58 protein-coding genes, 1 tRNA gene and 1 pseudogene (2 of these 60 running past the window's edge) are annotated in these 54,614 nt (G+C 60.1%); 33 read left to right on the forward strand and 27 right to left on the reverse strand.

From position 1 onward, the window contains the following. The 7 genes in view from ACK9YZ_RS21635 to phnG are tightly spaced (at most 5 nt apart) and all read right to left on the reverse strand, a layout consistent with a single transcriptional unit that may run on beyond the window. A protein-coding gene (locus ACK9YZ_RS21635) for a DapH/DapD/GlmU-related protein (RefSeq protein ID WP_216756538.1) crosses the window boundary here: on the reverse strand, positions 1-365 show its 5' portion. It extends 253 nt beyond the left edge of the window; the window shows 365 of its 618 coding nt (coding positions 1-365); it begins with the start codon at positions 363-365; the stop codon falls past the left edge of the window. Next, positions 362-1,072 (reverse strand): phosphonate C-P lyase system protein PhnL, encoded by a 711-nt coding sequence (gene phnL, locus ACK9YZ_RS21640; RefSeq protein ID WP_416065113.1) that lies wholly within the window; start codon positions 1,070-1,072, stop codon positions 362-364. Before phnL ends, ACK9YZ_RS21635 begins: the two co-directional genes overlap by 4 nt. Before the next feature lie 5 nt (positions 1,073-1,077). Next, positions 1,078-1,854, reverse strand: coding sequence for a phosphonate C-P lyase system protein PhnK (gene phnK, locus ACK9YZ_RS21645; protein WP_216756541.1), 777 nt, complete (start codon positions 1,852-1,854; stop codon positions 1,078-1,080). Then, a complete protein-coding gene (locus tag ACK9YZ_RS21650; RefSeq protein WP_416065114.1) occupies positions 1,851-2,726 on the reverse strand; it encodes an alpha-D-ribose 1-methylphosphonate 5-phosphate C-P-lyase PhnJ in 876 nt (291 codons plus the stop codon). The genes phnK and ACK9YZ_RS21650 overlap by 4 nt, the downstream gene beginning before the upstream one ends. Continuing rightward, positions 2,723-3,829 carry a carbon-phosphorus lyase complex subunit PhnI gene (locus tag ACK9YZ_RS21655; protein WP_416065115.1) on the reverse strand — a complete coding sequence of 369 codons (1,107 nt, stop codon included), beginning with the start codon at positions 3,827-3,829 and terminating at the stop codon, positions 2,723-2,725. The genes ACK9YZ_RS21650 and ACK9YZ_RS21655 overlap by 4 nt, the downstream gene beginning before the upstream one ends. A gap of 4 nt (positions 3,830-3,833) precedes the next feature. Next, positions 3,834-4,442, reverse strand: coding sequence for a phosphonate C-P lyase system protein PhnH (gene phnH, locus ACK9YZ_RS21660; protein WP_416065116.1), 609 nt, complete (start codon positions 4,440-4,442; stop codon positions 3,834-3,836). Further along, entirely contained in the window at positions 4,442-4,918 is a 477-nt protein-coding gene (gene phnG / locus ACK9YZ_RS21665) for a phosphonate C-P lyase system protein PhnG (RefSeq protein ID WP_416065117.1), read from the reverse strand. The genes phnH and phnG overlap by 1 nt, the downstream gene beginning before the upstream one ends. Positions 4,919-5,037: 119 nt before the next feature. On the opposite strand from phnG, the gene phnF reads away from it, so the two are divergent. After that, complete coding sequence (gene phnF, locus ACK9YZ_RS21670) at positions 5,038-5,775, forward strand: phosphonate metabolism transcriptional regulator PhnF (protein WP_416065118.1); 738 nt, start codon at positions 5,038-5,040, stop codon at positions 5,773-5,775. Between the two features lie 60 nt (positions 5,776-5,835). Further along, positions 5,836-6,030, forward strand: a complete 195-nt coding sequence (locus tag ACK9YZ_RS21675; protein ID WP_416065119.1) for a ribonuclease E inhibitor RraB — start codon at positions 5,836-5,838, stop codon at positions 6,028-6,030. A gap of 91 nt (positions 6,031-6,121) precedes the next feature. Here the strand turns inward: ACK9YZ_RS21675 and ACK9YZ_RS21680 are convergent, their stop codons facing one another. The 8 genes from ACK9YZ_RS21680 to ACK9YZ_RS21715 all read right to left on the reverse strand — a co-directional run bounded on the left by ACK9YZ_RS21680 (position 6,122) and on the right by ACK9YZ_RS21715 (position 13,208). Continuing rightward, complete coding sequence (locus tag ACK9YZ_RS21680) at positions 6,122-6,376, reverse strand: hypothetical protein (protein WP_216756551.1); 255 nt, start codon at positions 6,374-6,376, stop codon at positions 6,122-6,124. A 129-nt stretch (positions 6,377-6,505) separates the two neighbouring features. Continuing rightward, the gene (locus ACK9YZ_RS21685) at positions 6,506-7,141 is read right to left on the reverse strand and encodes a 2,3-bisphosphoglycerate-dependent phosphoglycerate mutase (protein ID WP_416065120.1); all 636 of its coding nucleotides are present in this window, start codon (positions 7,139-7,141) and stop codon (positions 6,506-6,508) included. 21 nt (positions 7,142-7,162) lie between these two features. Continuing rightward, positions 7,163-7,987: a 4-hydroxy-tetrahydrodipicolinate reductase gene (dapB, locus tag ACK9YZ_RS21690; protein ID WP_416065121.1), complete on the reverse strand. Its 825-nt coding sequence runs from the start codon at positions 7,985-7,987 to the stop codon at positions 7,163-7,165. An 18-nt stretch (positions 7,988-8,005) separates the two neighbouring features. Then, the gene (locus ACK9YZ_RS21695) at positions 8,006-9,793 is read right to left on the reverse strand and encodes an ABC transporter ATP-binding protein (RefSeq protein WP_416065122.1); all 1,788 of its coding nucleotides are present in this window, start codon (positions 9,791-9,793) and stop codon (positions 8,006-8,008) included. 152 nt (positions 9,794-9,945) lie between these two features. Next, entirely contained in the window at positions 9,946-10,962 is a 1,017-nt protein-coding gene (locus tag ACK9YZ_RS21700) for a glucokinase (protein ID WP_416065123.1), read from the reverse strand. Positions 10,963-10,990: 28 nt separating this feature from the next. Further along, positions 10,991-11,371 carry a methylglyoxal synthase gene (locus ACK9YZ_RS21705; protein ID WP_216756558.1) on the reverse strand — a complete coding sequence of 127 codons (381 nt, stop codon included), beginning with the start codon at positions 11,369-11,371 and terminating at the stop codon, positions 10,991-10,993. Positions 11,372-11,475: 104 nt separating this feature from the next. Continuing rightward, the gene (mepA, locus tag ACK9YZ_RS21710; RefSeq protein ID WP_416065124.1) at positions 11,476-12,543 is read right to left on the reverse strand and encodes a penicillin-insensitive murein endopeptidase; all 1,068 of its coding nucleotides are present in this window, start codon (positions 12,541-12,543) and stop codon (positions 11,476-11,478) included. A 92-nt stretch (positions 12,544-12,635) separates the two neighbouring features. Continuing rightward, on the reverse strand, positions 12,636-13,208 hold the full coding sequence (locus ACK9YZ_RS21715) for a hydrolase (RefSeq protein WP_416065125.1): 573 nt from the start codon (positions 13,206-13,208) through the stop codon (positions 12,636-12,638). A 40-nt stretch (positions 13,209-13,248) separates the two neighbouring features. Between ACK9YZ_RS21715 and ACK9YZ_RS21720 the strand changes: the two genes are divergently transcribed. The 8 genes from ACK9YZ_RS21720 to pncB all read left to right on the forward strand — a co-directional run bounded on the left by ACK9YZ_RS21720 (position 13,249) and on the right by pncB (position 22,680). Continuing rightward, positions 13,249-13,884 carry a TetR/AcrR family transcriptional regulator gene (locus ACK9YZ_RS21720; protein ID WP_416065126.1) on the forward strand — a complete coding sequence of 212 codons (636 nt, stop codon included), beginning with the start codon at positions 13,249-13,251 and terminating at the stop codon, positions 13,882-13,884. Between the two features lie 106 nt (positions 13,885-13,990). Continuing rightward, positions 13,991-15,823, forward strand: a complete 1,833-nt coding sequence (locus ACK9YZ_RS21725) for an extracellular solute-binding protein (RefSeq protein ID WP_416065127.1) — start codon at positions 13,991-13,993, stop codon at positions 15,821-15,823. Positions 15,824-15,973: 150 nt separating this feature from the next. Next, positions 15,974-17,062 carry a microcin C ABC transporter permease YejB gene (locus tag ACK9YZ_RS21730; RefSeq protein WP_416065128.1) on the forward strand — a complete coding sequence of 363 codons (1,089 nt, stop codon included), beginning with the start codon at positions 15,974-15,976 and terminating at the stop codon, positions 17,060-17,062. Continuing rightward, positions 17,062-18,207 (forward strand): ABC transporter permease, encoded by a 1,146-nt coding sequence (locus ACK9YZ_RS21735; protein ID WP_416065129.1) that lies wholly within the window; start codon positions 17,062-17,064, stop codon positions 18,205-18,207. Before ACK9YZ_RS21730 ends, ACK9YZ_RS21735 begins: the two co-directional genes overlap by 1 nt. Further along, a complete protein-coding gene (locus ACK9YZ_RS21740) occupies positions 18,204-19,832 on the forward strand; it encodes an ABC transporter ATP-binding protein (RefSeq protein ID WP_416065130.1) in 1,629 nt (542 codons plus the stop codon). Before ACK9YZ_RS21735 ends, ACK9YZ_RS21740 begins: the two co-directional genes overlap by 4 nt. Positions 19,833-19,856: 24 nt before the next feature. Next, positions 19,857-20,816 carry a 2-hydroxyacid dehydrogenase gene (locus tag ACK9YZ_RS21745; protein WP_416065131.1) on the forward strand — a complete coding sequence of 320 codons (960 nt, stop codon included), beginning with the start codon at positions 19,857-19,859 and terminating at the stop codon, positions 20,814-20,816. An 87-nt stretch (positions 20,817-20,903) separates the two neighbouring features. Continuing rightward, entirely contained in the window at positions 20,904-21,197 is a 294-nt protein-coding gene (locus ACK9YZ_RS21750) for a hypothetical protein (RefSeq protein WP_416065132.1), read from the forward strand. 178 nt (positions 21,198-21,375) lie between these two features. Next, positions 21,376-22,680, forward strand: coding sequence for a nicotinate phosphoribosyltransferase (pncB, locus tag ACK9YZ_RS21755; protein ID WP_216756571.1), 1,305 nt, complete (start codon positions 21,376-21,378; stop codon positions 22,678-22,680). 1 nt (position 22,681) lies between these two features. Here the strand turns inward: pncB and ACK9YZ_RS21760 are convergent, their stop codons facing one another. Beyond that, positions 22,682-23,662, reverse strand: a complete 981-nt coding sequence (locus ACK9YZ_RS21760) for a DUF72 domain-containing protein (RefSeq protein WP_416065133.1) — start codon at positions 23,660-23,662, stop codon at positions 22,682-22,684. A gap of 489 nt (positions 23,663-24,151) precedes the next feature. Here ACK9YZ_RS21760 and ACK9YZ_RS21765 point away from each other — a divergent pair, with 489 nt between their 5' ends. Then, entirely contained in the window at positions 24,152-24,955 is an 804-nt protein-coding gene (locus tag ACK9YZ_RS21765; RefSeq protein ID WP_216756573.1) for a methyltransferase, TIGR04325 family, read from the forward strand. A gap of 51 nt (positions 24,956-25,006) precedes the next feature. Here the strand turns inward: ACK9YZ_RS21765 and ACK9YZ_RS21770 are convergent. Further along, positions 25,007-25,953 (reverse strand): IS630 family transposase gene (locus ACK9YZ_RS21770; protein WP_416064054.1). Its coding sequence is split into 2 segments (ribosomal slippage): positions 25,007-25,612 and positions 25,615-25,953, totalling 945 coding nucleotides; the frame shifts between segments, so codons are not numbered across the junction. Between the two features lie 419 nt (positions 25,954-26,372). Between ACK9YZ_RS21770 and ACK9YZ_RS21775 the strand changes: the two genes are divergently transcribed. Continuing rightward, positions 26,373-27,152: a hypothetical protein gene (locus tag ACK9YZ_RS21775; RefSeq protein ID WP_416065134.1), complete on the forward strand. Its 780-nt coding sequence runs from the start codon at positions 26,373-26,375 to the stop codon at positions 27,150-27,152. 20 nt (positions 27,153-27,172) lie between these two features. Here ACK9YZ_RS21775 and ACK9YZ_RS21780 read toward each other — a convergent pair whose 3' ends face one another. After that, positions 27,173-28,093, reverse strand: coding sequence for a sialate O-acetylesterase (locus ACK9YZ_RS21780; RefSeq protein WP_416065135.1), 921 nt, complete (start codon positions 28,091-28,093; stop codon positions 27,173-27,175). Between the two features lie 802 nt (positions 28,094-28,895). On the opposite strand from ACK9YZ_RS21780, the pseudogene ACK9YZ_RS21785 reads away from it, so the two are divergent. Then, positions 28,896-29,096 (forward strand): annotated as a pseudogene (locus ACK9YZ_RS21785) (helix-turn-helix domain-containing protein); the annotation flags it as partial. A gap of 90 nt (positions 29,097-29,186) precedes the next feature. On the opposite strand, the gene ACK9YZ_RS21790 reads toward ACK9YZ_RS21785, so the two are convergent. Next, positions 29,187-29,393 carry a hypothetical protein gene (locus ACK9YZ_RS21790; protein ID WP_416065136.1) on the reverse strand — a complete coding sequence of 69 codons (207 nt, stop codon included), beginning with the start codon at positions 29,391-29,393 and terminating at the stop codon, positions 29,187-29,189. Between the two features lie 363 nt (positions 29,394-29,756). On the opposite strand from ACK9YZ_RS21790, the gene ACK9YZ_RS21795 reads away from it, so the two are divergent. After that, positions 29,757-30,290, forward strand: a complete 534-nt coding sequence (locus ACK9YZ_RS21795; protein WP_416065137.1) for an ImmA/IrrE family metallo-endopeptidase — start codon at positions 29,757-29,759, stop codon at positions 30,288-30,290. 55 nt (positions 30,291-30,345) lie between these two features. Next, positions 30,346-31,512 (forward strand): hypothetical protein, encoded by a 1,167-nt coding sequence (locus ACK9YZ_RS21800; RefSeq protein WP_416065138.1) that lies wholly within the window; start codon positions 30,346-30,348, stop codon positions 31,510-31,512. Positions 31,513-31,626: 114 nt separating this feature from the next. Here the strand turns inward: ACK9YZ_RS21800 and ACK9YZ_RS21805 are convergent. Then, positions 31,627-31,716, reverse strand: a tRNA-Ser gene (locus tag ACK9YZ_RS21805). Between the two features lie 224 nt (positions 31,717-31,940). Here ACK9YZ_RS21805 and ACK9YZ_RS21810 point away from each other — a divergent pair. From ACK9YZ_RS21810 to deoA, 9 genes are all read left to right on the forward strand, one after another. Beyond that, a complete protein-coding gene (locus ACK9YZ_RS21810) occupies positions 31,941-32,258 on the forward strand; it encodes a hypothetical protein (RefSeq protein ID WP_416065139.1) in 318 nt (105 codons plus the stop codon). A gap of 319 nt (positions 32,259-32,577) precedes the next feature. Then, a complete protein-coding gene (locus tag ACK9YZ_RS21815; RefSeq protein WP_183727594.1) occupies positions 32,578-33,570 on the forward strand; it encodes a BMP family lipoprotein in 993 nt (330 codons plus the stop codon). A 72-nt stretch (positions 33,571-33,642) separates the two neighbouring features. Then, entirely contained in the window at positions 33,643-35,154 is a 1,512-nt protein-coding gene (locus ACK9YZ_RS21820; protein ID WP_112970255.1) for an ABC transporter ATP-binding protein, read from the forward strand. A 7-nt stretch (positions 35,155-35,161) separates the two neighbouring features. Beyond that, positions 35,162-36,265, forward strand: a complete 1,104-nt coding sequence (locus ACK9YZ_RS21825; RefSeq protein WP_416065140.1) for an ABC transporter permease — start codon at positions 35,162-35,164, stop codon at positions 36,263-36,265. A gap of 10 nt (positions 36,266-36,275) precedes the next feature. After that, a complete protein-coding gene (locus ACK9YZ_RS21830) occupies positions 36,276-37,247 on the forward strand; it encodes an ABC transporter permease (protein ID WP_416065141.1) in 972 nt (323 codons plus the stop codon). A gap of 1 nt (position 37,248) precedes the next feature. After that, on the forward strand, positions 37,249-37,638 hold the full coding sequence (locus ACK9YZ_RS21835; RefSeq protein ID WP_003544464.1) for a cytidine deaminase: 390 nt from the start codon (positions 37,249-37,251) through the stop codon (positions 37,636-37,638). Then, positions 37,635-38,429, forward strand: a complete 795-nt coding sequence (locus ACK9YZ_RS21840; RefSeq protein WP_416065142.1) for a purine-nucleoside phosphorylase — start codon at positions 37,635-37,637, stop codon at positions 38,427-38,429. The genes ACK9YZ_RS21835 and ACK9YZ_RS21840 overlap by 4 nt, the downstream gene beginning before the upstream one ends. A gap of 20 nt (positions 38,430-38,449) precedes the next feature. Continuing rightward, positions 38,450-39,226, forward strand: a complete 777-nt coding sequence (gene deoC / locus ACK9YZ_RS21845; protein ID WP_416065143.1) for a deoxyribose-phosphate aldolase — start codon at positions 38,450-38,452, stop codon at positions 39,224-39,226. A gap of 1 nt (position 39,227) precedes the next feature. After that, positions 39,228-40,535 (forward strand): thymidine phosphorylase, encoded by a 1,308-nt coding sequence (deoA, locus tag ACK9YZ_RS21850; RefSeq protein ID WP_416065144.1) that lies wholly within the window; start codon positions 39,228-39,230, stop codon positions 40,533-40,535. Positions 40,536-40,537: 2 nt separating this feature from the next. On the opposite strand, the gene ACK9YZ_RS21855 is transcribed toward deoA, so the two are convergent. The 7 genes from ACK9YZ_RS21855 to ACK9YZ_RS21885 form a co-directional block, all read right to left on the reverse strand. After that, entirely contained in the window at positions 40,538-41,068 is a 531-nt protein-coding gene (locus ACK9YZ_RS21855) for a TIGR02281 family clan AA aspartic protease (protein WP_416065145.1), read from the reverse strand. A gap of 161 nt (positions 41,069-41,229) precedes the next feature. Continuing rightward, positions 41,230-41,859, reverse strand: coding sequence for a uracil phosphoribosyltransferase (gene upp / locus ACK9YZ_RS21860; RefSeq protein ID WP_216756630.1), 630 nt, complete (start codon positions 41,857-41,859; stop codon positions 41,230-41,232). A 109-nt stretch (positions 41,860-41,968) separates the two neighbouring features. Continuing rightward, the gene (locus ACK9YZ_RS21865) at positions 41,969-42,937 is read right to left on the reverse strand and encodes an adenosine deaminase (RefSeq protein WP_416065146.1); all 969 of its coding nucleotides are present in this window, start codon (positions 42,935-42,937) and stop codon (positions 41,969-41,971) included. Beyond that, complete coding sequence (locus ACK9YZ_RS21870) at positions 42,934-44,154, reverse strand: phosphopentomutase (RefSeq protein ID WP_416065147.1); 1,221 nt, start codon at positions 44,152-44,154, stop codon at positions 42,934-42,936. Before ACK9YZ_RS21870 ends, ACK9YZ_RS21865 begins: the two co-directional genes overlap by 4 nt. 229 nt (positions 44,155-44,383) lie before the next feature. After that, the gene (locus ACK9YZ_RS21875; protein WP_216756635.1) at positions 44,384-44,965 is read right to left on the reverse strand and encodes a TadE/TadG family type IV pilus assembly protein; all 582 of its coding nucleotides are present in this window, start codon (positions 44,963-44,965) and stop codon (positions 44,384-44,386) included. After that, entirely contained in the window at positions 44,965-45,597 is a 633-nt protein-coding gene (locus ACK9YZ_RS21880; protein WP_416065148.1) for a TadE/TadG family type IV pilus assembly protein, read from the reverse strand. The genes ACK9YZ_RS21875 and ACK9YZ_RS21880 overlap by 1 nt, the downstream gene beginning before the upstream one ends. Positions 45,598-45,710: 113 nt before the next feature. Next, positions 45,711-46,112 carry a pilus assembly protein N-terminal domain-containing protein gene (locus ACK9YZ_RS21885; protein WP_416065149.1) on the reverse strand — a complete coding sequence of 134 codons (402 nt, stop codon included), beginning with the start codon at positions 46,110-46,112 and terminating at the stop codon, positions 45,711-45,713. 392 nt (positions 46,113-46,504) lie between these two features. Here ACK9YZ_RS21885 and ACK9YZ_RS21890 point away from each other — a divergent pair, with 392 nt between their 5' ends. The 9 genes from ACK9YZ_RS21890 to ACK9YZ_RS21930 all read left to right on the forward strand — a co-directional run. Next, positions 46,505-46,714 (forward strand): Flp family type IVb pilin, encoded by a 210-nt coding sequence (locus tag ACK9YZ_RS21890; RefSeq protein ID WP_416065150.1) that lies wholly within the window; start codon positions 46,505-46,507, stop codon positions 46,712-46,714. A 104-nt stretch (positions 46,715-46,818) separates the two neighbouring features. Further along, positions 46,819-47,331: an A24 family peptidase gene (locus ACK9YZ_RS21895; RefSeq protein ID WP_416065151.1), complete on the forward strand. Its 513-nt coding sequence runs from the start codon at positions 46,819-46,821 to the stop codon at positions 47,329-47,331. Positions 47,332-47,441: 110 nt separating this feature from the next. Then, positions 47,442-48,257 carry a Flp pilus assembly protein CpaB gene (cpaB, locus tag ACK9YZ_RS21900; protein WP_416065152.1) on the forward strand — a complete coding sequence of 272 codons (816 nt, stop codon included), beginning with the start codon at positions 47,442-47,444 and terminating at the stop codon, positions 48,255-48,257. A gap of 5 nt (positions 48,258-48,262) precedes the next feature. Continuing rightward, complete coding sequence (locus ACK9YZ_RS21905) at positions 48,263-49,774, forward strand: type II and III secretion system protein family protein (RefSeq protein WP_416065153.1); 1,512 nt, start codon at positions 48,263-48,265, stop codon at positions 49,772-49,774. Further along, positions 49,771-50,487: a CpaD family pilus assembly protein gene (locus tag ACK9YZ_RS21910; RefSeq protein ID WP_416065154.1), complete on the forward strand. Its 717-nt coding sequence runs from the start codon at positions 49,771-49,773 to the stop codon at positions 50,485-50,487. The genes ACK9YZ_RS21905 and ACK9YZ_RS21910 overlap by 4 nt, the downstream gene beginning before the upstream one ends. Then, positions 50,484-51,761: an AAA family ATPase gene (locus ACK9YZ_RS21915; protein WP_416065155.1), complete on the forward strand. Its 1,278-nt coding sequence runs from the start codon at positions 50,484-50,486 to the stop codon at positions 51,759-51,761. Before ACK9YZ_RS21910 ends, ACK9YZ_RS21915 begins: the two co-directional genes overlap by 4 nt. Positions 51,762-51,784: 23 nt before the next feature. Continuing rightward, positions 51,785-53,269, forward strand: coding sequence for a CpaF family protein (locus ACK9YZ_RS21920; RefSeq protein WP_416065156.1), 1,485 nt, complete (start codon positions 51,785-51,787; stop codon positions 53,267-53,269). A gap of 1 nt (position 53,270) precedes the next feature. After that, complete coding sequence (locus tag ACK9YZ_RS21925) at positions 53,271-54,278, forward strand: type II secretion system F family protein (protein WP_416065157.1); 1,008 nt, start codon at positions 53,271-53,273, stop codon at positions 54,276-54,278. 15 nt (positions 54,279-54,293) lie between these two features. Beyond that, positions 54,294-54,614 carry the 5' end (the start) of a type II secretion system F family protein gene (locus ACK9YZ_RS21930; protein ID WP_416065158.1) on the forward strand. It continues 663 nt past the right edge of the window, so the window shows 321 of its 984 coding nt (coding positions 1-321); it begins with the start codon at positions 54,294-54,296; the stop codon falls past the right edge of the window.

A 54,614-nucleotide genomic window follows, 5' to 3' on the forward strand; every position in this document is an offset into this window, starting at 1 on the left:
GTCGCGCCATGACCGATCCAGACATCATTGCCGATGACGACCCGGTTGGAGCGGCGCCATTCGAAGAATTCCGTCTCCATGTCGGCATCCGGCCAGTAGTCGATGGCACGGTAGGTGAAGTGGTGCAGCGTCGCGCGCCAAGTCGGATGGTTGGTGGCGTTGATGCGCACCGCAGCAGCGATGTTGACGAACTTGCCGATCGTTGCGCACCAGATGGAGCCGTCCTGCATGATGTAGGAATAGTCGCCGAACTCCGCCTCGCTGATCCGGCAGCGCTCGGAGACTTCCGTATAGCGGCCGAAGGTCGAGTTGGAGACGGAGGCGGTCTCGTGGAAATAGGGCTCGATGCCCAGCTTGCGGCTCATGCGGCGATCGCCTTTCGCGGAGAGAATTGCTGAACGTCGAGAATGCGGTCGGCGGTTGCCTCGCGCACTTCCTCATCGTGGAAGATGCCGAGCAGCGCGACGCCCGCCTTCTTCTTTTCCTCGATCATGCCGACGACGACGGCCCGGTTCTTCGCGTCGAGCGAGGCGGTCGGCTCGTCGAGCAGCAGGATCGTATGATCGGTGATGAAGCCACGGGCGATGTTGACGCGCTGCTGCTCGCCGCCGGAGAACGTGGCGGGCGGCAGCTGCCAGAGCGCTTCCGGCAGGTTGAGCTTTTCGAGCAGCGCTGCGGCCTTTTGCCTGGCGCTTGCGGCAGCTTCTCCCCGCGCGAGCAGCGGCTCGGCGACGACGTCAATCGCCGCAACGCGGGGAACCGTGCGCAGGAACTGGCTGACATAGCCGAGCGTCTGGCGCCGCACGTCGAGAATGGTGCGCGGGTCGGCGGCGGCGAGGTCGACGATCTTGCCGTTGTGATCAACGAGGATCTGGCCGGTATCGACGGCATAATTGCCGTAGATCATCTTGAGCAGCGAGCTTTTGCCGATACCTGAGGGGCCACCGAGCACGACACATTCGCCCGATGCCACCGAGAAGGAGACATCCGAGACAACAGGCAGCTTGATGCCGTCGCGCAGATGCATGATGAAGCTCTTGGCGACTTCTGAAACGACGAGGGGCGTTGCCATGGTTCTTAAACCTGCAGGATCGAGGAAACGAGGAGTTGGGTATAGGGCTCGCGCGGGTCGTCCAGCACGCGGTCGGTCAGACCCTGCTCGATGACAAAGCCGTCCTTCATCACCATCATGCGATGAGAGAGAAGGCGGGCGACGGCGAGGTCATGCGTGACGATGATGGCCGAGAGGCCGAGATCGTTGACGAGGCCGCGCACCAGATCGAGCAGACGCGCCTGCACCGAGACGTCGAGACCGCCGGTCGGCTCGTCCATGAAGACGAGGCGCGGGCCGGTCACGAGGTTGCGGGCGATCTGCAGGCGCTGGCGCATGCCGCCGGAGAAAGCGCGCGGCTGGTCGTCGATGCGGCCGGTATCGATCTCGACACGCTCCAACCAATCGATAGCGGTGGAGCGGATCTTGCCGTAGTGCCGGTCGCCGATCGCCATCAGCCGCTCGCCGACATTGGCGCCGGCAGACACCGTCATGCGCAACCCGTCAGCCGGGTTCTGATGCACGAAGCCCCAGTCCGTGCGCATCAGGAAGCGGCGCTCGGCCTCGCTCATGTGGTAGAGGTCGCGGTAATTGCTGTCGCGCATGTGATACTCGACACTACCTGTTGTCGGCATCAGCCGGGTGGAGATGCAGTTGAGCAGCGTCGTCTTGCCCGAGCCGGATTCGCCGACGATGGCGAGCACTTCGCCGGGCCAGAGCTCAAAGGAGACGTTCCGGCAGCCGATGCGGTTGCCGTAGAACTTTGAGAGGTCGTTGACTTTGAGAAGCGGTGTATCGGTCATTCTGCAGCCTCCCGGGCCAGCATTTCGCCGGCATGTCCGTGTGCACGGCGGTCTTCGCAATGGTCGGTATCGGAGCAGACGAACATGCGTCCGCCCTTGTCGTCGAGGATCACCTCGTCGAGGTAGACCTCTTCCGCGCCGCAGAGTGCGCAGGGCTTGCCGAAGCGCTGGATTTCGAAGGGATGGTCTTCGAAATCAAGGCTGACGACGTCGGTGTAGGGCGGCACGGCATAGATGCGCTTTTCGCGGCCGGCGCCGAAAAGCTGCAACGCTTCCGACCTGTGCATTTTCGGATTATCGAATTTAGGCGTCGGCGAGGGATCCATGACATAGCGGCCATGAACCTTGACCGGATAGGCATAGGTCGTGGCGATACGGCCGTTGCGGGCAATGTCCTCGTAGAGCTTCACATGCATGAGGCCGTACTCCTCAAGCGCATGCATCTTGCGTGTCTCCGTCTCGCGCGGTTCGAGGAAGCGCAGCGGTTCCGGGATCGGCACCTGATAAACGAGCACCTGGCCTTCGCTGAGTTTTTCCTCAGGGATACGGTGGCGCGTCTGGATGATCGTCGCATCCTTGGTGTGGGTCGTAACCGCGACATTGGCGACCTTCTGGAAGAAGGCGCGGATGGAGACGGCATTCGTCGTGTCGTCGGCGCCCTGGTCGATGACCTTGAGAACGTCGTCAGGCCCGATGATGGCGGCCGTCACCTGCACCCCGCCGGTGCCCCAGCCGTAAGGCATCGGCATTTCTCTGCTGGCAAAGGGCACTTGATAGCCGGGAATGGCGATCGCCTTCAGGATCGCGCGTCGGATCATGCGCTTGGTCTGTTCGTCAAGATAGGCGAAATTGTAGGTGGCGAGATCACTCATTCGGCGGCCTCCTTTTGGGTCTCGCCGCTGTTGCGGGCGGCTTCGAATTCGCGGCGCATGCGGCGGACGAGGTCGAGTTCGGCCTGGAAGTCCACATAATGCGGAAGCTTCAGGTGCTCGACGAAGCCGGTCGCCTGTACGTTGTCGGAATGGGAAATGACGAATTCCTCGTCCTGCGCCGGCGCGGTAATGTCCTCGCCGAGATCTTCAGCCCGCAGCGCACGATCCACCAGCGACATGGCCATCGCCTTGCGTTCGCTCTGGCCGAAGACCAGGCCGTAACCGCGGGTGAACTGCGGCGGCGCCTTGGCCGAACCCTTGAACTGGTTGACCATCTGGCATTCGGTAAGTTGGATCGTACCGAGCGAGACGGCAAAGCCGAGTTCGGCCACGTCGAATTCCACCTCGACCTCGCCGATGCGGATTTCGCCGGTGAACGGGTGGTTGCGGCCATAGCCGCGCTGGGTCGAATAGCCGAGTGCCAGCAGGAAACCTTCGTCGCCGCGGGCAAGCGCCTGCAGTCGAAGATCCCTGGTCATCGGGAATTCCATCGGCTCGCGCGTCAGGTCGCCCGTCTCGTGATCCTCGGGAAGCTCGCCGTCGTTTTCGATCAGCCCTTCCTGGCCGAGGATTTCGGAGACGCGCATGACGCGGCCGCTCTCCGCCTCGCGCTGCGCCGGCTCTTCCACGGCCTCGTCCGAAAGTAGCGAGGGATCGAGCAGGCGGTGCGTGTAGTCGAAGGTCGGCCCAAGCAGCTGTCCGCCCGGAAGATCCTTGTAGGTGGCGGAGATGCGGCGTTCGATCTGCATATTGGCGGTATCGAGCGGCTTCGAATAGCCGAAGCGCGGCAGCGTCGTGCGATAGGCGCGCAAGAGGAAGATCGCCTCGATCATGTCCCCGCGCGACTGGCGCACGGCAAGGGCGGCGAGCGTCCGGTCATAGAGCGAGGCCTCGGCCATGACGCGGTCGACGGCGAGCGCCAGCTGTTCGACGATCTGCTCGATGCCGATCGCCGGCACGGAGCGGTCGCCGCGCCGGCGGTCGGCGAGCAGGCGGTGGGCATTGGCGATGGCGGCCTCGCCACCCTTGACGGCAACATACATGAGCTCAGATCTCCGTTGCTGTGATCTTGGTGGTGCGCGGCAGGCAGAGGAAACGCTTGCCCGCCGTCAGCACGAGGTCGATGCCGCGCGGGAAGAGGGCGCGGTTCTCCGTCCATAGGCGCAGGAAGGTCTCCGGCAGGCCGATGGGTGCGATCTCAGTTACGCTCTGGATGCCCGGACCCATCAAGGCGAGCCGGCGGCCGCCTCCGAGATCGGCAAGCTCGATCACGACAGTCGTGGAACGGTCGGGATATTCCTGCGTGCCGGCGGCAAAGAGACCGAAGGTGGAAAGCGTCATACCGGCTTCGACGAAGGCAAAGCGCGCCTCTGCCTTTTCGGTGGTCATAGGTGCGCCGGCGTGGAAGCCGAGCCATTCCGGGACCGCCGACTTGGCGAGCCCTGTGGAAAGCCAGACGGGGGTATAGTGGTCACAGAGCGTCAAGCCAATCACGCCGGCGGCCATGCCGAGCGGTGCAGGCGGCACAACATCGGGTGTGACAGACTGGATCGTACCGGGCCGGGCCATGCCGACCATCAGCATCTTGAACACGCTCTGCGCATGGAAGACCGGCTCACTGAAGCCACCGGTCAGAACGTCGGTCTTGAGGCTCATCAGTTGTCTCCCCGCACCATGGTGAAGAAGTCGACGCGGGTCGCGGCCGTTTCCTCAGCCTTGCGATTGGTGTCATCGGCGATCCGCTGGGCGATCGGGGAAAGCAGCCTTTCCTCGACGAAGCCCCTGGTTGCCTCTTCCTGCCAGAGCGCATCGAAGATCGCGGAAAGCCGTGCCTTTCCGCGATCGGTCCCCAGCGCCTGGGCGTGACCGACCGAGCCGGAAGCGAGGCGCACCGTTGCGCGCGTCACCGTCACTTCGCCGAGATTGAAGGGCGCACCGCCGCCGCCGATGCGGCCGCGGACCATGACGAGGCCTGTCTCCGGGCCACGCACCGGCTGCGCTACCGGTTTTTCGGCAAGCGCATCCCAGGCCGCCAGCAATTCCTGTGTCTCAGCGCGGGCGAGCAGATCGGCGGTGCGTTTGCGCCCGCCCTCCGCCTGCACTGCCGCTTCCGTCTTCTCCGCTGTCACCATATTCTTTTCCTCAAAATGTCTATTGATATAGACAACCATACAAGCTATACCTATCCCTAAATCGGCGAGGTGACAAGCGTGTGACATGGCACGCCTGAAATCGGCTGGGCAGGGGTGTAATGGCAGGAATAGAGCAGGTACAGCGTCAGACGGGCGTGGCGCTCTGGCGCCAGATCGCCGACAGGATCCGCCAGGCGATCAGCCGTGGCGCCTACGACGAAACAGGCATGGTGCCGCCGGAAACGGTTCTGGCGCTGCAATTCGGCGTCAACAGGCACACGGTTCGCAGCGCGCTCGCCGCTTTGGCGCAGGAGGGAATCGTTCGCGCGGTGCAGGGTCGCGGCACGCTGATCGAGCGCAAGGAGCGCCTGAATTTTCCGATCAGCCGCCGCACCCGCTTCACCGATGGTATCAGGGATCAGGCGCGCGAGACGCGCGCGCTCCTGCTTGGCCATGCCGAGGAGGAGGCGGATTCAGAGGTGGCCCGCTGGCTGCACCTGGAGCAAGGCACGCCGGTGATCCGATTGGAAACGGTGCGCGAAGCAGATAAACGTCCGGTTTCCCGCGCCACGAGCTGGTTCCCGGCCGCGCGCTTTGCCGGTATCGGCGAGGCCTACCGGACGGCGGGATCCATTACCAAGGCCTTTATCGCCCTCGGCCTGTCCGACTATGTGCGCGCCACGACGGAGATCACTGCCGCCCACGCCGACGCCGGCGATATCGCCGATCTCGAGCTGACACCGGGCGCCGTGCTGCTGATCACCAAGGCGATGAACACCGACCTCGACGGCGTGCCGGTGCAATATTCGATCAGCCGTTTTGCGGCAGACCGGGTCCAGTTCACGATTGAGAATTGATGGTGGGGTGGGGACGAAAAGGCCGGACGCGTGTTGGATGCCACATATCGAACGACTGACATGCTCGCTCATGTCCTCCGAACAGCAAGTAGCCAGTCACTAAGGGCTCAAAACGACGTCGTCGAGAGCGTCGTGTTTTCACAGCTTCAAGCTCCAAATGATATAGACAAACAGACTGAACTTCTCGACGTAAGTGCCGCCAAACTCGGTGGAGAATATGATGGTTGGGAGACGACTGTTCATCGAGGCAAATAACTACAAACGGCTACCGCCGCCTTCGCCAGATCGGGCCAGACCTGAAAGACTATTTGATGATCACAGCAGTAACCAAGCTGTTCACGAAGAACTATTCAGGAGCATCAAAGCCGGGAATAGGGTTGCCGTCGGCACCCATCGCCACTCCGCCGCTCACGACGACAACGTAGGTGTTCCGTTTGGATGGTACCGGGTCATCCGGATCGCCAGCGAAAAACCTTACACCATTGCCTGAATTATCCGGATCATCCCAACGCCAGCCACGAGAGCTGGATGTTGGCTTCCCGACCCAGTGTGATGGAATTTGCGGCGGTCGGACCTTTCCCGACAAAATATCATCATCCATAAAGAGGTTCCAATTTCAAACGGCGGGAAGAATTTATGATGATGGCATCGGGGGGGCAGCGGCTAGTTTCGCCGCCACCGGCCGGGCATCCGCGCCCGGCCTCGACCCTCATCGCAACTCCGATCGCGTTCAGTGCGCGCCAGACATGTCGCCGAGCACTTCCTTGGAAGCGACGGTGGAATCTGCCTTCAGCTTGTAGACCATCGGCACGCCGGTCGCGAGATTGAGCGACAGAACCTGCTCGCGAGTGAGGCGGTCGAGAACCATGACGAGCGAACGCAGCGAGTTGCCGTGCGCGGCAACCAGCACCTTTTCGCCACGCAGGACGCGCGGAAGGATTTCCGTGAGATAGTAAGGCCAGACGCGGGCGCCGGTGTCGCGCAGGCTTTCGCCGCCCGGAGGCGGAACGTCATAGGAGCGGCGCCAGACATGCACCTGTTCTTCGCCCCACTTGGCGCGAGCGTCGTCCTTATTGAGGCCGGAGAGATCGCCGTAGTCGCGCTCGTTCAGCGCCTGGTCGCGGATCGTCTCGAGATCAGGCTGGCCGACCTTGTCGAGGACGAGCTTCAGCGTGTGCTGCGCACGCACCAGCGCGGAGGTGAAGGCGATATCGAACTTGATGCCGTAATCGGCAAGCGCCTGGCCGCCGGCCGTCGCTTCCTGGATGCCGAGCTCGGTCAGATCAGGATCCTTCCAGCCGGTGAAGAGATTCTTGAGATTCCAGTCGCTCTGGCCGTGGCGAACGAGGACGAGGGTACCGCTCATGAAAATGCCTCCGAGAAATGGTCAATGGGAAGAAAGCCCGAGAACGTCGAGCATGGAATAGAGTCCCGGCTTCTTGTCGCGCGCCCAAAGGGCTGCCTTGATGGCGCCACGCGCAAAGATCGAACGGTCGGTCGCGCTGTGGGACAGGGTGACGGTCTCGCCTTCGCCGGCAAAGAGCACCGAATGTTCGCCGATGACGGAGCCGCCGCGCAATGTCGCAAAGCCGATCGTGCCGGCTTCCCGCGCGCCGGTATGGCCATCGCGCACGCGCACGGATTTCGAGCCAAGATCGATATTGCGGCCCTTCGCGGCTGCCTCGCCGAGCAACAATGCCGTACCCGAGGGTGCATCGACCTTGCGCTTGTGATGCATTTCGAGAACTTCGATATCCCAGTCGGCTGAGTCGAGCGCCTGGGCGGCCTGCTGCACGAGAACGCTGAGCAGGTTGACGCCGAGGCTCATATTGCCAGATTTGACAATGCGGGCATGGCGCGCGGCCGCCGCAATCTTTGCATCGTCCTCCTGCGAGCAGCCGGTCGTGCCGACCACATGAACGATGCGGGCCTGCGCGGCGAGACCGGCAAATTCGATGGAGCCGGCAGGCGAGGTGAAGTCCAGTACGCCTTCGGCATGAAGGAAGGCTGCCAGCGGATCGTCGCCGATAATGATGCCAGTGGCGCCAAGCCCGGCGATTTCACCGGCATCCTTGCCGACGAAGGGCGAACCGGGACGCTCGATCGCTGCATGCAGCGTCACGCCGTCGATGGAATGAATGAGACGGATGAGCGTCTGCCCCATGCGCCCCGCCGCTCCGACCACAACCAGTTTCATCGCAGCGTCGCTCATGTCAGTCCATCATCCCGATCAGTATGAATCAGAAGCCGAAGGCCTCTGCAGATTGTTGAGGCGAGCGTAAAGACCGTCGCTGACCTTCGCAAGCGTCTCGTGATTGCCTTCTTCGACGACGCGGCCCTGCTGCATCACGATGATCTTGTCGGCGCGCACAACGGTCGAAAGCCGGTGGGCGATGACGACAACGGTGCGGCCGGTCATGGCTTCGTCGAGCGCCTTCTGCACGGCCGCTTCCGATTCCGTATCGAGTGCGGAGGTCGCCTCGTCGAGAAGCAGGATCGGTGCGTTGCGCACCAGCGCACGGGCGATCGAAAGCCGCTGGCGCTGGCCGCCGGAAAGCGTCACGCCATTTTCGCCGACGGGCGTATCGTAGCCCTGCGGCTGCGCGAGGATGAAGTCATGCGCATAGGCAAGCCGCGCTGCCTTCTCGATATCCTCGTCCGTGGCTTCAGGGCGGCCATAGCGGATATTGTCGCGGATCGTGCCTTCGAAGAGGTAAGGCTGCTGCGAGACATAGGCGAGCTGCCGGCGCAGCGACTGCTTGGTGATATGGGCGATATCCTGCCCGTCGATCAGGATCTCGCCTTCCTTCGGATCATAGAAACGCGGAATGAGGCTGATGACGGTGGATTTACCGGCGCCGGACGGGCCGACGAGCGCCGTTGTCTTGCCGCCCTCGGCCGCCAGCGTCACGCCATCAAGCACGCGTTCATTGCCATAGGCAAACGAGACGTTGCGGAATTCGATCTTCGCTTCGGTGACAACAAGCGGCTTGGCATCCGGCAGGTCACGCTGGCGCGGTTCCATGTCGAGCAACTCGTAGATCATCCGGGCGTTGACGATGGCGCGCTCCATCTGCACCTGCAGGCGGGCAAGGCGCCGGGCCGGATCGTAAGCAAGCAGCAGCGCCGTGACGAAGGAGAAGAAGGCGCCCGGCGGCACGCCCTGATAGATCGAGCGATAGGCGGCATAGGCAAGCACGCTCGCGACGGCAAAGCCGGCAAAGCTTTCCGTCAGCGGCGAGGTACGCTCGGAAAGCCGCGCGATACGGTTCGCCCGGCCCTCGGCAGCGCCGATCAGCTTGTTGACCTTGTTCTCCAGCGCTTCTTCCATCGTGAAGGCCTTCACGATGGAGATACCCTGGATCGTCTCCTGCATGGCGCCGAGAACATGGCTGTTGAGGTCGACGGCCTCGCGGGTGGCCGAGCGCAGGCGTTTGGAAACGTAGCGCAGTGCATAAAGCAGCGGCGGCGCCAGAATGAAGACGGCAAGGCTCAGCAGCGGATCCTGCAGCACCATGACGCCGATCAGCGAGACGAAGGTCAGGAGATCGCGCACCGTCGAGGTGATGGTGAGGTTCAGGACATCGCGGATGCCGCTGACATTCTGGCTCACCTGGGCCGCGATTTGGGCCGAGCGCGCCTCGTTGAAGAAGCCGACGGAAAGCGTCATCAGGTGCGAATAGAGCCGGCGCTGGTAGCGGGCGACGATGTCGTTGCCGATCCGCGACAGCGCCACACCCTGTCCGTAGCTCGCAAAACCGCGCAGCATGAAGGCGATGAAAATGGAAAGACAGATGATCCAGACGACGTCCGCGCGCCTGTTGGCGAAGGCCTCGTCGATGATCGCCCGCATGATCCAGGCGGTAAATGCCGTCGAAAGTGCCACGATGACAAGGCAGGAGATCGCGAAGACATAGCCCCAGAGATGGTCCCGGCCGTTTTCCGCAATGATGCGCTTCAGGATTCCGGTCACGGTATCGCTGTTGACGTGTGGCTTTCTGCTGGCGGCGGCTTCCAAAAATAGGCTTCCTGTTTCAGGGCCGCATGCCGCAGGCGCGGCACGCATATGCGCGGGCTCTATAAAGAGTTGAGGGGGCTTTGGCTAGAGCGCCGTGCGTCCCATGGGGGCGCACAAAGGCCGCTCTAACGCCTTGAAACCATGCTTCAGGCTCAGGCCAGCCAGCGCCGTCCATCCGTCGAAAGGCCGAAGTTTGCAGGCATCCGCGCATAGGAAGAAAGCCCGGCAAGAGCAGCCAGCGGATGCGTCACGACATAGGTCGGGATCGTGCGCAGCAGGGCCGAATGCGGCGCTTTGTCCTCGAAGGCTGCCCGGAATTCCGGCTTTTTCAGCGCCGGAAGGATCTTCTGCGAGATGCCGCCGGAGAGATAGACGCCGCCGCGGGCCATGAACACCAGTGCCATGTCGCCCGCCACGCGGCCGAGATAGGTCGCAAACAGCGAGACGGTTTCGACGGCGACCTTATCGCTGCCGGCAAGCGCATGCGAGGTGATGTCCGCCGGGTCGCTCATTTCAGGCTCGACGCCATCTGCCGCACAGATGGCGCGGTAGAGGTTGACGATGCCGCGCCCGCAGAGGATCTGCTCGGCCGAAATGCGGCCCTCGATCGTTTCGACATACGGGAAGATTTCATAGTCGCGTTTGCTGCGCGGCCCGAGATCGACATGCCCGCCTTCGCCGGGAACCGGAATCCAGGTCGACTGGGTGTGAACCAGACCGCCGACGCCAAGGCCGGTGCCGGGTCCGAGCACGACGCGGGACGCCACCATATCGCCCGAGACATTGCCGATGCGCTCGCGGTTTTCGTCGGAGAGTGCCGCGATCGCCAGCGCCTGTGCTTCAAAGTCGTTGACGACGAGTACGTCGACGAGGCCGAGGCCCTCGATCATCCTCTTCGGCCGCACTACCCAGGGGCAGTTGGTCAACGGGATTTCATCCGCCTTGATCGGGCCGGCGACGGCCAGGATCGCGGCGCGCGGCTGTACGGAGGTCTTGTCCAGCACACCCTTCTGGATCGCTTCGTCGATCGTTGCGTAATCGGCCGTGCGGACATTGGGAAACTGCTTCGGCTCCGCATAGGCATCCGTCAGGATGGAGAAGCGGGCATTCGTGCCACCGATGTCGCCGATCAGGATCGGAAAGGGCAAGGGAGTAGAGGATGCAGTCATGGCCGGTTCCGTGCTGTAGCCCGAGGGATCAGGCGTTAAGGGTAGGGAGAAGCTTTTCGGCTGTCGATTCGTTCAGCGCCATCGGAATGTCGTAGACGATCGCAAGCCGCATCAGCGCCTTGACGTCGACATCATGCGGCATTGGCGTCAGCGGGTCCACGAAGAAGATCAGGGCACTGACCTCGCCGGTGGAAATCAGTGCGCCGATCTGCTGATCGCCGCCGAGCGGACCGCTTTTCAGCCTGACAACGTGAAGGTCGGGCGCGGCGTCGAGCACGCGCCCGCCCGTCGTGCCGGTGGCGACGATTTTCCATCGGGAGAGGAGATCCCTGTTACGGCGGGCAAACGCCGCCATGTCGTCCTTCTTCTGGTCATGCGCAATCAATGCGAGGCATTTGTCGCCGGCCATGAACGGGGTTCTCCACGCACGTAATTCAATCGATTTGACCGCTTCTACACCAGGCGTTTGTGATTTGAAAGACAGCCGTCCGCCCCCTGTTTAGCCTGTTCAGCCTATTGCACGACCGGCTTGTCGCTTGGAACCGGGCCGACGGCAGGAAGCGCGCTGCTGGTATCGACAGGTGGTGCGGCCGCCGGGACTGCCGTCAGCGCACTCGCCGCTGAAGGACCGCCATAGGTCCCGGCTTCCGCAGAGGCGATGGACGGCGCGTCGACAACGGCAGAGCAGGCCTTCGGCAGGTCGGAGACCATGACTTCACGCGGCGGCTTCGGCGGCTTTGCACTGGGCTTCGGTGCCGCCCACGGCTCTTTCGTAAACCACCATGCGAGCGACTTGTCGCAGCCGTCGCCGGCTGCCACCGGCGCCTGCCCTGTACAGCCCTTGGCACCAACAGGGCATTTCATGCGGATGTGGAAATGCGAATCGTGCCCGTATTCGGGCCTGAGCTTGCCGAGATTGGTGCGGTCGCCCGTCCAGGTATCGCACATTTTCTTCTTGATCGCCGGGTTGACGAAGATGCGCTCGACCTGCGGATAGCTTGCCGCCAGCATCAGGAGTTCTGCGCGCTGCTTGCTCCACACTTTCGGGTCGACGGTCAGAAATTTGTCTTTCTGCAACATGGTGGTGAAGGGCAGGTCTTCCCGCTCTTCGTAGCTCAGGCGCTGCGAGGGCATGGGTGTAAACCAGACATCGGCATCCAGCCCGATCTGGTGCGAGGCATGGCCGTTGGCCATCGGCCCGCCGCGCGGCTGGGCAATATCGCCGACGAGGATACCCGGCCAGCCGATCCTGGCCCGCGCATCCTGCGAGAATTTTTCCAGAAGCGAAATCATCGCGGGATTGCCCCAGCGCCGGTTGCGCGACAGGCGCATCGCCTGCCAAGTCGCCCCGTCGGCCGGCAGCGCCTCGGCACCCGTCATGCAGCCCTTGGCGTAAAAGCCGATCGGCTGCGCCGGTCCCTGCGTCGGCAATTTCTCGGAACCGAAAATCGCCTTGGCGCTGCCGGGGCTCGGCGTCTTTTGCTGGGCGCCGACATCGCCGGCGACAAGGCTTGCGCCCATTGCGCCGGCGAATGTCAGTTTGCCGAAAGTCCTGAAAGCCTGAGCTAAGCCGAAAGCCATGCGTACCTGCCTGTCGAAGTGATTTGCATCGAATCTACCGTGAAAAGCAATTTTGGTGAATCGATGTTTTGGCAGGCGGCGCGCAAAAGGCCCTAGCCGTTGGACAGAATCTCGGCCGTTTTGCGCACCCGCGAAAGCCGCGGCAGGATACGCTCACAAGCAAGAGAATGCATGTCGGCGGTGAAGGTGCTCATCGCGTCCTCGACGGCGATGACGGCGTAATTATGGGCATACGCGTCGCGGATCGTCGCTTCGACGCCGAAATTCGTGGCGATACCGGTGAGGATCACGGTCGTAATGCCGCGGCGGCGCAGCTGCAAATCCATCTCCGTGCCATAAAAAGCGCTCCATTGATGTTTGACGATGTGGACATCGACCTCGAGCGCAGCAATTTCCGAAGGAACCGCAAGCGCGGCTGTCGGAAGGCCGCCTTCGGGGAAAACCGCCGGCTCGTCCACCGGCTGGTTGACAGCATCGGCATAGTCCGGGGAGAATCCGACTGTAACGAGGATCACCGTGCCGCCTTCGGACTTCAGCTTTTTGGCGATCGCGGCGGTATTCTCGATCACCTGCTGGGCGGAATGGGGCGCAAGCTGCCGGCTGACGATGAAGCCTTGCAGGTCGATGGAAATGAGTGCCGTGGTCTTTGGATCGTAGAGTGACATGGGAAGCTCCAGGGAAGGAAAATATGAGGGTGTCCTCACAATGACAAATGCGAGGATAGCCTCACAAAAATCAAGCCCTGAACCACAAACCCGTGTGCCAAAACGTCAGCGCGGCCATGAGCGCGTCGCTGTTCTCCTCGAAGCGGCGGCTCGGGTTTTTCTCGAAAAGGGCTACGATGCCGCGACCATGACGGAGATTGCCGCAGCCGCCAATTCCTCGATCGGTTCGCTCTATCAGTTCTTTCCGACCAAACTTCTGCTTGCCGAAGCGCTGCACATCGACCGCCTGCAACAGCTGAACGGCGCCCTTGCCGAACTCGCGGAGAAGACCCGCGGCAGGAGTGCTGCCGAGATCGGCGATGCGATTTTTACGCGGTTCGGCCGCTTCATCGAGGATCATCCGGAGTTTCCCGCTCTCGCCGCGCGCCGCGATGTGCCCAAGGAGCGCAAGGCGAAATCGCGTGCGGAGCTTCGCGCCAGCATCACTGCACTCCTGAAGAATGCTGAACCGTCGGTCGAGCGCGATGTCGATCTCCTCGGCGCCCTCGTCCTGGAGCTTCTGCGCATCGTCGTCGCAGCCGCCAACGATCCCGATGGCTCGGGTGATCCGCGGCTGGTCGGGGAGCTGCGACGCATGTTGCGCAAGCGTCTCGAGGAAGTGACGCCCTGCACGTGAGCGATCAGGTCAAAATTTCGCGAGCCCGGTAAAAAACAAAGTCTTTCCTGTTTTTCGCCTGCATTTCTCGTATTGTCGGAGAAGGCTAATAACAGGGGAAGAATGAATGGTGGCTTCGTGGTCGAAAATCAGCGTGCTGGTAGGATTTCTGGGCGCGCTTATACCTGCGGCTGTATTGGCTCAGGATCAGCAGTTCCAGATTGGCAGCTCGGTCATCAGCGAGATGAAGTACAAGCCGGGCTTTACCCATTTCGACTACGTCAATCCCGATGCCCCGAAAGGCGGTGACTTGCGCCTGTCTTCCAGCGGCACTTTCGACACCTTCAATCCTTTGCTGGCCAAGGGCCAGACGGCGGTAGGCCTGTCGCTGGTTTACGACACCCTGCTGAAGCCCGCCGATGATGAACTCCTCGTCTCTTATGGCCTGCTTGCTGAAGGTCTCTCCTACCCGCCCGACGTCTCGAGCGCGACCTTTCGCCTTCGCAACGAAGCGAAATGGGCTGATGGCCAGCCGGTCACGCCCGAAGACGTGATTTTCAGCTTCGACAAGACCAAGGAGCTGAACCCGCTTGCCGGTAACTACTACCATCACGTGGTCAAGGCCGAGAAGACGGGCGAGCGGGACGTTACATTCACCTTCGACGAGAAGAACAATCGCGAGCTTCCAAACATTCTCGGCCAACTGGTGATTGTGCCGAAACATTGGTGGGAAGCACCGGGACCGGATGGCAAGCCGCGAGACATTTCGAAGACCACGCTTGAGCCCGTCATGGGTTCGGGGCCGTACAAGATTGCCGCCTTCTCGGCTGGTGCGACGATCCGCTACGAATTGCGGGATAATTATTGGGGCAAAGACCTCAATGTGAATGTCGGCCAGAACAATTTCCGCAACATTCTCTACACCTATTATGGCGATCGGGACGTCGAGTTCGAAGCGTTTCGGGCCGGTAACAGCGATTACTGGCAGGAGACTTTTGCTGCGCGTTGGGCAACGGGATATGATTTCCCCGCCGTGAAGGAAGGGCGCATCAAGAAGGAAGAAGTCACCAATCCCCTGCGTTCCACTGGCATCATGCAGGCGCTGGTGCCGAATATGCGGCGCGACATCTTCAAGGACCAGCGGGTGCGCGAGGCGTTGAACTACGGTTTCGATTTCGAGGAATTGAACCGCACCGTCGCCTTCAACAGCTACAAGCGCATCGACAGCTACTTCTGGAACACCGATCTTGCCTCATCCGGCCTCCCGCAGGGCAGGGAACTTGAAATTCTTCAGGGCCTGAAGGATCAGGTTCCCGCGGATATCTTCACGACCCCCTACAGCAATCCCGTTGGTGGGGATCCGCAGAAGAGCCGCGACAACCTTCGCAAGGCGATCTCCCTTCTGAAGGAAGCCGGCTGGGAGCTGAAGGGCAATCGCATGGTCAATGCCAAGAGCGGCCAGCCGATGAGTTTCGAGATATTGTTGTCGAGTCCCGTGCTTGAGCGCTGGGCGGTGCCCTATGCCACCAATCTGAAGAAGATCGGCATCGATGCGCGGGTCCGCACAGTCGATGCCGCGCAATATACCAACCGCGCGCGCAGCTTCGATTACGATATGATCTGGAATGTCTGGGCTCAAACTGTGAACCCCGGCAACGAGCAGGCCGACTACTGGGGATCGGGTTCCGCCAATCAGCAGGGCTCGCGCAACTATGCCGGCATCGCCAACCCGGCCATCGATGCGCTCGTTCGCATGATTATCTTCGCCCCCAATCGAGATGAGCAGGTTGCCGCCATCAAGGCCATGGACCGCGTGCTGCTCGCCAATCACTATGTCATTCCGTTGTTCTACCGCGACACCTATTCGATTGCTTATTGGAACACCGTGACACGTCCGGCAGAGTTTCCGGCATACAGCCTCGGCTTCCCCGATGCCTGGTGGTCCACTTCGGCGAAATGAGCAGACTTGCAATGCGAAGAGGCCTGCGCTCCAAATGGCATCGGCGAATCATGAAACGGCCGGCACATGCCGGCAAGGGAAGGCTGGCAGATTGAACGGCAATAGACTGGACGGCGTGCAGGCGAAGATATCCCCCGAGGCTCGATACTGATGGGGGGCTATATCCTTCGCCGCCTGCTCCTGATGATCCCGACGATCGTCGGCATCATGGCAATTTCCTTCATCGTCGTGCAGTTCGCCCCCGGCGGTCCGGTCGAGCAAGTGATTTCCCAGTTGACTGGCCAAGCCGACAGCGCCGACCAGCGCCTTTCCGGCGGCGGTGATCTCCTTGGTGGCGGCGGCGGCGAGGAAGGCTCGAAATATCGCGGCGCCCAGGGCCTCGATCCCGAACTGATCGCCAAGCTCGAAAAACAGTTCGGTTTCGACAAGCCGCCGCTGACCCGCTTCGGCGAAATGATGTGGAATTACATCCGCTTCGATTTCGGCGAGAGCTTCTTCCGCAACACGACCGTGCTCAATCTCATCAAGGAGAAGCTGCCGGTCTCGATCTCGCTCGGCATCTGGATCCTGATCTTTTCCTACGCCATCTCCATTCCGCTCGGCATCCGCAAGGCGGTCAAGGACGGCTCCTCCTTCGATGTCTGGACGTCAGGCGTCATCATCGTCGGTTATGCCGTGCCGAGCTTCCTGTTCGGCATCCTGCTGATCGTGCTGTTCGCCGGCGGTTCCTTCTATGACTGGTTTCCGCTGCGCGGCCTGGTCTCGGATAATTTCGACCAGCTTGCCTGGTGGCAGAAACCGCTCGATTATTTCTGGCATCTCACGCTGCCGCTGATCTCGCTGTCGCTGGCATCCTTCGCCACGACGACGCTTCTGACCAAGAATTCCTTCATCGACGAGATCAAGAAGCAATATGTCGTCACCGCGCGCGCCAAGGGCCTGAATGAACGGCAGGTGCTCTATGGTCACGTTTTCCGAAATGCCATGCTGATCGTCATTGCAAGCTTCCCAAGCGCCTTCATCTCCGCCTTCTTCACCGGTTCGCTGCTGATCGAGAATATCTTCTCGCTCGATGGCCTTGGCCGCCTCGGCTACCTCTCGGTCGTCAACCGCGACTATCCGATCGTCTTTGCGACGCTTTATATCTTCTCGCTGCTCGGCCTCTTCGTCGGCCTGATCTCCGACCTGATCTACACCTGGATCGATCCGCGCATCGATTTCGAGCGGAGGGACGTCTGATGGATGTCGCCGCAAACCCGACGACAGCGCCCGTCCGTCCTCCACGGAAAGGTCTGCTGTCGCCGACCAACATCCGCCGTTGGCGGAATTTCAAGGCCAACAGGCGCGGTTACTGGTCGCTCTGGCTGTTTCTCGTCCTCTTCGTGCTCAGCTTGCTTGCCGAGTTCATCGCCAACGACAAGCCGATCATCGCCTCCTACAAGGGCGAGATCCTTTTCCCTGTCGTCATCGATTATCCCGAAGAGAAGTTCGGCGGCTTCCTCGCCGAGACGGACTACCGCTCCTCCGTCATATCGGATGAGATCAATGCCAATGGCTGGATGATCTGGCCGCCGATCCGCTATTCCTACCAGTCGGTCAATTCCAACATCCCGCATTCGGCCCCGACCCCGCCCTTCTGGCTGATGTCGAAGGAGGAGCGCTGCTCGGCCTATCCGCAAGGCATCGACGATCCCGGCTGCAGGCTCGGCAATCTCAACTGGCTCGGCACCGACGATCAGGCCCGCGACGTTCTTGCCCGCGTCATCTATGGCTTCCGCATTTCCGTTCTCTTCGGCCTGGTGCTCACCATCTGCTCGGCCGTCATCGGTGTGACGGCCGGTGCCATCCAGGGCTATTTCGGCGGCTGGACGGATCTTCTCTTCCAGCGTTTCATCGAGATCTGGTCCTCGATGCCGGTGCTCTACATCCTGCTCATCATCGCCGCCATCCTGCCGCCCGGCTTCTTCGTGCTGCTCGGCATCATGCTGCTCTTCTCCTGGGTGGGCTTCGTCGGCGTCGTGCGCGCCGAATTCCTGCGTGCCCGCAATTTCGAGTATGTCCGGGCCGCCCGGGCGCTCGGCGTCAACAACCACACCATCATGTGGCGGCATATGCTGCCGAATGCGATGGTCGCGACGCTGACCTTCCTGCCCTTCATCCTCTCGGGCTCGATCACCACCCTGACCTCGCTCGACTTCCTGGGCTTTGGCATGCCGCCGGGCTCTCCTTCGCTCGGCGAGCTGATCGCCCAGGGCAAGGCCAATCTTCAGGCGCCATGGCTCGGGCTGACGGCTTTCTTCACCATGTCGATCATGCTCTCGCTGCTGATCTTCATCGGCGAGGCGGTGCGCGATGCCTTCGATCCGAGAAAGACGTTCCAATGAGTGAAACACTCCTCTCCGTCCGCGATCTCTCGGTCGCCTTCCACCAGGGCGGCGAAACGTCGCTTGCCGTCGACCGCATCTCCTTCGATATCGGGAAGGGCGAGGTCGTCGCGCTCGTCGGCGAATCCGGTTCCGGCAAGTCGGTCTCAGCCAATTCGGTGCTGCGGCTTCTGCCCTATCCCTCGGCAAGTCATCCTGGCGGCGAGATCTTCTTCAAGGGCAAGGATCTCTTGAAGGCCTCCGACCGCGACCTGCGTGAAGTGCGCGGCAACGACATCACCATGATCTTCCAAGAGCCGATGACATCGCTCAATCCGCTCCACACGATCGAAAAGCAGATTGCCGAAATCCTGGCGTTGCATCAGGGCCTGACCGGGGAGGCGGCGCGCACCCGCGTGCTGGAACTCTTGAACCAGGTTGGCATCCGCGAGCCGGAAAAACGGCTGAAAGCCTATCCGCATGAACTCTCTGGCGGCCAGCGTCAGCGTGTGATGATCGCGATGGCGCTCGCCAACCGTCCGGAGCTTCTGATCGCCGACGAACCAACCACCGCCCTCGACGTCACGGTCCAGGCGCAGATCCTCGAACTCCTGCGCAAGCTGAAGGGCGAGCATGGCATGTCCATGCTCTTCATCACCCACGACCTCGGCATCGTGCGCAAATTTGCCGACCGCGTCTGCGTCATGACCAAGGGCAAGATCGTCGAGACCGGGCCGGTGGAAGAGGTCTTCACCAGTCCGCAGCACGAATACACCCGCCACCTGCTCGCCTCAGAGCCGCGCGGCGAACCGCCGGTGACAGACCCCTCCAAGCCGGTTGTCATGGAAGGCAATGACATCAAGGTCTGGTTCCCGATCAAGGCCGGTTTCATGCGCAAGGTCGTCGATCACGTGAAGGCCGTCGATGGCATCGATTTGACGCTCAGGGCCGGGCAGACGCTCGGCGTCGTCGGCGAATCCGGCTCCGGCAAGACCACGCTCGGGCTGGCGCTGACGCGTCTCATCTCCTCGAAAGGGCGCATCTCCTTCGTCGGAAAAGATATAGCGAGCTATTCATTCACGGATATGCGGCCGCTGCGCAACCAGCTTCAGGTCGTCTTCCAGGATCCCTATGGTTCGCTGAGCCCGCGCATGTCGGTCGGGGATATCGTCGCCGAAGGCCTGAAAGTGCATGAGCGGTCTCTCTCCGCCGAGGAGCGCGACCAGCGCGTCTGCTGGGCGCTCGAAGAAGTCGGCCTCGATCCGCTCACCCGCTGGCGTTTCCCGCATGAATTCTCCGGCGGCCAGCGCCAGCGCATCGCAATTGCCCGTGCCATGGTCTTGAAGCCGCGCTTCGTCATGCTCGACGAGCCAACCTCGGCGCTCGACATGAGCGTGCAGGCGCAGGTCGTGGACCTCTTGCGCGACCTGCAGAAGAAGCACGATCTCGCCTATCTCTTCATCAGCCACGACCTGAGGGTGGTCAAGGCGCTCGCCAATGATGTCATCGTCATGCGTTTCGGCAAGGTCGTGGAGCAGGGGCCGTCATCGGAGATTTTCCGCGCGCCCAGAGATGATTATACCAAAGCGCTGATGGCAGCCGCCTTCAATATCGAGGCGGTGCCGACACCAGCAGTTCAGCAATAAAAACTGCCAGCCGTAAAGAAGATCATGTCATCAAGGCCTCCCATTCTCGTCGACCTCAAGTTCGATCCCGAAAGCACCGCCCGCATCCTGAAGACCGCCTTTGCCGATCGCGGCAGCATCAATGCCGCCGATCCCGCCAGCAAGGGGCTCGACCTGACAGGCGTGGACTATGCGCTGCTCTGGAAGCCGGATGCCGATATCTTCCAGCGCGCGCCGAACCTGAAGGTACTCTTTTCCGGCGGCGCCGGGGTCGACAGCATCCTGTCCATTGCCGATCTGCCTGACATTCCGATCGTCCGTTTCGTCGATCGCAGCCTGACGACGCGCATGAGCGAATGGGTAGTCATGCAGTGCCTCATGCATCTGCGCCTGCAGCGCGAGCATGACCGGCATCAGCGCGACCGTGTCTGGGGCAAGCGCGTCCCGCCGGAAGCCGCCGAAGTGACGGTCGGTGTCATGGGTCTCGGCATTCTCGGCCAGGATGCCGCCACCAAGCTGCGCGTTATGGGTTTCAATGTGATCGGCTGGTCGCGCTCGAAGAAGCAGGTGGACGGCATCGAAACATTCGGCGGTTCGGAATTCGATACGTTCCTGTCGAAGACCGATATCGTCGTCGGACTGCTGCCGCTGACGCCTGACACCACGGGTCTCTACGACAAGGCCTTCTTCGCCAAGCTTCGCCAGGGCGGCGCGCTCGGCAAGCCGGTCTTCATCAATGCGGGTCGCGGCAAGAGCCAGATCCAGGCCGATATCGTCGCCTCGATTGAAAGCGGCGTGCTCGGCGGTGCCTCGCTCGATGTCTTCGAGGTCGAACCGCTGCCGGCGGATGATCCGCTTTGGCATCTGGAGAACGTCTTCATCACGCCGCATGACGCCGCGACTTCCGAAGAGAATGCGCTCTTCCGTCATGTCGAGAGCCAGATAGCCCGCTTCGAACGCGGCGAGCCGCTGCAGTTCGTCGTCGATCGCAAAACGGGATACTGACCTCTTTCGGAACCATCCACCATCGCTTCTCGTTTCTTTCCAGAAGCACTGCAGGCTTGGCTTGCGGTTTACCGGAAGGAGACGATCATGGCGCATATGGGAACGCGTTGGGGAAAGTCCGATCAGAAGCTTCATGAAGGAGCTCAGGTTTCGTCGCTCAAGGCCAGGCAGGGTCGCATGGGCTATCGCATCCTGGCCGTGCTGATTGCCGCGCTGGTACTGGCTTTTCTCATATGGATTCCAGTCGAGATCTGGGGCCAGAAGGAAGCAGATGACGTTGCCCCGCAGCAGCCCGGTCAAGAGATGCAGTCGCAGGTTCCGGAATCCCAGCAGCAGAATGGCGGCGCTTCCCCAAGTCAGCCCGCTGCACCGGCACAATAGCGATCCGATAGCTGGCATTTAAATGACGTCCCGCAGCCATTCCCGCTACGGGACGTTGCCTGTTGTTTTTTCTGGACTTTGCCGATCTATTTTTCGATAAGAAGGCGCACGAGCCGGTTTCGTGCGCCGGCTGCAAGACGGCCGCACCTGACCGGATTGACGGACAGGCAGGAGCTTCATGGCCAGGACCGATATCGCAAGGCGCGTCTATAATCATACCTGGAAACTCGATCCGATCGTGCGCAGTCTGATCGATACGGATTTCTACAAGCTCCTGATGCTGCAGATGATCTGGAAGCTCTATCCCGACGTCAATGCCTCCTTCACCCTCATCAACCGCACCAAACGCGTGCGCCTCGCAGAACAGATCGACGAGGGCGAACTGCGCGAGCAGCTCGATCATGCGCGCACGCTGAGGCTCGCCAAGAAGGAGATGATCTGGCTTGCCGGTAACAGCTTCTATGGCCGCGCCCAGATCTTCGAGCCCGAATTCCTGGCCTGGCTCTCCAATTTCCAGTTGCCGGAATACGAGCTTTCCAAGAAGGACGGGCAATATGTGCTCGATTTCCATGGGTCGTGGAAGGAAACGACGATGTGGGAAATCCCCGCGCTCGCCATCATCAACGAGATGCGCTCGCGCGCAGCCATGAAGGCGATGGGGCCTTTCACGCTCGATGTTCTCTATGCCCGCGCCAAGGCCAAGATGTGGGCCAAGGTGGAAAAGCTTAAGGAATTGCCGGGCCTGCGTATTTCCGATTTCGGCACCCGCCGCCGCCACAGCTTTCTCTGGCAGCGCTGGTGCGTGGAAGCGCTGAAGGAAGGCATCGGCCCAGCCTTTACTGGCACCAGCAATGTATTGCTGGCTATGGATTCCGATCTCGAAGCCGTTGGCACCAATGCCCACGAGCTGCCGATGGTCGCCGCAGCGCTTGCAGAGACGGACGAGCAGCTCAAGAACGCGCCCTACAAGGTGCTGCGCGACTGGAACAAGCTCTACGGCGGCAACCTGCTGATCGTGCTGCCGGACGCCTTCGGAACCGCCGCCTTCCTGCGCGATGCGCCGGAATGGGTGGCCGACTGGACCGGCTTCCGCCCGGACAGCGCCCCGCCGATCGAAGGCGGAGAAAAGATCATCGACTGGTGGAAGAAGATGGGCCGCGACCCCCGCCAGAAGCTTCTGATCTTCTCCGACGGTCTCGATGTCGATGCGATCATCGACACCTACAGGCATTTCGAGGGCCGTGTCCGCATGAGCTTCGGCTGGGGCACAAACCTGACGAATGATTTCGCCGGCTGCGCGCCGAACGACAGTTCCGACTTCCTGCCGATTTCGATCGTCTGCAAGGTGAGCGACGCCAATGGCCGCCCGGCGGTCAAGCTCTCGGACAATCCGCAAAAGGCGACCGGCGAACCGGCCGAGGTTGAGCGCTACCTTCAATTCTTCGGCACCGAGGATCGCACCGATCAGGCCGTGCTGGTCTAAATCAGGGTCCTGACCGCAACGCCGGCCAGTGCTGGCGCGGCTCCTCGACCACCGTCCTGCCGCCACGGCGTGTCGGTTTGACGGCAACACTGTCATCCGGCGGCAGCGCGACGCCGAGCTTCCCGGCGAGCGAACGGGCATCGGTGGGCGCGCGTACCTTCACGTCATTGTCGAAATAGACATAGACATCGCGGCCCTTGGCCGAGCGTTTCAGCGGCGGCTCGACGCGTTTCGCATCATCGGGCTCGATCCCATGCGTCCAGGCATCGATGCGTGCAGCCCAGCGAACAAGCGCTTCTTCATCATAGCCACTGACATAAAGCTGCTCGGACCCATGCAGGCGGCAATAGACGAAATCCGCCGTCACATCCATCAGCAGCGGCCATTCCACCGTATCGGCAACCACCAGCCCCACCTTGTGTTTGCGCAGCAGTTCGATGAACTCAGGCGTGCAGAAACTATCATGACGGATTTCCAGCGCATGACGCATCGGCTGCGTCCTCTCGCTCGTCGTCCAGGCGCGGCCGTCGAGCCGTTCGTCGTGCCGTTCCGCCATATCGGCCGCAGCATCCGTATCCCTTGGCAGCATTGCCAGAAAATGGTCGAAGAGCTCGGCATCGAATTTCTGCCTTGGCGGAAATTGCCAGAGGATCGGCCCTAATTTCGGCCCCAGTCGCAGCAGGCCCGAGGCGAGGAAATTGGCAAGCGGCGTCTCGACGCCTCGCAGCCGTTTGAGATGGGTGATGTAGCGCGAGCCCTTCACCGAAAAGACGAATCCGTCAGGCGTTTCATCGCGCCAACCGGCGAAAGCATCCGGCTTCTGCAGCCCATAAAACGTGCCGTTGATCTCGATGGAGGGAAACTGCCGCGAGGCAAAGGCAAGCTCGCTCTTCCTGGTCAGTCCCTCGGGATAGAAGACACCGCGCCAGGGCGTATAGGTCCATCCCGATATGCCGATGCGGATCGTGCCTGTCTTTGCCATGGAAAGGGAACGGTGCCGGTGCGTTCTTGTTCCCAAATGAAAAAAGCGTCGCCTGGCCGGCAGCGGCTCGCATCGTCGTCAGCAAATATCAGCCGGTCGGCTTCGCCGCTCCCCTCATGCTGACGGGCTCTGTGATTATATCCTTGCTAAGGTCCGACCGTATCCGCGCGGCAAATGTTCGCCTGCAGACGGCGGGCCGTTACGGCGGCGGGGCGCGGCCTTTTGCTGAAATGACAGGTCGTCCGGGAGCACTGAAATTTTGACATCTCGCGCAGCCTCCACGAATGCCTTGCGAACCGGTCTTCGCGGGCCTGCCCCTCCGATGCGGTCAGGCGTTGCGCGAGTGCGCAATGCTGCTTAGTGCGCCTCCGCACCGCCCTATCATCTCCTGCTGAGTAACATAGTTATATTATTATATCAGAATAATCTGATTGACATCTTTCTGCGTCAACTTCACAAGTTCTTCTACTCTGGGGGAGGATACTTGAATTGTGGAAGGCTCTAGCAAAAGAACTTACACCGCCGGTGGTCCTTCGTGCAGCAAGGAAGCTTCGACGCCGCGCAGATGACGCGGTTGTCGTTCCTCGCGTCGGCTTCTTCGGCAACTATTCCAGCTACGGTGAAGCCTTGGCGGATTGCGACAAAGACTATCAGTCTGACGGTATTCTCGAAGTTACCCGGCAGAATACGAAGAAGGTGAGGGACTCCGGTCGGGTTGACATTTCACCTCACCTGGCGCCGTTTTTCTCCTCGTTCTTCCTGGCGACAGCAGACTTGGGATCGAGCACTACCAGGGTCATCGACTACGGCGGCGCGATGGGTGCACACTATTTCCATGTTCGCAAGCTGCTGCCGAGTAGGTACAAGTTGCGCTGGCGAGTTGTGGATCTTCCGAGAACGTCGCAGGTCGCGAGCGAGGAATTCGCAAGCGACGAACTCTCCTTTGCCGACAAACTGGACGCAAGTGCGCCCGCAGACGTCATCATTGCAAGCGGTGTGTTTCAGGTCCTTGCCGATCCGCATGATGCCATCAGGAGGCTTCTTTCGATCGAAGGGAAACACTTCATCTTCCCGTTGATTCCGATCGCAGAGAGTGACGAAGACCGCCTGACAGTCGAATATGTTTCTCCTTCTCTGGCTGAGATGTCGATCCCTCATTGGTTCTTCTCGCGGGCGTCAATCGAGCAAAGCTTGTCTTCCCGCCGCCAGCTCGCGACCTGGCGTCATGCTGAATATACCAATCCGCTCGACGGAAAGCCGTGCGAGTATTTCGGATATCACCTGGTTCCTTAGCGGAATCCTCCACCGATGCGTTGTTATCATCTGCGCTAGAGCGAGATGATTTTAAGTCCGTTCATATCCGGCTTCCTTGAAGTAGTTTTGGCATTCCTGTGGTGAAACTGTCTTGAGGATGGCTGCGATGGCCTCGTCGATCGCGTGGCGAGTTCTGGCCTGTGCCTCGCGTAGCCAATGCTTGATCTTGGCAAAGAGCTTTTCGATGGGATTGAGGTCAGGGGAGTATTTGGGCAGGAAGAACAGTTTGGCCCCAGCCTTGCGGATCGCGGTGCGGATTGCTTTTGCCTTGTGTGAGCCCAGATTGTCCATCACGACGATATCGTCTGGCTTGAGTTCGGGGACCAGCACCTTTTCCACATAGATCAGGAACCGCTCGCCATTGATCGGGCCGTCGATGATCCATGGCGCGCTGACGCGGTCGGCGCGCAGGGCGGCAATGAACGTCATGGTGTTCCAATGGCCGAAGGGCGCCTGACCGGGCAACCGTTCGCCGCGCGGCGCCCAGCCCCGGAGCGGCGCCATATTCGTCTTCGTCCAGGTTTCATCGATGAAGACGAGGCGGGCCGGATCGACGTGATAGCGATGCTTCAGCCAGCGGTTCCGTCGGGCGGCGACATCGGGCCGCTCGCGCTCGTCGGCGACCATTGTCTTTTTTTATAACTCAACCCTTCATCATGCACGAAGGTCCACACGGAGCGGTAATCGACCTTCAGGCCACGCTCGCCCAGTTCCGCGACCAGCCCGCGCAGGGTAAAAGCCCGTGTGCGGCAGCGCTCGAGCAGCCACTCCCGATGCGTATCGCAAATCGCCCGTGGCTTGTGCCCGCCCATCTGACCGGGGGCTGCGCTGCCCGTCTGGCGAAAGCGCCGCACCCAATCGATCGCGGTGCTGATGCCAATCCCGAAGCGCTTCGCCGCTGCCCGGCAGGACAATCCTTCGCGCGTCACCGCGCCGACAACGCGTTCCCGCAAATCATCGGAAAAAGGTTTTGCCATAAAGACCGGCCTCCTTTACCGGTCTCAATGGTGAATCTGATTTGCGGGAAAAAGGGAATCCCCTTTTCGATTCCATCTAAAATCATCCCGCTCTAGCTCTCGGCAAAACTGTGCTCGCCGATGAAGGTGGCGAGTCAAGCCCGCTGGCGATTTGAACTGCCGTGTGGAAGGAAGCGCGACGTCGCCGCACGATTTAACCTTCGAATCCAAGGTCCTAAATCTTGGCCTCGGAACGAGAAGTGACTGAGGACATTGTAATTGTGTGCCACAGCGTCTTCCCAGATCAACCACTTCTAATGGCTCGTCATCACGACGTGCCCGCGGTCGACGCATCGTGATTGGTAAATATTAGCGGATTCTCATGGGCTTTTCGCCACCCTCCACTACCTCTGACAGAGACGCACTAGGGGGGAGCAGGAATGAAATATCTAGTTAGACTTGCGAAATCGATCGTGCCGGCAAGCGTGAAAACGGCCGTTGTGAAATGGCGCGATCCGCCTACGCACTATCCAAATTGGGCTGCTGCAGTGGAGGCAGCTAACGAAAGCTATGCGTCTGAAAGTTTGACCGCATTCCGTATCGCCCGCGCCAAGAGGAACGAGGGCCTTGAGGCAGCTATGGTCAATCCCTCGCCGGAGTTCGTCGAGAGTATAAAGGGAGCGTCCTCTTTCGTCGACTTTGGCGGCTCTACCGGCGAATTCTGCATGGTGATTAAACAGAAGCTTCCTCATTGCCAATTTACGGTCGTGGAAAATGCCGCACTTGTTGCAGCAGCAAGAGAACTCAGGCCTGGGATAAGCTTTGCCGACACGCTGCCGGACACCTTCGATGTGTTCTATAGCAGTGGTACGCTCCAATACTTAAAGGAACCATATCTCCTATGGAGGGAAGCGCTGTCCCGTACGAGACAAGTTGCCTTCCTCGCAAGAAATGCATTTTCGTACCGACCTGCTTACACTGTTCAGAGATCAAGGTTGTTCGACAACGGTGCCGGGGCGATACCTGAGGGATTCTCGGACGGTTGGATCCAGTATCCTCACCAAACCATTTCGGAGCAGATCATACACGAGATGGCAGAAGCGCAAGGTTTCAAGTTGCTCCATCGGGAGGCAGGGAAAAACAGTGGCGCGATTGCATCGGATTCATACGGTGCTGACTTGCTATTTACGCGAATTACCGTCGCACCTTCCATCCGCTGAAGGATGGAGTGGTGGCATTTTCAGAGATCCAACGCGGCCTTTAAGGCTGCAACGGCCAGCGTGGCGCGCTTTTCTGCGCCTGCTTCATTCAGCTGCGTATTGTCGTAGCGATCAGCGGAGCCAATCGATTCAACGTCCTCGCCGGCAAACACGGTCTGGTTGTCGACGACCGAAGCCTGTGCTGCCAGAACGCCCCTGTTCGTTTTGCCATTGAAATATGCTTCGCGTGCGACGAGAAACGGGCATGCAGGGATGACCCGCTTGAACTCCGCAATCACCTTCTGCAGACTGGCGGCATAGAAGGCTTCGGGTGTGTTGACGATAGTGTCGCTTTCGCCCTGACCCCACATGATAGCGGTACATGGAAGACCCGCATCACGCATCCTGCGACCGACCACGCTGATGTTGTGCCCCAGGAACGGCCAGGTGAACGGGTCGGCCCATTGATCGACGCGCGTAGCGCCGACCGCCATCGGGACGAGAATGACGCGGTCGTAATGCCCGTCAGCGATGAGCTTATCGGCCATTCGCATCATCCAGGTCCCGCGCTTGTCGGTGACGGCGCTACCGGCGACATTGATACCCAGCAGCGGGTCCTTCGCCCTGTAAAGCTTGCCGTCGTAGATGTTGAGTTGATCGATATTCCCGTTGACCGGGACATACGGCGTCGGGATGTTGTTGACGCTCGTTTGGCCGACGAAAACAAGAACGGCGGTTCTTGCGAGATTGCCTGTTGGCACTTCCACTCGGTCCGTCAGGTCGAGGAAAGGATCGGCTCCCGGGATAACGCTTTGCGGAGGGGCTATGTAATAGGCTTTTGGAATTGGGTTGCGGTGATAGTCAGTCGCGGCTCCCACGAACAGCATGACCGGCACGAGCGCGATACCAAGCCAAGCATCCCATTTTAATGACCGCAGGGATGACCACCATTTGTGAATCATGTCTGTGCGCCTCCGTTGCCGCGCTCCAGCCACCGCAATTCATGGTAGCATATTCAGATGTATCCAACATATTTCATCCGCACTGGCAAGACAGGGAATTCATTCGGAGCCGCTGCCAGATTCCGCGCCCGTGCGCCAAAGGATGAGGCCTAAGCCACATCATCCGGCAGCACGGATATTCTAGCTTCCCGGCAGGCTTGAACAAAAGGCTGCCGTGCGCGGTGAGCCCCGTGCGCTTGGGGGGGTGGTGCGGACTATGCCGTGGATCCCGGCCGCAGCAGCGGCTTCGGCAGGCGGCATTTTAAGCAATTGCTGATGCAATGGTGGCATGACAATGCTGCTGAAGTCAAAACAGCTTCTTCAAATCGGGAGGTAACCATGATCGGCAGGCTTCGAACACTTGTGATGAGCGGAATGCTGATAGGGCTAACCGCCATAGCTTCGGCTTGCACGCCGCACCAGGCTGCAAATAGCCCGGATTTTCAATACCAGCCCGGGCATTCCGTGAATCCGGCATGTAGCCACGGCTTCAGGCCGACCAACGCGCTATCCTGCAGTTATTGAGCGGTCAGATCGCGGCCACACGCTCCACGGCCTCTTTCTTGGCTACCTTCAGGATTTCCTTGTCGAGCTTCATGAGGCGACCTCGCTGGTCAACATCCAGCAAAGTGGGATCGCGGTAGGGATGCCTTTGCCTGTAGGATAAAAACAAACAAAAACAGCATTGCCAGACCTGAAAGATAGGTGACGTTTTGTACCGGAGACATGGGTTACACTTTTCGATTTTGATCGGGAGGTGTGGATGCCGCGGAAAGAGACTTCGGTCATGGATGAGCGTCTTCGATTTGTCGCCCGTTTGCTGGAGGGCGAAGGGATGAGCGAGGTGTGCCGGGATTTCGGCATCTCGCGCAAGACCGGCTACAAGAACTTCAACCGCTACAAGGAGTACGGACCGGAGGCCCTGACGGATCGATCGCGGCGGCCGGTGCGTTATGCCAGACGGTGACATGACAGGAACTGAATCTGACATCTCATGTAGAGCGGCGAAAACTGCCCCTACATATCCTGCACCTATGCACCCAGCGAAGATTATCTACTTCGACAGCCAACTTTCGAAATAGTGGCGAACAGCCGCGCCCGCGCCGAAATGATCGGTCGTATCCAGCCTCGCAACTGCGCCGCGCACGACATCCGCCATGACGGCCGCAGGCACGATGCCGGACTTGACCAAGCTTTGAAGCAGTTCCTCCACCAGGATGATCGTCCCGATCGCTTCGTCTTCAGCCTTGAAATTGGTCATTGCTGGTCTCCCCGGTTGTGTCGTTGGCAATGAAAATGTAGACCAGCCTATCGCGTTAGGATCGCGTTGTGGAGCGGCCCGCGAATTTCCGGGCGAGGGGCCGGATTCTCGAAGAGAGTTGGGCTGTCATGTCACGCCACGCCATGCGAGGTGAGGGTGCGGACGACGCGTCTTAGGCCGTCGCCCCCTCAACCATCCTCTGGTATAGTCTAGGATATGGATTTATCGCGAAAATGATTACTTTGGCTTGATGTCAAGTGACATATTGTGGCATTCGCGAAAATTCGACACTATGTGGGTAGCAAATCACCGAGCGCGACTTCGCGAACGGTGAGTGGGCGTGCGAGTACGCTGAGAGGATATATGGAGAAGGCCAGATACGAGGACCCAATCCCGACAAGGGCGTCCAAAGCTACAGTCTGGGATTTTGCAGAAGATATAGCGCGGAACTTGGGATTTATCCCCGGTGATCCGATTGAGCGCGTTGTTGCGGAGTTTGGCGGAAAAATATCTTATGACAACCCGGTCGACGAGGACATTCCCGAAACAATTCGCGTTGAGCCGAATTCGACTTTCGAGATTTTCCTCCCATCGTTGACGTCAGCTGCGCGCGACCGTTTCACGGTTGCCCACGAGCTTGGCCACTTCTTTCTACATTTTCCGTTGGTCCAGCAGGAGCACCCCGGAAAAGGAATGCGCGCGACACGATGGGTTGATGATGCTAACGCTGACCTTGAGCGCTGCGAATGGGAAGCAAACTGGTTCGCCGCGGCGTTTCTCATGCCGAGGCAAGAGTTCGAGACGGCCTATAATGAGCTAGACAAAGCTGCTGTCGCTTCCATGTTTGGTGTCAGCCCGAAAGCCGTCGAGGTTAGGGCGAAGAGCCTCGTGATTTAGGTTACCTTTGCCCCAGTGCCCCGATCATCGAACTCGCCTGTTTCTCACTGTGGATATGGTAGGGTCGACCGCATTCAAGGCGAAGGCGCTCAAGAACGGCAATAAGCTCAACGCGGATTGGGTCTATAGTTTCCGAGACTTCTATCGGCAGTTTCCGGAACTTTTGGACGCCGAATTTCGCGATACGAAAAGTGGTCGCGGCGCGGCAGCTCGCCCAAAACTATGGAAGATCATTGGCGACGAGATCCTGTTTTGCTGCCGCATCGCGGATCTGCAACATCTCTCATGCTGCATCAATGCCTTCCTTTCAGCTCTGGAGCAGTACGGCGCGTCGCTCAGCGGCTCCGGACTTGATGTGAAAGGCGCGGGCTGGATCGGCGAATTCCCTGCGAAAAACATCACCTTGGCGATCAACGACGGCGCGATCGAATTCGAACTCGCTACCGAAGACTTGCCGACGGAAGAATTCGAAAGACGGGCCGACGAGACACCGCACAATTTTGATTTTCTCGGCAGCGCGATCGATACTGGATTTCGAGCAGCGAAACATGCTGACGCAGATAAGTTTGCAATGTCTGCGGAACTCGGAGCGCTGCTTGCCCACGCTAAGGACAAGCAGATATTTTTGCGGGAGTTCCGCTATGATGGTCGGCTATCGCTGAAGGGTGTGAACGGAGACCATCCTTATCCAGTGGTCTTCATCGACACGGAGCGCGACCCAGGCAAACGCGACATCAGAACCAGAGAAAGGTTCGTGTTGAAGGACAGCGTTATCGATGCCGTCGCTATACGAGATTTTCTCAAAGCGTACCTTAGCCACCACAACTATGAGATCCCGACGCTCCTAATCAACGCGGATGATCAGGCGCATTCGCTGCCTGTCTCGTATCAACAATACCGACAAAAGTGGCAAGATGATTTAGAAGGCGCTCAAAAACAAGACGACAGCTTCGATGCGTCGGCGACCGCTGGCGACGACGCGGTCGATAAGAAGACACTTACCGCTCCAGTCAAAGCGTTCGCCCTGCGGAAGCAATCCGATGCCGCGAAACGCAGCTTGAGAGAAGCTTGGGTTCAATACCATATCGTTCCAGGCCAGCCATCAACGTACAAGTTTGTGCGGGAACGGTTGCAAGCGCTCGAGCATCAGACACCGGCTTCCAAACCAAGTCGACGCCGCAAACGCGGTCCAAAGCCCGAAGATCCAAAAGATCCTAAGTAGTCTGTAATCCATTTTGAACTCATAAAGACGATCCGACCAAAATTGCATAGATTAGGACAGCCAGACGAAGGCCAAAATAAAGTTCTTCAAAATCGATGCTTTATAGGAGGCGAATGGCGGACAGAGAGGGATTCGAACCCTCGGTACGCTTTCACGTACACACGCGTTCCAGGCGTGCGCCTTCAACCACTCGGCCACCTGTCCATTTTGCGTTTCGCACCGGAGAGGAGCAAATCGTCGGAACGGCGCGATATATACCGATGAATTTTTGCCGATCAACCCAAATCTAACAGTTTTTTGACTTCTTCCGATAAAACTGCGCGCATGCCGTCCATTGCGCCGTGCCTGCTCCAAGCCTATCTCTAGGTTTGAGTGCAGAATGGCGCGGCTCGCCGGACATCAGGGCACACCCGTCGTCGGAGGATTTGATGCGTTTCTTGTTGCGTCTTGCCAGCCTGTTTGCGCTGGCAGTTGCCGTCATTGCCGGAACCATCGATTCCATTCAGTCCGTTGCATCCTCGCAAGTGATCATGACCCCGATGTCGGATGCCTGGCAGGATGTGAGCCCCTCGACGTTGGTCGCGCTCCAGTCCTCCGTTTCCTACTATGTCCATCCGCGTTTCTACGCCTTCATCTTCCAGTGGCTCATGCTGCAGCCGGCCTTTGCCGTGTTTCTGGTCCTGTCGCTCATCTTCTGGATGATCGGCTACAAGAAGCCGCCGGTGGCCGGTCGCTTTACCGCATAGCTGAAGGGCTGGAGGGGCTGAAAAAGTGCAATCGGCAGTTCCTGAAATGGCGGGATGAGGAGCCCGATGCCGCCAGGGCATTGGTTAGAAAATCCGCATTTTAGCGGTCGATTTGCCCAGAATTCAGGACCTGTGGACTGATTTTCGGCAATCATGGCAAATCTTTACCAACCGAAAAATTTCTCGTGAATTTTTTGCGGAGCCATGCAAGGATGCACGCAGCCAGGCCTCCGGGGGGAGGTCGGTGGTTCCGCAGACATGCCTGAAAAAGGCTTGCGGGAGGACCCCAGATAAATAGCAACAACAGGGCTGCAAACTCATGAAAAAATCCCTTCTCACCCTCCTTGCCGTGGCAGCGATGTCGACGACGGCGCTTGCCGCCGACATCAAGCCGGCTCTCGTTTACGGCACCGGCGGGAAGTTCGATAAGTCCTTCAACGAAGCTGCCTTCAACGGCGCTGAAAAGTTCAAGAAGGAAACCGGCATCGCCTACCGCGATTTCGAGCCGACCGGCGACACCCAGGGCGAGCAGGCCATCCGCAACTTCGCAAGCCGCGGCTTCAACCCGGTTGTTGCCGTTTCCTTCGCCTGGACCTCGGCTGTCGAGAAGGTTGCCGCTGAATTCCCGGATACCAAGTTCATCATCGTCGACTCCGTTGTCGACAAGCCGAACGTCCGCTCGGTCCTCTACAAGGAAGAGGAAGGCTCCTATCTCGTCGGCATTCTCGCCGGCATGGCGTCGAAGACCGGCAAGGTCGGCTTTGTCGGCGGCATGGACATTCCGCTGATCCGCAAGTTCGAATGCGGCTACGAGCAGGGCGCACGCGCCGCCAAGGCCGACATCGAAGTCTTCCAGAACATGACCGGCACGACGGGTGCAGCCTGGAACGACCCGGTCCGCGGCGGTGAGCTCACCAAGAACCAGATCGACCAGGGCGCCGATGTCGTTTACGCGGCAGCCGGTGCCACCGGTCTCGGCGTTCTACAGACGGCAGCCGACAACAAGAAACTGTCGATCGGCGTCGATTCCAACCAGAACCACCTGCATCCGGGGTCCGTTCTGACCTCGATGGTCAAGCGCGTCGACCTCGCCGTCTATAACGCCTTCAACGACACCAAGAGCGACAAGTTCACGGCCGGTGTCCAGTCTCTCGGCATCAAGGAAGACGGCGTTGCCGCCGCGATGGACGACAACAACAAGCCGCTGATCACGCCGGAGATGCAGGCCGCCGTCGACAAGGCCAAGGCCGACATCATTGCGGGCACCATCAAGGTTCACGATTACACCACGGACAATGCCTGCCCGAAGTGAGTCGTAACTGAGATCGGGCGTATGGCGGATAAGGATTTTCGCCATACGCCCTTTTCTTATTTGGAGCCTGCTGTGACAGACCAGCCTGCCATCGAACTTGTCGGCATCGACAAGAAATTTGGCGCCGTTCACGCCAACAAGGACATCAACCTGACCGTCGCCAAGGGCTCGATCCATGGCATTATCGGGGAAAACGGCGCTGGCAAATCGACCCTGATGTCCATCATCTACGGTTTTTACCAGGCCGACAGCGGCGAGATCCGCGTCAACGGCCAGCCCATCACCATCAGGGACAGCCAGGCGGCGATCGCAGCCGGCATCGGCATGGTGCACCAGCATTTCATGCTGGTCGATAATTTCACCGTCCTCGAAAACATCATGCTCGGCGCTGAAGGCGGCGCGCTGCTGGCAAGGGGCGTTGCCTCCGCGCGCGCCGAGCTCAAGCGGCTGGAGACAGAATACGGGTTGGAGGTCAATCCGGACGCGCTGATCGAGCAGCTTCCGGTCGGCCTGCAGCAGCGTGTGGAAATCCTGAAAGCCATGTATCGCGGCGCCGAGATCCTGATCCTCGACGAGCCGACGGGCGTGCTGACCCCGGCCGAGGCCGATCACCTGTTCCGCATTCTCGGCGTGCTGCGCGACGAGGGCAAGACCGTTGTCCTCATCACCCACAAGCTGCGCGAAATCATGGCGATCACCGATACGGTCTCCGTCATGCGCCGCGGCGAGATGGTCGCCACCCGCAAGACGAGCGAGACCACGGTCGAGGAACTGGCCGAACTCATGGTCGGCCGCCGGGTGCTGCTGCGTGTCCAGAAGGGCGAGGCGAAGCCTGCCGACGTCTTGCTGTCCGTCCGCAACCTGACGGTCAAGGACAACAGAGGCGTGACGATGGTCGACAACGTTTCCTTCGATGTCCGCGCCGGCGAGATCGTCGGCATTGCCGGTGTCGCCGGCAACGGCCAGTCGGAACTGCTGGAGGCGATCGCAGGCATCCGCAAGCCTGCGTCAGGCGAAATCCTGCTTGATGGCCAGCCGATCGACAAGGCCGATCCGGCACGCTTGCGCGAACTCGGCCTCGCGCACATTCCCGAAGACCGCCACCATATGGGCCTGGTCCTGAAATTCGAGGAATATGAAAATGCCGTACTCGGCTATCATCACCGTCCTGAGTACAGCCGTGGCCCGCTGCTCGATCTCGACGCCATCCGCAAGGATGCCATGGAGAAAATCGAGAAATACGACATCCGCCCGCCGAACCCGCGCCTGAAGACGGCGAATTTTTCCGGCGGCAACCAGCAGAAGATCGTCGTCGCCCGCGAGATCGAGCGCGACCCGAAGATGCTGATCATCGGCCAGCCGACCCGCGGCGTCGATATCGGCGCCATCGAATTCATCCATCGCCGGATCATCGAGATGCGCGATGCGGGCAAGGCCATCCTGCTCGTCTCCGTCGAGCTCGACGAAATCCGCGCCCTTTCAGACCGTATCCTTGTCATGTTTGCCGGCCATGTCGTCGGCGAGAAGACGCCCGATGCCGGTGAACAGACCCTCGGCCTGATGATGGCCGGCATTGCCGCGTGAGGCCTTAATGAGCACTGCTTCCGTAACACTACCGAGATGGATCAATTACGGTCTGATCCCTCTTCTGAACCTGGTCGTTGCTTTCCTGATATCAGGCTTCGTCGTCTGGCTGATCGGTGAAAGCCCGCTGGCCGCACTTTCGCTGCTCATCGAGGGCGTCTTCGGCAGCGGCGAAGGCATTGGCTTCACGCTCTATTACGCGACGAGCTTCATCTTCACCGGCCTGTCGGTAGCCGTCGCCATCCATGCCGGCCTCTTCAACATCGGCTCGGAAGGTCAGGCCTATATTGGCGGGCTTGGATGTGCGCTGGTGGCACTGGCGCTCGACAATTATGTGCCCTGGTATGTGACCATGCCGATCGCCGTTATCGGCGCCGGCATCTTCGGCGCTGCCTGGGCCTTCATCCCTGCCTTCCTGCAGGCCAAGCGCGGCAGCCATATCGTCATCACGACGATCATGTTCAACTTCATCGCAGCCACGCTCATGGTCTATCTGCTGGTGCATGTGCTGATCGTGCCGGGCAAGATGGCGCCGGAAACCCGCACCTTCCTCGAAGGCGGGCAGCTTCCGAAGCTCGGCTGGATCATGAGCATGTTCGGTTCCAAGCTCGGTGCTGCGCCGTTCAACGTCTCCTTCATTATTGCCCTGGTTGCCGCCTGGTTCGTCTGGATGCTGGTCTGGCGCAGCAAGCTGGGCTTTGAGATGCGCACGCTGGGCGTCAGTCCGACCGCCGCTGTCTATGCCGGCGTTCCCTATGCGCGCACCGTCATCATCGCCATGCTGCTTTCAGGTGCGCTTGCCGGCATGATGGCGCTGAACCCGGTCATGGGCTCGTCTGCGCGCTTGCAGGTTGAGTTTGTCGGCGGCGCGGGCTTCGTCGGCATCGCCGTGTCGCTGATGGGACGAAACCATCCGCTCGGCATCATCTTCTCCGCGATCCTGTTTGGCGCTCTTTACCGAGGCGGTGACTGGATCTCCTTCGAAATGCCGAACATCACCCGCGAGATGATTCTCGTCATCCAGGGTCTGGTGATCCTCTTTGCCGGCGCGTTGGAATATATGTTCCGCCCGGCGATGGTGCTCATCTACCAGCAGTTCAAGCGAGCCTGAGGAACGGACGATGGATTATTATGAAATTTTCATCAGCGTTCTGAGCTCGACGATCCGGCTCTCGATCCCGCTGATCTTTACCGCACTGGCCGGCCTGTTTTCCGAACGCGCCGGCGTTTTCGATATCGGTCTCGAAGGCAAGATGCTGGGCTCGGCCTTTGCCGCAGCCTGCGTGGCTTACCTCACCGATTCGGCCTGGCTGGGGCTCGGCGCCGGCATCGTGTGCTCGGTGGCGCTAAGCCTGGTGCACGGCTTTGCTTCGATTACCAATCGCGGCAACCAGATCGTCTCAGGTGTGGCGATCAACTTCTTCGTCGCCGGCATCACTATCGTGCTCGGCCAGGCCTGGTTCGGCCAGGGCGGCCGCACTCCGCAACTGGTACCGGAGGCCCGCTTCGCGCCGATCATCCTGCCGGGCGCCGATGCCATCCGCGAGGTGCCGATCATCGGCCCGCTCTATGCCGGCGTCATCTCCGGCAACAATATCCTGACGTACCTTGCCTTCCTCGCCGTCCCCTTCTCCTGGTGGGTGCTCTACCGCACGCGTTTCGGCCTGCGCCTTCGTGCCGTCGGCGAAAATCCGGGCGCGGTCGATACGGCAGGCATCTCGGTCACGTGGCTGCGCTACCGCGCCGTCATGTGCGCCGGCATCCTCTGTGGCTTTGCCGGCACCTATCTCGCGATCGCCCAATCGGCTGCCTTCATCAAGGACATGTCGGCCGGCAGAGGCTATATCGCGCTTGCAGCGCTCGTCTTCGCCAAGTGGAAGCCGGTGCCCGTCATGTTCGCCTGCCTGCTTTTCGGCTTCCTCGATGCGCTGGCGAACTTCATGCAGGGCAAGTCGGTGCCGCTGATCGGCGAGGTACCGGTACAGGTTTTCCAGGCGCTGCCCTATATCCTGACCTGTGTGCTGCTTGCCGGCTTCATCGGCGTTGCAATTCCGCCGAAGGCCGGCGGCGTGCCCTATGTGAAGGAGCGTTGATATGTCTCACGACCTGTTCGAAGCCGCCCGCGGCGCCATGGCCTTCGCGCACGCTCCCTATTCCAAGTTTCCTGTGGGCGCGGCGATCCGCGCCGAGGATGGCAAGGTCTATACCGGCGCCAATATCGAGAACCTCTCCTTCCCTCAAGGGTGGTGCGCGGAGCCTACGGCGATCGGCGCCATGATCATGGGTGGTGCGAAGAAGATCGTCGAAATGGCCGTCATCGCCGAAAAATTGCCGCTCTGCCCGCCCTGCGGCGGCTGCCGGCAGAAGATCTCGGAATTCGCCTCGAAGGAGACGAAGATCTATCTCTGCGACGAAGCCGGCGTGAAGAAGACGATGACCATGGAAGAGCTTCTTCCCTTCAGCTTCGAGACCGAACTCGGATGATCGCGACCGTCGATCTGCTCGCGGCTCTGCTCGGCGGGCTCAAACCGCGCTACGGCATCGTGCTCGGCTCGGGCCTCGGCTCGCTCGTCAGCGAGCTCACCAATGTCGTGCGCATTCCCTACAAGGATCTGCCGGGTTTTCCGGTCAGCGCCGTCTCAGGCCATGCCGGAAACGTCGTTGCCGGCCATCTCGGCTCGGTGCCGGTCATCATGCTCTCGGGTCGTGTGCATTATTACGAAAAGGGCGATGCCAACGCCATGCGCCTGCCGATCGAGGTTTTGCAGGCCCTCGGCGTCGAAGCCCTGATCCTCACCAATTCGGCGGGCTCCCTGAAAGAAGACACACCGCCCGGCTCGGTCATGCAGATCGCCGATCACATCAATTATTCCGGCATGAACCCGCTGATCGGCGAAGAAAGCGATCATCGTTTCGTCGGCATGACCAATGCCTATGATGCCGAGCTTTCGGCGGCCATGCGAGATGCCGCAAAGAAACTGGATATCCCACTCGCGAGCGGCGTCTACATGTGGTTCTCAGGCCCTAGCTTCGAGACGCCGGCCGAAATCCGCATGGCCCGTATCCTTGGCGCAGATGCGGTCGGCATGTCGACCGTGCCTGAAGTCATCATCGCAAGAATGCTGGGCCTGAGGGTTGCGGCTGCCTCGGTAATCACCAACTATGGGGCTGGCATGACTGGAAACGAGCTCAGCCACGAGGAAACCAAGGATATGGCGCCGGTTGGCGGTGCCCGTCTCGCCGCCATACTCAAAGAGATGATTGCCGGTAATTGATTGCCGGCGGAGAAAGCGAAATGAATAGCCATTCCAGCCGGGAAACGGCCGCCGTCGCCCTTTCCCTTCTCGATCTGACCAATCTGAATGACGAATGCACGCAGGAGCAGATCGACACGCTTTGTGCCCGCGCGCAGACGCCCTATGGCAATAGCGCCGCGATCTGCATCTGGCCGCGTTTCGTCGCCCATGCTCGCACCGTGCTCGGCAAAGGCCATCCGGTCCACATCGCGACCGTCGTCAATTTTCCCTCCGGCGACCTGGAAATCGCCGATGTCGCCGCCGAAACGCGTGAGGCGATCGCCGACGGCGCCGATGAGATCGATCTCGTCATTCCCTATCGCAAGCTGATTTCGGGCAACGAAAAGGCCGTCACCGATATGGTTTCGGCCGTGCGCGCCGAGTGTGTCGCACCCGTGCTGTTGAAAGTCATCATCGAGACCGGTGAGCTAAAGGACGCGGCGCTGATCCGCCGCGCCTCTGAGCTTGCGATTGAGGCGGGCGCCGATTTTATCAAGACCTCCACAGGCAAGGTTTCCGTCAACGCCACGCTGGAAGCCGCCGACATCATGATCCGCGCTATCAGAGAAAGCGGCCGGAAGGTGGGTTTCAAGCCCGCCGGCGGTATCTCGACTGTCGCTGATGCGGCCCTTTATCTGAGCTTGGCCGAAACCATCATGGCGCCGGACTGGCCGATGCCTTCCACCTTCCGTTTCGGTGCCTCCGGCCTGCTCGACCATATCCTGGCCGTCCTCAGCGGCACGGAACCGAAGCCGGCGGCTGTCTTGAGTTATTGAGATGATCCCGCAGGAGATCATCCGCCAGAAACGCAACGGCGCCGAATTGCCATCAGGCGATATCGACGCCTTCATTGCCGCGCTTGCGGCCGGCGACCTCTCGGAAGGTCAGATCGGCGCCTTCGCCATGGCGGTCTGGTTCAAGGGCATGTCGCGCACGGAGACCGTGGCGCTGACGCTCGCCATGGCGCGTTCCGGTGACATGCTGTCCTGGGCGGGGATCGACCGCCCTGTCGCCGACAAGCACTCGACCGGTGGTGTGGGCGACAATGTTTCGCTGATGCTTGCCCCGATCGCTGCTGCCTGCGGTCTGGCCGTGCCGATGATATCAGGCCGCGGCCTTGGTCATACCGGCGGCACGCTGGACAAGCTCGAATCCATTCCAGGCTATACGATCAATCCGGATGCCACTCTCTTCCGCAAAGTGGTGAAAGAGGTTGGCTGGGCCATCATCGGGCCGACCGGTGCATTGGCGCCAGCCGATGGCCGGCTCTATGCCGTGCGCGATGTGACGGCAACCGTTGATTCCATACCGCTGATAACAGCCTCGATCCTGTCCAAGAAACTTGCTGCCGGCCTTCAGACACTGGTGCTTGATGTCAAGACCGGCAACGGCGCCTTCATGGCCGATCCGGAGCAGGCGATCGTGCTTGCACATTCGCTGGTCGAGGTCGCAAATGGTGCTGACGTGAAGACATCTGCTCTGATCACGGATATGAATCAGCCGCTTGCCGACAGCGCCGGCAATACCGTGGAAGTGCGCAACTGTCTCGATTTTCTGGCTGGCCGAAAGGCTGGTACCCGTCTTGAAACCATAGTCATTGCCTTTGCCGCCGAAATGCTCGTGCAGTCGGGTGTTGCCGGCTCGCTTATGGAGGCGGAGAGCAAGGCGCTGGACGCGCTTTCTTCCGGCAAAGCTGCGGAGATCTTCGCTCGCATGGTCCATATGCTCGGCGGCCCGGCCGATCTTCTGGAGCGGCCGGATACCTATCTGCGTAGGGCGCCGATCGAGCGACCCATTCCGGCGTCGCGCACCGGCTGGCTCGCGGCCTGCGACGCTCGCGATGTGGGCGTGAGCGTGATCGACCTGGGCGGCGGGCGACGCCATCCCGCCGATAGGATCGACCATAGCGTCGGCTTCACCGACCTGCTGTCGCTTGGAACGCATGTGTATGAGGGCGATCCGATAGCACTCGTTCATGCTGCCGACGAGGCTTCGGCCGAAAGAGCCGTCGTCGCACTTGCCGCAAACTATCGCATCGCGGACGAAAAACCGGAGCTTCCACCTGTCATCGCCGGGCGTATCTGACTTTACTGCTTGAGGCTGAGTGAGCCGTCGGCGACGGAATAGGACGCAAGCTTCTGCAGGAAGCTCATGCCAACAAGCGTGCCGCTCAGCGCCTCGTCTTTCAGCACGAAGGCTTCGACGCTGCGGACGCGGATGCCGCCGATCTCCACGCGGTCGAGCATCACATGCGCCGCTTTGGTCTGGCCGTTCGCCGTATTGACTGCATAGCGGAAATCGAGCTGGTTGCCGGAAAAGCCCAGCCTGCGGGCGAGGCTTTCATTGAGTGCGACATAGGTAGCGCCGGTATCGATCAGCCCTTGCACGGGCTTGCCGTTGATCCTGAAATTGCCGGTATAATGGCCCTGGGCATCGGCCTGCAGGCGGATCATGCCGCCATCGGCGATCGTGGCCGGCGCATCGGGTGCGCTGTCCTCGGTCGAGACGAAATTTGCGGAAATCGTATTGCCGGGCTGGGTCGTGCGGGTGAGCAGGGAAGGCACTTGTGTGGCCAGCGCAGCCGCGATGCTGGCAAATATGACGGTACGCATGAGCATGAAACAGAAATCCTTCCTGCATAAACCCGCCTCATGCGGGACCTCACGCTTCAAGCAGCTAAGCCATAAGTGCTGAAAAGTTGCTAACGGCGATATTAAAAAAGGCCCGGAACGAAGCACCGGGCCTTGGAAGTCTTTCGAATTGGTAAAGGAAGTCGAAATTATTTGGTGCCGTACATACGGTCGCCGGCATCGCCGAGACCGGGCACGATATAACCCTTCTCGTTCAGATGGCTGTCGATCGCCGCCGTGAAGACCGGAACGTCCGGATGGGCGGAACGGAAGTTCTTGATACCTTCAGGGGCGGCCAGCAGGCAGAGGAAGCGGATATTGTGAGCACCGCGCTCCTTCAACTTGTCGATGGCGGCAATCGAGGAATTGCCGGTCGCAAGCATCGGATCGACGACGATGATCAGGCGCTCGGAGATATCTTCAGGCGCCTTGAAATAATATTCGACCGGCTGCAGCGTTTCGTGATCGCGGTAGACGCCGATATGCGAAACGCGGGCGGAAGGCACGAGATCGAGCATACCTTCCAAGAGCCCGTTGCCGGCGCGCAGGATGGAGGCGAAGACCAGCTTTTTGCCTTCGAGGATCGGCGACTGCATCTCCTGGATCGGCGTTTCGATCGTCTCCATCGTCAGTTCCAGATCGCGGGTGACCTCATAACAAAGCAGCGTCGAGATTTCGCGCAACAGCCGGCGGAAACTGCCTGTCGAGGTTTCCTTGCGCCGCATGATGGTGAGTTTGTGCTGCACGAGCGGGTGATCGATGACTGTGACGCCGTCCATAGGGGAAACCTTCCAATTCTTTGTTCTTATCGGCTGTTTCTTCCATGGAAACCGCCTTCACTTCAAGAGCGGAGGCAAATTTGCCTGGAGCTTTGACAATCCCACGCCCTTAAAGGCGGGCGAGCAACGCCTTGCGGGTCTCTTCATCGACAAAGGCTGCCTCAATGGCCGTGCGCGTCATCGCATTGATGTCAGCATCGCTTAAGCCGAAGGCCTGCGAGGCAAGCTCGTATTCCCGCTTGAGCGACGTATGAAAGAACGGCGGATCGTCGGAACTGATCGTCACTTTCACGCCCGCATCCCTCAGGTTGCGCAGCGGGTGCAAAGTGAAATCCGCAAAGACCTTGAGCGCGATATTCGAGCCGGGGCAGACCTCCAGCACGGTGCCGAGATCGGCAAGCCGTTTGACGAGATCGGCATCCTCGATTGCCCGCACGCCATGGCCAATGCGTGAGGGGCGCACGGCGTCCAGCGCGTCCGAAACACTGAAGGCGCCGCAAACTTCACCGGCATGGATGGTCAGGCCAAGCCCTGCATCGCGGGCAATGTCGAAAGCGCGCGCATAATCGGCAACGCGACCCATCCGCTCCTCGCCGGCAAGGTTGAAGCCTGATATCAGCGGATTTTTGGCCTTCGCCGCATATTCCGCAGCGCCGATCACGCTTTCCGGGCCGAAATGCCGTTCCCCGGTCACGATCAGCCGCGCTTCGATGCCGCTCCTTGCCTTCGCCCGGCGGATGCCTTCGCAGACACCGGATATATAGGCGTCGGCGCCGAGGCCGATGCGCTTGCCGTGGTCGGGCGAAACGATGAGCTCGCTGTAGATCGTGCCGATTCCGGCAAGCTCTTCAAGATAGGTTTCCGTCAGCAGCGCATAGTCTTCCTCGGTCTTGTAGACCTCGGAAACCTTGTCATAGCATTCCAGAAAGCTTGCGAAATCATGCCAGACATAGGCGCCGTCCTGCAGATAGGCACTGATGTCGATGCCGTATTTATGTGCCTGCGCTTCCGTCAGATCAGGGGGAGCCGCACCTTCCAGATGACAGTGCAGCTCGACCTTCTTCAAATGCGACGTCACAGAAAGCTCCTTCCATGTGGTCCGGAGGGAATACCGAGATGCCGCGCAACGCTCTCGCCGATATCGGCAAAGCTCCTGCGCACGCCGACAGAGCGCGATCTGACACCGGGACCGTAGGCGATAACAGGCACGCGCTCGCGCGTATGATCGGTGCCGCGCCAGGTCGGGTCGCAGCCGTGATCGGCGGTGAGGACCACAAGGTCACCCTCCCGCAGCTTCTGATGAACCTCGCTCAGGCGCGTGTCGAAGGCTTCAAGGGCCGCTGCATAACCCGCAACGTCGCGGCGATGGCCATAGAGCATGTCGAAATCGACGAAATTGGTGAAAACGAGATCGCCATCGTCAGCTTCGTCAATGGCAGCAAGGGAGGCATCCATCAGTGCGTCGTTGCCATTAGCCTTGATGACCCGTGAAATGCCTTGATGGGCGAAGATATCGCCGATCTTGCCGACGGCGTGCACATTGCGGCCATGCTGGACGAGCCGGTCGAGCAGCGTCGGTTCCGGCGGCGGCACCGAAAAGTCGCGGCGGTTGCCCGTTCTCTGGAAGGTTGACACGCTCTGGCCGATGAAGGGACGCGCGATGACGCGGCCGATATTGTAGGGATCGAGAAGGCCACGAGCGATCTGGCAGAAGTTGAGCAAGCGGTCGAGGCCGAAATAGACCTCGTGGGCAGCCACCTGGAACACGGAATCCGCTGATGTATAGCAGATCGGCTTGCCGCTGCGCATATGCTCTTCGCCGTGGCGTGCAATGATCTCGGTTCCCGAAGCATGGCAGTTGCCGAGAATGCCGGGCACATCGGCTGCGCGGCAGAGCGCTTCGATCAGTTCCTGCGGAAAGGCATCGCCCTCGCTTGGAAAATAGCCCCAGTCGAAGGTAACAGGCGTTCCGGCGATCTCCCAATGCCCAGAAGGTGTGTCCTTGCCGCGTGAGGTTTCGTTGGCGGCGCCATAGACACCGTAGATCTCGTCCGGCAGCGGCATGCCGGCGGGAAATTGCCCGGAGGCCGCTCGCGCAATATGCAGCAGGCCGAGCGCCGACATGTTCGGGAGCGAAAGCGGGCCGGACCGCAGGCCAGCCCGGTCGGCAGCACCGGCCGCACAGAATTCGGCGATATGGCCGAGCGTGTCGGCGCCCTCATCGCCATAGGCTGCGGCATCCGGCGCCCCGCCGACGCCGAAGGAATCCAGAACGAAGAGAAAGGCACGCGCCATTTTTCACCCGTACGATCTGTTGTCGTCAGCGTATAGCTGGAACGATCTGACTACAGCGCCGCGCGTCTTTTCAGACGCGCAAAGGACGCTGTAGCACTTTAAATTACTGCATAACTCCTTAAACCGATTCCGATTTAAGGAGTTATGCAGTAGCGCCCAGCCATATAATGACGGAAACCGCTTGGCAAATTCGAGGTGTGGAAGGGCTAGCGCAAAAGCGCGACGTGCTTCAGCAATCGCCGCAGGGAATATTATCGTTTTGCCGCTGGCGATAGAAATAGCTGCGGCTGATCGTGATGGTGCGCATCTCCGCCGGCATGAAGTTGGGAGCAAACACGAACAGCGCATAGGGTATGCTGAGTTCGCTTCGGATGAGGAAGCTGTTGGCCTTCTTCATTTCAGTAGGCACGTCGGAAACCGTGCTGTTCTTGGCATAAGGCGCTGCCCCCGTTGATGCCCAGGACCACATGACCGTAGGATTGGAGCTGCCGTCGATCTGAATTGCGGTGACCTTCACCAACATACCCGCGCTGTCGTAGGGCGAGTAGATTGGCGGCGCGGCCTTGGCAATATCTGTGAGCGAGCTCTTTGTGACGCTCTGTTGTTGGGTGACGATATCGGCGATCGACCCGGCGGCACGTGTCGTGCGCTTGCTGACGCTGAGACCGATCGTGATCTCGAACGCGCCGAGATAGAGCATGACCAGAACCGGGAAGATGATGGCAAACTCGATGGCGCCGACACCCTTCCGGTCGGTCGCAAAGCGCCGCGCCGTCGAAGCCAGCCGTATGAGAAGTCCGCGACGCGCCATTATGGATATTGCTCGTTCTGGAAGGCAGCCGTTGAGACGATCAAATATTCGCTCGGCATGGAACTGCCGGCCGGGCGCAGCCCCGTAATATAGGGACGCACGAGATCGACAATGATGGACCAGCGATAGTAGGCGCGCAGCATGTTGATCGAACCGGGGCCGCCGGGCGTGAACTTGAAATCCGAAACCTTCAAATCGGAATATTTGTCCGAAGACACCCGCGGGATCGTCGTCGGGATCGAAGCAAAGGTCGTGAAGCTGCGCACATCGAGATAAAGCTTGCTGGGTGTCGCCGCTTCCGTTGCCGAACAACGGATGATGATCGAAATTTCCTCGCAGAAAGCTTGCCGGAATTGGGTCTGCGTCTTGTAACTCGCACGCGCGGGATCGACAAAGGTGATCTGCCCCGTACGCATCTGGCGGCTCATCGTATCGACGGCGTTCGAGACGAGTTCTTCTGCTGCAAAGGCAATAAAGGTTTCCAGGATGGCGAATATGACGATGAAGTAGGGGATGGCCAGCAGCGCGAACTCGATCGCTGCGGAGCCGTCGCGCGAGCGGGCCAGGGCGCGAAGTCTGGATAAACGGAGGGACGCACGCACCTTGCCCGTCTCCTGCTCACTGATCGCCATAGTCTGGCCTCGAAAATGTTCTTCGGGCGCCACACTAAGGCGTGTTCGTTGATTTTCCGTTTCAGGCCGGAGCAGCTATTTTAACGAATGTGCGTGAGTCTCGTTGATGTCGTTCAGTTTGCGGACGCGGCCCCGCCTTGCTGTGAATGCTGCTCGCAATTGGGCGTGCAGGAAAGAACCGAGCGCTCCGTCTGGCGATAGACGCGCACCGTATTGCCTTCATCAATGGAGACGAGGATGCGTTCGTCCAGAATCGCGTTGCCATCGCCATCGAGCAGCACGATGTTGGTTGTACCGAAGGCGCGGCCCGTCAATACGATCGTCCTGGCGTCGGCGACCGTTGCATCGGCAACCTTGGAATTGCCGACGATGACCTTGCTGACCGAACGGTCGAGCTTCAGGACGCGCGCGTGGTCCATATAGACGCGCAGCATGTCTTCCTGGGCGGAGGCCGCGGATGCCGTAAGAGCCGCAATCACCCAGGCAAAGAAAACGGTCTTGCCGTTCGATGGCATTTTGGCCCTCTTTCACGATCGCAATGCAAATTGCAGATAGAATGGAAAAAAATGGTGAACGAAGCTTTAAGCTCTCCACGCCATGTTCACGCGTGAAACGCACTGGATTGTTTCGGTACGCATCGATGAGGCATGAAATCGACGGGCAGCAGAAATTTGTGCCATTTCTGGATGCTTGAAAGCTATTGTTACACTTTGCTCCCGGAAATTCCTTAGAAATGCAAGCAATGCGGTAAGGAGTTACTTACCCTGACTGGGTCGGTTGTCTCGTTTACACCTTGTTAACGTATTTCATTAAGTCGATGGAAACGGCCATTCGCTAGGTTGCAGCCATCCGATCAACGGCAACAGTTGGCGGACGTGCTGAACATCAACTGGAGTTAGGAGTAACCATGACCAAGCTTTTTAGCCGTTTTCTGAAGGATGAATCCGGCGCGACCGCAATCGAATACGGCCTGATCGCCGCCCTCATTTCCGTAGCGCTGATCGCCGGCGCCACGACGCTCGGCGGTAAGCTCAACGACACGTTCACCGAGCTGGGCAACAAGCTGGACAAGGCCGTCAAGCCTGCTACCACCGGCACCGGCACTGATCCCACCTGATAATTAATGGGAGCGCAGTTCCCGCTTAGAAAAGATCAGGCTCACGAGCGAACGCCGTGAGCCTATTTGTCTTAAGCGGGTGAGAACTTGGGGCAGGTAAGAAGATGATCGTAGCCGCAATCCTTCTGGTTTTTCCGCTCTGCCTTGCTTTTGCGGCCATATCCGATCTGTTGACGATGACGATCCCGAACAGGGTGTCGTTGATCCTGATAATTGCATTCGCCGTGCTGGCGCCTCTGAGCGGCCTGGCCATTCCGGTAATCGGAATGCACGCGCTCGGTGCCGCTATCGTGTTCGGCATTTGCTTTACCCTCTTCGCGCTCAACGTAATGGGCGGTGGAGACGCGAAACTCTTGAGCGCGGCCGCGATCTGGTTCGGCTACGATCCCCCTCTCTTGTCTTTTCTGGCCTATGTCGGTGTCATCGGCGGCTTGGTCACGTTGGCGATCCTGTCGATCCGGGCGCAGGCAAATACGATATTGGCTATCGGCCTGCCCATTCCTAATTCGCTCCTGCTCGCCAAGAAGATCCCCTATGGCATCGCCATTGCGATCGGCGGCTTTCTGGCCTTCCCGTCCTCGCCGCTCTTCGTGGCCGCGCTGGAAAGCCTGAAATGACGGCGTATTAATCGACCGTTAACTTAGAATGTAAGTGTTCCATTAACTATAATTATACCAATTCCTGAGCATTCTGCGGAGCGAACGCGTCGTGCCCCAAGGAATGATCAATGAAACCGGCCCGCCTTATTGTATTAGCTGTCGCCGTGGTGGCAGCCGGCCTCGCCGGTCTTCTTGCGATGAACATGGCCGGCAGTGGCGGTGTCGTGACGAAGGTCCAATCTGTCATCGAGAAGGAACCGACCGTCAACGTCCTGGTCTCCAGCGCCAATCTCCCCGTCGGCGCGCGGTTGGACGAGAAGGCCGTCCACTGGATGGCCTGGCCGCAGAATGGCGTTGTCCAGGGCTTCATTACCGAGACCGATCGGCCGGACGCGATCAAGGATCTGCAGGGCGGTGTCGTGCGCTTGCCTGTCTTCGAGGGTGAACCGATCCGTCCGGAAAAGGTCGCCGATTCCAACAGCCGCATCCTGTCCTCGCTGCTGCCCGCCGGCAAGCGCGCCGTCGCGACCGAAATCTCCGTGGCGACCGGCGCCGGCGGCTTCATCCTCCCCAATGACCGCGTCGACGTAATCATGGTGCGCAAGGGGCAGGGCACGGACAAATACATAACCGAAACTGTGCTGAGCAATGTCCGCGTTCTCGCCATCGACCAGCAGATCGAGGAGAAGGAGGACGGCACCAAGGCCGCGGTCGGCACGACAGCAACGCTGGAACTGACCCCGGACCAGACCAAGGTTCTGGCCGTTGCCCAGCAGATGGCCGATCGCCTTTCGCTTGCCCTGCGCTCCGTCGCCGATGCGCAGGAGCAGGATACCAGCGCGGCAGATTATCTGCTGAGCGGCGATAACGGCAGCGCAATCATTCAGGTCATCAAGTCCGGCTCCATCGTCACGGATGCCACCGGCTCAGTGAAGCCGGAGTAAGGGAAATGCAGATGGGCAACTCAAAACAGCGCACCAGGCTTTTCCTGACCGGCTGCCTTTCCCTGGCGATGGCCGCGACGGGCGTTACGCCGCTTTCCTTTCATGCGCCCCTCAACGTGGAGCAGGCCAACGCCGCCTCCGAAAGCCTCATCCGCATTTCGCAAAGCGGCCCCGGCGCGCATCGCCGCGTGAAGCTCGGTCTCAACAAGGCTGTCGTCGTCGACCTGCCTGATGACGCGCATGACATTCTCGTTTCCGATCCGAGCATGGCCGATGCGGTGACCCGCACCTCGCGGCGCATCTATTTGTTCGGCAAGACGGTCGGGCAGACCAATATTTTCGTGTTCGGCGCCAGCGGCGAAGAGGTCGTCAGCCTCGATGTCGAGGTGGAGCGCGACGTCTCCGGTCTCGAGGCCAATCTGCGCCGCTTCATCCCGGACTCTGCCATCAAAGTCGAAATCGTCTCCGACAATATCGTACTGACCGGTACCGTTCGCACACCGCAGGATGCGACCCAAGCAGCGTCGCTCGCCATGGCCTTCCTGAAAGGCGGCGAGGCCACGACGCGCACGAGAACCGCTTCAGGGACCGGCGGTGACAGCGCAGTTGCGCTCTTTGTGGAAGGCCGTCAGCAGTCCCAGGTCGTCAACCTCCTGCAGATCCAGGGCGAGGACCAGGTCACGCTCAAGGTTACGATCGCCGAGGTTCGCCGTGAGGTCCTGAAACAGCTTGGTTTCGACAATCTCGTCACCAACTCCTCGGGCATGACGGTCGCCCAACTCGGCAGCCCATCGGCCGATAGCGCCACATCCGTCGTCGGCGGCGGCCTTGCCGCGCTCTTCAAGAACTCGATCGGCAAATACGATATATCGACCTACCTGAATGCGCTGGAACAGGGCAAGGTCGTGCGCACGCTGGCCGAACCGACGTTGACGGCGATTTCCGGCCAGGCCGCGACCTTCAATTCCGGCGGCCAGGTTCTTTACTCGACGACGGACAATAACGGCAACGTCACCGTCGTTCCCTATGATTACGGTATTAGTCTGGCGTTCAAACCGGTCGTCCTGTCTTCCGGCCGCATCAGCTTGCAGATCACGACCAATGTCTCCGAGCCGGCACCGTCGGTATCGGGTGCAGCGCCCACCTATCAGCGCCGCTCGGCACAGACTTCGGTCGAGCTTCCCTCGGGTGGCTCGATCGCTCTTGCGGGCCTCATCCGCGACAACATCTCCCAGACGATGAACGGCACCCCCGGCGTCTCGAAGATCCCGCTCCTCGGCACGCTGTTCCGCCAGAAGGGGGTCGAACGCCAGGAAACGGAACTCGTCATCATCGCGACGCCCTATCTGGTGCGTCCGGTGGCGCGCAATCAGCTCAATCGGCCGGACGACAATTTCAGCCCGACGAATGATGCGTCCGCCTTTTTCATGAACCGCGTCAACAAGGTTTACGGCAGCTCTCAGGCGCCGGTTGCCGATGCGCAATTCCACGGTTCCATCGGATTTATTTACAAATGAGCGGGGCACGGTCTGAACCGATGAAAACGAACAGAGATCAGGCGATGGCCCATTGGAACGCGAAACATTCCCGCACGACAAAGCCTCTGCTCGTGGCCGCATCACTCGCTGTTGCAATCCTTTCCGGCTGTGCCGGCCCGCGTGATCAGCTGACGACCGGCGGTATTCCCGACGATTACCGGGAGCGCCATCCCATCGTCGTGACGGAAGCCGAACAGACGGTTGATATTCCCGTTGCCTCCAGCGACCGCCGCCTGACGATCGCCCAGCGCGAGCTGATCCGTGGATTTGCGCAAAACTACGTGTCGCGCGCCTCTGGCCCCGTCTACATCCTGTCTCCCGAGGGGTCGGCAAATGCGGGAGCAGCGCGCGCCTTGCGCAGCCAGGTTCGCGCCGAACTTGCTTCGCGCGGCATTGCCAGCAACAAGATCATCAATACGTCCTATGCGGCAACCGGCCTTCTCGATGCCGCGCCGATACGCCTGAGCTTCACCGGCATGACGTCGGTAACGACCCAGTGCGGCCAATGGCCGAAGGATATCTCGGCCGATTTCACGAACCAGAATTACTACAATTTCGGCTGCGCCTCGCAGAACAACCTCGCCGCCCAGGTCGCCAATCCGGAAGATTTCATCGCCCCGCGCGGTATGACCCCGATCGATGCAGAGCAGCGCAACGAGATGATCAAGGAATACCGCGGGACAGAACAATGAGCACCGTCGACTACGAGATCAGGAACACCAGCGAGCTCCGCCATGCCGAAGAGGCGATGCGCATGGGAGAACTGGAAAACATGCGGCCGCTGCCGCGCATCTCCGTTCATGCCTTCTGCGAAAGCGAGGGATTGCAGCGGGTGATGGAGCGCTGCGCCAATGACCGGCGCATGTCGAAAGTCAGTCTGCGCATCACCAGCGGCGGCACGGCGGCGGCTGCGAACATGTTCTCCGGCGCACCCACACCGAACCTGATCATCCTCGAGACCAGGGCGAACCCGACCAGCCTGCTTGCCGAACTCGCGCCGCTCGCCGCCGTCTGCGATCCCTCGACCAAGGTCATCATCGTCGGTTACTACAACGACATCAGTCTCTACCGCGATCTGATCCGTAACGGCATTTCCGAATATATGGTCCAGCCCATCGCCATGCCCGACATCATGGGCGCGATGGCGGCAATCTTCGTCGATCCGGAAGCCGAGCCGCTTGGCCGCAGCATCGCCTTTATCGGCGCCAAGGGCGGGGTCGGCGCATCGACCGTTGCTCATAATTGCGCCTTCGGCATCTCGAACCTGTTCTCGACCGAGACGATCCTGGCCGATCTCGACCTGCCCTATGGCACGGCGAATATCGATTTCGATCAGGATCCGGCTCAGGGTATTGCCGAGGCCGTCTTTGCACCGGAGCGGCTTGATGAGGTTTTCCTCGATCGCCTGCTGACCAAGTGCTCGGAGCATCTTTCGCTGCTGGCCGCCCCCTCGCTGCTCGACCGCGCATATGATTTCGAGGGCCAGGCCTTCCAGCCTGTCATGGATGTGCTGCAGCGCAGCGCGCCAGTCACGGTGCTCGACGTTCCGCATGCCTGGTCGGACTGGACCCGTTCGGTCCTGTCGAGTGCCGACGAAGTCGTTATCTGCGCGGTTCCCGATCTCGCCAACCTGCGCAATACCAAGAACATGCTCGATGCGCTCCGCAAGATGCGCCCGAACGACAAGGCGCCGCATCTCATTCTTAATCAGGTCGGCATGCCAAAGCGGCCGGAAATCTCGATTTCCGATTTCTGCGAGCCGCTGGAAGTCGAACCGATTGCCATCATTCCCTTCGATATCGGTCTTTTCGGTAACGCCGCCAATAGCGGCCGGATGATTTCCGAGGTCGACCCGAAGTCGCCGACATCAGAGACTTTTTCGCAGATCTCGCACATCGTCACGGGACGAGTGGCGATCAAGAAATCCAGGAAGGGCGGCCTTCTCGGCCTTCTGAAGCGTAAGTGAACGAGTAGAATTGGATCGGATCAATGTTCGGAAAACGCGGAAATGAAGGTTTCGGAAAGGCCGGTGCCGGCGGTGTCGCCGCTCCGCCGCCGCCGATGCCCGCTGCCGCCCCGGCAGCGCCATCCGCTCCCGCGGTGTTCGTCGAGCCGTCGCGCGAACCTGTCCGCCAGCAGGTGGCGCCGCCGCCGATGCAGACGCCGCAGCGCAAGCGCCCCGCCCGCACGGACGAATATTACGATACCAAGGCGCAGGTTTTTTCCGCGCTGATCGATACGATCGACCTCTCGCAGCTTTCCAAGCTGGATGGCGAAAGCGCGCGCGAGGAAATCCGCGATATCGTCAACGATATCATCACCATCAAGAATTTCGCGATGTCGATCTCCGAGCAGGAGGAGCTGCTCGAGGATATCTGCAACGACGTCCTGGGCTATGGTCCGCTCGAGCCGCTGCTGGCGCGTGACGATATTGCCGATATCATGGTCAACGGCGCGGGCCAAACCTTCATCGAAGTCGGCGGTAAGACGATCGAATCCGAAATCCGCTTCCGCGACAATTCGCAGCTTCTGTCGATCTGCCAGCGCATCGTCAGCCAGGTCGGCCGCCGCGTCGATGAATCGAGCCCGATCTGCGACGCGCGCCTGCCCGATGGCTCGCGCGTCAACGTCATCGCGCCGCCGCTTTCCATCGATGGGCCGGCGCTCACCATCCGCAAATTCAAGAAAGATAAGCTGACGCTCGATCAGCTGGTCCGCTTCGGTGCGATCACGCCCGAAGGCGCAACTGTGCTGCAGATCATCGGCCGCGTCCGCTGCAACGTCATCATCTCGGGCGGCACGGGTTCGGGTAAGACGACGCTTCTGAACTGCCTGACGAACTACATCGACCGCGACGAGCGCGTCATCACCTGCGAGGATACGGCCGAACTGCAGCTCCAGCAGCCGCATGTGGTGCGCCTGGAAACCCGCCCGCCGAATATCGAAGGCGAGGGCGAGATCACCATGCGCGACCTCGTCAAGAACTGCCTGCGCATGCGTCCCGAACGCATCATCGTCGGCGAAGTGCGCGGACCGGAGGTGTTCGACCTCCTCCAGGCCATGAACACCGGCCACGACGGCTCCATGGGCACTATCCACGCCAACAACCCACGTGAATGCCTGAGCCGCATGGAATCGATGATCGCCATGGGCGGCTTCACCTTGCCGGCAAAGACCGTACGCGAGATCATCTCCTCCTCGATCGACGTCATCATCCAGGCACAGCGCCTGCGCGACGGTTCGCGCCGCATCACGCAGATCACCGAGGTGATCGGCATGGAAGGCGACGTCATCATCACTCAGGATCTGATGCGCTACGAGATCGAAGGCGAGGACGCGAGCGGCCGTCTGATCGGCCGTCACATGTCGACGGGTATAGGCAAGCCGCATTTCTGGGATCGCGCCCGCTATTACAACGAAGAAAAACGCCTCGCCGCCGCGCTCGACGAGATGGAATCGAAATCGAAGGATTGAGATGTTCGGCATCGATCCGACAGTGCTGGCAATTATCGTCCTCGCAGCCGTTGCGGCGGCCGCAGTGAGCTATGCCGTATTGTTCTCGCGTATTGAGAGCGACAAGAAATCGGCAAGCCGCATCAACCGCGTCAAGTCGGCTGAAGTCGATCGCACCAAGGTCAAGGCCGCCCGCGACCGTGTGCAGGAATTGTCGAAGCGCCGCAAATCCGTGCAGGACAATCTCAAGGATCTCGAAAAGCGGCAGCACGAAAAGACCAAGAAAACGCTGTCGCTGAAATCCCGCCTGGTGCAGGCGGGACTGCCGATCACGCCCGTCCGCTTCTATCTTTTCAGCGCACTCTTCGCATTTGTGCTGCTGGTCTTGCTTTTCCTCGCCGGCGCATCGACACCGATCATGCTTGGTATTCCCGTGGCCGCAGGGCTTGGCCTGCCGCGCTGGGTGCTCGGCTTCCTCGTCTCGCGCCGCCAGAACAAGTTCCTCGACGAGTTTCCGAATGCGCTCGACGTCATCGTCCGCTCCATCCGCTCCGGTCTGCCACTGAACGATGCGATCCGCCTCGTTGCGACCGAGGGGGTCGAGCCCGTCAAGGGCGAATTCCGCCGTATCGTCGAATCGCAGCAGGTCGGCCTCAGCGTGCCCGAAGCCTGTGCCCGCATGACCAATCAGATGCCGCTGCAGGAAGTCAATTTTTTCGCGATCGTCATCGCCATCCAGTCACAGGCCGGCGGCAACCTGTCGGAAGCGATCGGCAACCTTTCCAAGGTGCTGCGCGACCGCAAGAAGATGAAGGCCAAGGTTAAGGCACTGTCGATGGAAGCCAAGGCGTCTGCCGTCATCATCGGCGCCCTTCCATTCATCGTTGCCACGCTCGTCTACCTGACGTCGCCGCAATACATGATGGTCCTGTTTACCGATCCGCGCGGCCACTTCATCTTGGGCTTTTCGGCGGTCTGGATGTCGATCGGCATCTTCGTGATGCGCAACATGATCAATTTCGATATCTAGCGGGAGCAGGGCAGCATGTCGGAAGAACTCGCCGCAAGATTGACCGATCCCGCCATGATCGTGGCGGTGCTCGTCGCCATCGCCGTCTTCGCCACCTTCTACACGCTTGCCGTTCCCTTTTTCGAGCGTGGCGATCTCAACAAGCGCATGAAGGCCGTCTCGACCGAGCGCGAGCAGATCCGCGCCCGCGAACGCGCCCGCCTGAATGCCGACGCCGGCGGCAAGGCCACGCTCAGAAGCCAGAACAACCGGCCCGTCCGCCAGATTGTCGAGCGTTTCAACCTGCGCAAGGCACTCGTCGACGACAACACGATGAACAAGTTGCGCGCCGCTGGT

This window comes from Rhizobium sp. ZK1 (genome assembly GCF_047782645.1).
In the GTDB taxonomy this organism is placed as follows: Bacteria; Pseudomonadota; Alphaproteobacteria; order Rhizobiales; family Rhizobiaceae; genus Rhizobium.

What these genes read in the sequence shown, in the direction of transcription:
- phnL (WP_416065113.1), bottom strand. Translation starts at nt 1,072, where the DNA reads ATGGCAACGCCCCTCGTCGTTTCAGAAGTCGCCAAGAGCTTCATCATG.
- phnK (WP_216756541.1), bottom strand. Translation starts at nt 1,854, where the DNA reads ATGACCGATACACCGCTTCTCAAAGTCAACGACCTCTCAAAGTTCTAC.
- ACK9YZ_RS21650 (WP_416065114.1), bottom strand. Translation starts at nt 2,726, where the DNA reads ATGAGTGATCTCGCCACCTACAATTTCGCCTATCTTGACGAACAGACC.
- ACK9YZ_RS21655 (WP_416065115.1), bottom strand. Translation starts at nt 3,829, where the DNA reads ATGTATGTTGCCGTCAAGGGTGGCGAGGCCGCCATCGCCAATGCCCAC.
- phnH (WP_416065116.1), bottom strand. Translation starts at nt 4,442, where the DNA reads ATGAGCCTCAAGACCGACGTTCTGACCGGTGGCTTCAGTGAGCCGGTC.
- phnG (WP_416065117.1), bottom strand. Translation starts at nt 4,918, where the DNA reads ATGGTGACAGCGGAGAAGACGGAAGCGGCAGTGCAGGCGGAGGGCGGG.
- phnF (WP_416065118.1), top strand. Translation starts at nt 5,038, where the DNA reads ATGGCAGGAATAGAGCAGGTACAGCGTCAGACGGGCGTGGCGCTCTGG.
- ACK9YZ_RS21675 (WP_416065119.1), top strand. Translation starts at nt 5,836, where the DNA reads ATGCTCGCTCATGTCCTCCGAACAGCAAGTAGCCAGTCACTAAGGGCT.
- ACK9YZ_RS21680 (WP_216756551.1), bottom strand. Translation starts at nt 6,376, where the DNA reads ATGGATGATGATATTTTGTCGGGAAAGGTCCGACCGCCGCAAATTCCA.
- ACK9YZ_RS21685 (WP_416065120.1), bottom strand. Translation starts at nt 7,141, where the DNA reads ATGAGCGGTACCCTCGTCCTCGTTCGCCACGGCCAGAGCGACTGGAAT.
- dapB (WP_416065121.1), bottom strand. Translation starts at nt 7,987, where the DNA reads ATGAGCGACGCTGCGATGAAACTGGTTGTGGTCGGAGCGGCGGGGCGC.
- ACK9YZ_RS21700 (WP_416065123.1), bottom strand. Translation starts at nt 10,962, where the DNA reads ATGACTGCATCCTCTACTCCCTTGCCCTTTCCGATCCTGATCGGCGAC.
- ACK9YZ_RS21705 (WP_216756558.1), bottom strand. Translation starts at nt 11,371, where the DNA reads ATGGCCGGCGACAAATGCCTCGCATTGATTGCGCATGACCAGAAGAAG.
- mepA (WP_416065124.1), bottom strand. Translation starts at nt 12,543, where the DNA reads ATGGCTTTCGGCTTAGCTCAGGCTTTCAGGACTTTCGGCAAACTGACA.
- ACK9YZ_RS21715 (WP_416065125.1), bottom strand. Translation starts at nt 13,208, where the DNA reads ATGTCACTCTACGATCCAAAGACCACGGCACTCATTTCCATCGACCTG.
- ACK9YZ_RS21720 (WP_416065126.1), top strand. Translation starts at nt 13,249, where the DNA reads ATGACAAATGCGAGGATAGCCTCACAAAAATCAAGCCCTGAACCACAA.
- ACK9YZ_RS21725 (WP_416065127.1), top strand. Translation starts at nt 13,991, where the DNA reads ATGGTGGCTTCGTGGTCGAAAATCAGCGTGCTGGTAGGATTTCTGGGC.
- ACK9YZ_RS21730 (WP_416065128.1), top strand. Translation starts at nt 15,974, where the DNA reads ATGGGGGGCTATATCCTTCGCCGCCTGCTCCTGATGATCCCGACGATC.
- ACK9YZ_RS21735 (WP_416065129.1), top strand. Translation starts at nt 17,062, where the DNA reads ATGGATGTCGCCGCAAACCCGACGACAGCGCCCGTCCGTCCTCCACGG.
- ACK9YZ_RS21740 (WP_416065130.1), top strand. Translation starts at nt 18,204, where the DNA reads ATGAGTGAAACACTCCTCTCCGTCCGCGATCTCTCGGTCGCCTTCCAC.
- ACK9YZ_RS21745 (WP_416065131.1), top strand. Translation starts at nt 19,857, where the DNA reads ATGTCATCAAGGCCTCCCATTCTCGTCGACCTCAAGTTCGATCCCGAA.
- ACK9YZ_RS21750 (WP_416065132.1), top strand. Translation starts at nt 20,904, where the DNA reads ATGGCGCATATGGGAACGCGTTGGGGAAAGTCCGATCAGAAGCTTCAT.
- pncB (WP_216756571.1), top strand. Translation starts at nt 21,376, where the DNA reads ATGGCCAGGACCGATATCGCAAGGCGCGTCTATAATCATACCTGGAAA.
- ACK9YZ_RS21760 (WP_416065133.1), bottom strand. Translation starts at nt 23,662, where the DNA reads ATGGCAAAGACAGGCACGATCCGCATCGGCATATCGGGATGGACCTAT.
- ACK9YZ_RS21775 (WP_416065134.1), top strand. Translation starts at nt 26,373, where the DNA reads ATGAAATATCTAGTTAGACTTGCGAAATCGATCGTGCCGGCAAGCGTG.
- ACK9YZ_RS21780 (WP_416065135.1), bottom strand. Translation starts at nt 28,093, where the DNA reads ATGATTCACAAATGGTGGTCATCCCTGCGGTCATTAAAATGGGATGCT.
- ACK9YZ_RS21790 (WP_416065136.1), bottom strand. Translation starts at nt 29,393, where the DNA reads ATGACCAATTTCAAGGCTGAAGACGAAGCGATCGGGACGATCATCCTG.
- ACK9YZ_RS21795 (WP_416065137.1), top strand. Translation starts at nt 29,757, where the DNA reads ATGGAGAAGGCCAGATACGAGGACCCAATCCCGACAAGGGCGTCCAAA.
- ACK9YZ_RS21800 (WP_416065138.1), top strand. Translation starts at nt 30,346, where the DNA reads ATGGTAGGGTCGACCGCATTCAAGGCGAAGGCGCTCAAGAACGGCAAT.
- ACK9YZ_RS21810 (WP_416065139.1), top strand. Translation starts at nt 31,941, where the DNA reads ATGCGTTTCTTGTTGCGTCTTGCCAGCCTGTTTGCGCTGGCAGTTGCC.
- ACK9YZ_RS21815 (WP_183727594.1), top strand. Translation starts at nt 32,578, where the DNA reads ATGAAAAAATCCCTTCTCACCCTCCTTGCCGTGGCAGCGATGTCGACG.
- ACK9YZ_RS21825 (WP_416065140.1), top strand. Translation starts at nt 35,162, where the DNA reads ATGAGCACTGCTTCCGTAACACTACCGAGATGGATCAATTACGGTCTG.
- ACK9YZ_RS21830 (WP_416065141.1), top strand. Translation starts at nt 36,276, where the DNA reads ATGGATTATTATGAAATTTTCATCAGCGTTCTGAGCTCGACGATCCGG.
- ACK9YZ_RS21835 (WP_003544464.1), top strand. Translation starts at nt 37,249, where the DNA reads ATGTCTCACGACCTGTTCGAAGCCGCCCGCGGCGCCATGGCCTTCGCG.
- ACK9YZ_RS21840 (WP_416065142.1), top strand. Translation starts at nt 37,635, where the DNA reads ATGATCGCGACCGTCGATCTGCTCGCGGCTCTGCTCGGCGGGCTCAAA.
- deoC (WP_416065143.1), top strand. Translation starts at nt 38,450, where the DNA reads ATGAATAGCCATTCCAGCCGGGAAACGGCCGCCGTCGCCCTTTCCCTT.
- deoA (WP_416065144.1), top strand. Translation starts at nt 39,228, where the DNA reads ATGATCCCGCAGGAGATCATCCGCCAGAAACGCAACGGCGCCGAATTG.
- ACK9YZ_RS21855 (WP_416065145.1), bottom strand. Translation starts at nt 41,068, where the DNA reads ATGCTCATGCGTACCGTCATATTTGCCAGCATCGCGGCTGCGCTGGCC.
- upp (WP_216756630.1), bottom strand. Translation starts at nt 41,859, where the DNA reads ATGGACGGCGTCACAGTCATCGATCACCCGCTCGTGCAGCACAAACTC.
- ACK9YZ_RS21870 (WP_416065147.1), bottom strand. Translation starts at nt 44,154, where the DNA reads ATGGCGCGTGCCTTTCTCTTCGTTCTGGATTCCTTCGGCGTCGGCGGG.
- ACK9YZ_RS21875 (WP_216756635.1), bottom strand. Translation starts at nt 44,965, where the DNA reads ATGGCGCGTCGCGGACTTCTCATACGGCTGGCTTCGACGGCGCGGCGC.
- ACK9YZ_RS21880 (WP_416065148.1), bottom strand. Translation starts at nt 45,597, where the DNA reads ATGGCGATCAGTGAGCAGGAGACGGGCAAGGTGCGTGCGTCCCTCCGT.
- ACK9YZ_RS21885 (WP_416065149.1), bottom strand. Translation starts at nt 46,112, where the DNA reads ATGCCATCGAACGGCAAGACCGTTTTCTTTGCCTGGGTGATTGCGGCT.
- ACK9YZ_RS21890 (WP_416065150.1), top strand. Translation starts at nt 46,505, where the DNA reads ATGACCAAGCTTTTTAGCCGTTTTCTGAAGGATGAATCCGGCGCGACC.
- ACK9YZ_RS21895 (WP_416065151.1), top strand. Translation starts at nt 46,819, where the DNA reads ATGATCGTAGCCGCAATCCTTCTGGTTTTTCCGCTCTGCCTTGCTTTT.
- cpaB (WP_416065152.1), top strand. Translation starts at nt 47,442, where the DNA reads ATGAAACCGGCCCGCCTTATTGTATTAGCTGTCGCCGTGGTGGCAGCC.
- ACK9YZ_RS21905 (WP_416065153.1), top strand. Translation starts at nt 48,263, where the DNA reads ATGCAGATGGGCAACTCAAAACAGCGCACCAGGCTTTTCCTGACCGGC.
- ACK9YZ_RS21910 (WP_416065154.1), top strand. Translation starts at nt 49,771, where the DNA reads ATGAGCGGGGCACGGTCTGAACCGATGAAAACGAACAGAGATCAGGCG.
- ACK9YZ_RS21915 (WP_416065155.1), top strand. Translation starts at nt 50,484, where the DNA reads ATGAGCACCGTCGACTACGAGATCAGGAACACCAGCGAGCTCCGCCAT.
- ACK9YZ_RS21920 (WP_416065156.1), top strand. Translation starts at nt 51,785, where the DNA reads ATGTTCGGAAAACGCGGAAATGAAGGTTTCGGAAAGGCCGGTGCCGGC.
- ACK9YZ_RS21925 (WP_416065157.1), top strand. Translation starts at nt 53,271, where the DNA reads ATGTTCGGCATCGATCCGACAGTGCTGGCAATTATCGTCCTCGCAGCC.